Source organism: Myroides albus (assembly GCF_009711045.1).
Lineage (GTDB): Bacteria > Bacteroidota > Bacteroidia > Flavobacteriales > Flavobacteriaceae > Flavobacterium > Flavobacterium album_A.
The window spans coordinates 1-50,228 of the sequence record NZ_WMJX01000021.1; the positions used below are offsets into that span (position 1 = coordinate 1).

Annotated in this window: 45 protein-coding genes and 1 pseudogene; 13 read left to right on the forward strand and 33 right to left on the reverse strand. The window is 34.4% G+C overall.

The features are described 5' to 3' along the window. Positions 1–80: 80 nt before the first annotated feature. The 12 genes and pseudogenes from GJV76_RS10200 to GJV76_RS10255 form a co-directional block, all read right to left on the reverse strand. Positions 81–1,490 carry a di-heme oxidoreductase family protein gene (locus GJV76_RS10200; protein WP_155092516.1) on the reverse strand — a complete coding sequence of 470 codons (1,410 nt, stop codon included), beginning with the start codon at positions 1,488–1,490 and terminating at the stop codon, positions 81–83. 48 nt (positions 1,491–1,538) lie between these two features. Beyond that, positions 1,539–2,612: pseudogene (locus GJV76_RS10205) on the reverse strand (imelysin family protein). 25 nt (positions 2,613–2,637) lie between these two features. Further along, positions 2,638–3,963 (reverse strand): autotransporter outer membrane beta-barrel domain-containing protein, encoded by a 1,326-nt coding sequence (locus GJV76_RS10210; RefSeq protein ID WP_230381533.1) that lies wholly within the window; start codon positions 3,961–3,963, stop codon positions 2,638–2,640. A gap of 405 nt (positions 3,964–4,368) precedes the next feature. Next, positions 4,369–4,965, reverse strand: a complete 597-nt coding sequence (locus GJV76_RS10215) for a Crp/Fnr family transcriptional regulator (RefSeq protein WP_155092517.1) — start codon at positions 4,963–4,965, stop codon at positions 4,369–4,371. A 67-nt stretch (positions 4,966–5,032) separates the two neighbouring features. Next, a complete protein-coding gene (locus GJV76_RS10220) occupies positions 5,033–5,815 on the reverse strand; it encodes an ABC-2 transporter permease (protein ID WP_155092518.1) in 783 nt (260 codons plus the stop codon). Beyond that, positions 5,808–6,515, reverse strand: a complete 708-nt coding sequence (locus GJV76_RS10225; RefSeq protein ID WP_155092519.1) for an ABC transporter ATP-binding protein — start codon at positions 6,513–6,515, stop codon at positions 5,808–5,810. Before GJV76_RS10225 ends, GJV76_RS10220 begins: the two co-directional genes overlap by 8 nt. Then, positions 6,499–7,758, reverse strand: a complete 1,260-nt coding sequence (gene nosD, locus GJV76_RS10230) for a nitrous oxide reductase family maturation protein NosD (RefSeq protein ID WP_155092520.1) — start codon at positions 7,756–7,758, stop codon at positions 6,499–6,501. The genes GJV76_RS10225 and nosD overlap by 17 nt, the downstream gene beginning before the upstream one ends. Before the next feature lie 21 nt (positions 7,759–7,779). Then, on the reverse strand, positions 7,780–8,220 hold the full coding sequence (locus GJV76_RS10235) for a nitrous oxide reductase accessory protein NosL (RefSeq protein ID WP_155092521.1): 441 nt from the start codon (positions 8,218–8,220) through the stop codon (positions 7,780–7,782). Positions 8,221–8,223: 3 nt separating this feature from the next. Further along, on the reverse strand, positions 8,224–8,832 hold the full coding sequence (locus tag GJV76_RS10240) for a hypothetical protein (protein ID WP_155092522.1): 609 nt from the start codon (positions 8,830–8,832) through the stop codon (positions 8,224–8,226). A gap of 94 nt (positions 8,833–8,926) precedes the next feature. Beyond that, complete coding sequence (nosZ, locus tag GJV76_RS10245) at positions 8,927–10,885, reverse strand: Sec-dependent nitrous-oxide reductase (RefSeq protein ID WP_155092523.1); 1,959 nt, start codon at positions 10,883–10,885, stop codon at positions 8,927–8,929. A gap of 23 nt (positions 10,886–10,908) precedes the next feature. Next, complete coding sequence (locus GJV76_RS10250) at positions 10,909–11,430, reverse strand: c-type cytochrome (protein ID WP_155092524.1); 522 nt, start codon at positions 11,428–11,430, stop codon at positions 10,909–10,911. Positions 11,431–12,034: 604 nt separating this feature from the next. Beyond that, entirely contained in the window at positions 12,035–13,957 is a 1,923-nt protein-coding gene (locus tag GJV76_RS10255; RefSeq protein ID WP_155092525.1) for an LTA synthase family protein, read from the reverse strand. Positions 13,958–14,910: 953 nt separating this feature from the next. Between GJV76_RS10255 and GJV76_RS10260 the strand changes: the two genes are divergently transcribed. The 7 genes from GJV76_RS10260 (at position 14,911) to GJV76_RS10290 (ending at position 25,141) form a co-directional block, all read left to right on the forward strand. Then, positions 14,911–16,686, forward strand: coding sequence for an AMP-dependent synthetase/ligase (locus GJV76_RS10260; RefSeq protein ID WP_155092526.1), 1,776 nt, complete (start codon positions 14,911–14,913; stop codon positions 16,684–16,686). Positions 16,687–16,776: 90 nt separating this feature from the next. After that, positions 16,777–17,214: a MarR family winged helix-turn-helix transcriptional regulator gene (locus GJV76_RS10265; protein ID WP_155092527.1), complete on the forward strand. Its 438-nt coding sequence runs from the start codon at positions 16,777–16,779 to the stop codon at positions 17,212–17,214. Between the two features lie 40 nt (positions 17,215–17,254). Continuing rightward, complete coding sequence (locus tag GJV76_RS10270) at positions 17,255–19,660, forward strand: 3-hydroxyacyl-CoA dehydrogenase/enoyl-CoA hydratase family protein (protein ID WP_155092528.1); 2,406 nt, start codon at positions 17,255–17,257, stop codon at positions 19,658–19,660. Between the two features lie 28 nt (positions 19,661–19,688). Then, positions 19,689–20,870: an acetyl-CoA C-acyltransferase gene (locus GJV76_RS10275; RefSeq protein ID WP_155092529.1), complete on the forward strand. Its 1,182-nt coding sequence runs from the start codon at positions 19,689–19,691 to the stop codon at positions 20,868–20,870. Between the two features lie 30 nt (positions 20,871–20,900). Further along, positions 20,901–22,694 (forward strand): acyl-CoA dehydrogenase family protein, encoded by a 1,794-nt coding sequence (locus tag GJV76_RS10280; protein ID WP_155092530.1) that lies wholly within the window; start codon positions 20,901–20,903, stop codon positions 22,692–22,694. Between the two features lie 224 nt (positions 22,695–22,918). Next, on the forward strand, positions 22,919–23,995 hold the full coding sequence (locus GJV76_RS10285) for a porin (RefSeq protein ID WP_155092531.1): 1,077 nt from the start codon (positions 22,919–22,921) through the stop codon (positions 23,993–23,995). A 273-nt stretch (positions 23,996–24,268) separates the two neighbouring features. Continuing rightward, a complete protein-coding gene (locus GJV76_RS10290; RefSeq protein ID WP_155092532.1) occupies positions 24,269–25,141 on the forward strand; it encodes a helix-turn-helix domain-containing protein in 873 nt (290 codons plus the stop codon). A gap of 136 nt (positions 25,142–25,277) precedes the next feature. Here GJV76_RS10290 and GJV76_RS10295 read toward each other — a convergent pair whose 3' ends face one another. From GJV76_RS10295 to GJV76_RS10315, 5 genes are all read right to left on the reverse strand, one after another. After that, entirely contained in the window at positions 25,278–26,309 is a 1,032-nt protein-coding gene (locus tag GJV76_RS10295) for an o-succinylbenzoate synthase (RefSeq protein WP_160339973.1), read from the reverse strand. Between the two features lie 6 nt (positions 26,310–26,315). Then, positions 26,316–27,002 (reverse strand): metal-dependent hydrolase, encoded by a 687-nt coding sequence (locus tag GJV76_RS10300; RefSeq protein ID WP_155092534.1) that lies wholly within the window; start codon positions 27,000–27,002, stop codon positions 26,316–26,318. A gap of 12 nt (positions 27,003–27,014) precedes the next feature. Further along, positions 27,015–27,926, reverse strand: coding sequence for a 1,4-dihydroxy-2-naphthoate octaprenyltransferase (menA, locus tag GJV76_RS10305; protein WP_155092535.1), 912 nt, complete (start codon positions 27,924–27,926; stop codon positions 27,015–27,017). A gap of 115 nt (positions 27,927–28,041) precedes the next feature. Further along, the gene (locus tag GJV76_RS10310; RefSeq protein WP_155092536.1) at positions 28,042–28,350 is read right to left on the reverse strand and encodes a hypothetical protein; all 309 of its coding nucleotides are present in this window, start codon (positions 28,348–28,350) and stop codon (positions 28,042–28,044) included. An 824-nt stretch (positions 28,351–29,174) separates the two neighbouring features. Further along, positions 29,175–30,014, reverse strand: a complete 840-nt coding sequence (locus GJV76_RS10315; protein ID WP_006258825.1) for a 1,4-dihydroxy-2-naphthoyl-CoA synthase — start codon at positions 30,012–30,014, stop codon at positions 29,175–29,177. Positions 30,015–30,084: 70 nt separating this feature from the next. Between GJV76_RS10315 and GJV76_RS10320 the strand changes: the two genes are divergently transcribed. The 4 genes from GJV76_RS10320 to GJV76_RS10335 all read left to right on the forward strand — a co-directional run bounded on the left by GJV76_RS10320 (position 30,085) and on the right by GJV76_RS10335 (position 34,343). After that, positions 30,085–31,200 (forward strand): C1 family peptidase, encoded by a 1,116-nt coding sequence (locus GJV76_RS10320; protein ID WP_155092537.1) that lies wholly within the window; start codon positions 30,085–30,087, stop codon positions 31,198–31,200. 65 nt (positions 31,201–31,265) lie between these two features. Beyond that, the gene (locus tag GJV76_RS10325; RefSeq protein ID WP_155092538.1) at positions 31,266–32,453 is read left to right on the forward strand and encodes a serine hydrolase domain-containing protein; all 1,188 of its coding nucleotides are present in this window, start codon (positions 31,266–31,268) and stop codon (positions 32,451–32,453) included. A 2-nt stretch (positions 32,454–32,455) separates the two neighbouring features. Then, a complete protein-coding gene (locus tag GJV76_RS10330; protein WP_155092539.1) occupies positions 32,456–33,502 on the forward strand; it encodes an NAD(P)H-dependent flavin oxidoreductase in 1,047 nt (348 codons plus the stop codon). Continuing rightward, positions 33,492–34,343 carry a GNAT family N-acetyltransferase gene (locus tag GJV76_RS10335; RefSeq protein WP_155092540.1) on the forward strand — a complete coding sequence of 284 codons (852 nt, stop codon included), beginning with the start codon at positions 33,492–33,494 and terminating at the stop codon, positions 34,341–34,343. The genes GJV76_RS10330 and GJV76_RS10335 overlap by 11 nt, the downstream gene beginning before the upstream one ends. A gap of 37 nt (positions 34,344–34,380) precedes the next feature. Here the strand turns inward: GJV76_RS10335 and ygiD are convergent, their stop codons facing one another. The 11 genes from ygiD to GJV76_RS10390 form a co-directional block, all read right to left on the reverse strand. Beyond that, positions 34,381–35,223: a 4,5-DOPA-extradiol-dioxygenase gene (gene ygiD / locus GJV76_RS10340; RefSeq protein ID WP_155092541.1), complete on the reverse strand. Its 843-nt coding sequence runs from the start codon at positions 35,221–35,223 to the stop codon at positions 34,381–34,383. A 2-nt stretch (positions 35,224–35,225) separates the two neighbouring features. Beyond that, positions 35,226–35,909, reverse strand: a complete 684-nt coding sequence (locus tag GJV76_RS10345) for a potassium channel family protein (RefSeq protein WP_155092542.1) — start codon at positions 35,907–35,909, stop codon at positions 35,226–35,228. Between the two features lie 13 nt (positions 35,910–35,922). Next, on the reverse strand, positions 35,923–37,704 hold the full coding sequence (locus GJV76_RS10350; RefSeq protein WP_155092543.1) for a TrkH family potassium uptake protein: 1,782 nt from the start codon (positions 37,702–37,704) through the stop codon (positions 35,923–35,925). Between the two features lies 1 nt (position 37,705). After that, the gene (locus tag GJV76_RS10355; RefSeq protein WP_155092544.1) at positions 37,706–38,083 is read right to left on the reverse strand and encodes a DUF3037 domain-containing protein; all 378 of its coding nucleotides are present in this window, start codon (positions 38,081–38,083) and stop codon (positions 37,706–37,708) included. After that, positions 38,070–38,864, reverse strand: a complete 795-nt coding sequence (locus tag GJV76_RS10360; RefSeq protein WP_155092545.1) for a HipA family kinase — start codon at positions 38,862–38,864, stop codon at positions 38,070–38,072. Before GJV76_RS10360 ends, GJV76_RS10355 begins: the two co-directional genes overlap by 14 nt. A 102-nt stretch (positions 38,865–38,966) precedes the next feature. Next, positions 38,967–39,500 carry a DNA-3-methyladenine glycosylase I gene (locus GJV76_RS10365; RefSeq protein ID WP_155092546.1) on the reverse strand — a complete coding sequence of 178 codons (534 nt, stop codon included), beginning with the start codon at positions 39,498–39,500 and terminating at the stop codon, positions 38,967–38,969. Position 39,501: 1 nt separating this feature from the next. Next, positions 39,502–39,900, reverse strand: coding sequence for a hypothetical protein (locus GJV76_RS10370; RefSeq protein WP_155092547.1), 399 nt, complete (start codon positions 39,898–39,900; stop codon positions 39,502–39,504). 133 nt (positions 39,901–40,033) lie between these two features. Continuing rightward, the gene (locus GJV76_RS10375; RefSeq protein WP_155092548.1) at positions 40,034–40,627 is read right to left on the reverse strand and encodes a hypothetical protein; all 594 of its coding nucleotides are present in this window, start codon (positions 40,625–40,627) and stop codon (positions 40,034–40,036) included. 109 nt (positions 40,628–40,736) lie between these two features. Further along, positions 40,737–42,140, reverse strand: coding sequence for a dihydrolipoyl dehydrogenase (lpdA, locus tag GJV76_RS10380; RefSeq protein ID WP_155092549.1), 1,404 nt, complete (start codon positions 42,138–42,140; stop codon positions 40,737–40,739). A 98-nt stretch (positions 42,141–42,238) separates the two neighbouring features. Beyond that, complete coding sequence (locus GJV76_RS10385) at positions 42,239–43,117, reverse strand: diacylglycerol/lipid kinase family protein (RefSeq protein WP_155092550.1); 879 nt, start codon at positions 43,115–43,117, stop codon at positions 42,239–42,241. Positions 43,118–43,291: 174 nt separating this feature from the next. Beyond that, positions 43,292–43,603: a rhodanese-like domain-containing protein gene (locus tag GJV76_RS10390; RefSeq protein ID WP_155092551.1), complete on the reverse strand. Its 312-nt coding sequence runs from the start codon at positions 43,601–43,603 to the stop codon at positions 43,292–43,294. A 126-nt stretch (positions 43,604–43,729) separates the two neighbouring features. Between GJV76_RS10390 and GJV76_RS10395 the strand changes: the two genes are divergently transcribed. Beyond that, on the forward strand, positions 43,730–44,392 hold the full coding sequence (locus GJV76_RS10395; protein WP_155092552.1) for a thiamine diphosphokinase: 663 nt from the start codon (positions 43,730–43,732) through the stop codon (positions 44,390–44,392). 86 nt (positions 44,393–44,478) lie between these two features. Here GJV76_RS10395 and GJV76_RS10400 read toward each other — a convergent pair whose 3' ends face one another. From GJV76_RS10400 to GJV76_RS16085, 5 genes are all read right to left on the reverse strand, one after another. Continuing rightward, positions 44,479–45,054 carry a hypothetical protein gene (locus tag GJV76_RS10400; protein ID WP_155092553.1) on the reverse strand — a complete coding sequence of 192 codons (576 nt, stop codon included), beginning with the start codon at positions 45,052–45,054 and terminating at the stop codon, positions 44,479–44,481. Between the two features lie 99 nt (positions 45,055–45,153). After that, positions 45,154–45,696 carry a hypothetical protein gene (locus GJV76_RS10405; RefSeq protein ID WP_155092554.1) on the reverse strand — a complete coding sequence of 181 codons (543 nt, stop codon included), beginning with the start codon at positions 45,694–45,696 and terminating at the stop codon, positions 45,154–45,156. Next, positions 45,696–46,310: a bifunctional nicotinamidase/pyrazinamidase gene (gene pncA / locus GJV76_RS10410; RefSeq protein ID WP_155092555.1), complete on the reverse strand. Its 615-nt coding sequence runs from the start codon at positions 46,308–46,310 to the stop codon at positions 45,696–45,698. Before pncA ends, GJV76_RS10405 begins: the two co-directional genes overlap by 1 nt. A 651-nt stretch (positions 46,311–46,961) precedes the next feature. Further along, positions 46,962–48,203 carry an ornithine--oxo-acid transaminase gene (rocD, locus tag GJV76_RS10415; RefSeq protein WP_155092556.1) on the reverse strand — a complete coding sequence of 414 codons (1,242 nt, stop codon included), beginning with the start codon at positions 48,201–48,203 and terminating at the stop codon, positions 46,962–46,964. A 69-nt stretch (positions 48,204–48,272) separates the two neighbouring features. After that, positions 48,273–48,398 (reverse strand): hypothetical protein, encoded by a 126-nt coding sequence (locus GJV76_RS16085; protein ID WP_262885149.1) that lies wholly within the window; start codon positions 48,396–48,398, stop codon positions 48,273–48,275. A 237-nt stretch (positions 48,399–48,635) separates the two neighbouring features. On the opposite strand from GJV76_RS16085, the gene rlmD reads away from it, so the two are divergent. Further along, positions 48,636–50,048 (forward strand): 23S rRNA (uracil(1939)-C(5))-methyltransferase RlmD, encoded by a 1,413-nt coding sequence (gene rlmD / locus GJV76_RS10420; protein WP_155092557.1) that lies wholly within the window; start codon positions 48,636–48,638, stop codon positions 50,046–50,048. The last annotated feature ends 180 nt before the right edge of the window (positions 50,049–50,228 follow it).

A 50,228-nucleotide genomic window follows, 5' to 3' on the forward strand; every position in this document is an offset into this window, starting at 1 on the left:
AGTGCATAGTTTTAACTACAGTCTGCGACCAATAAAAAAGAGCTGACCTTTAAAAGTCAGCTCTTTTTGCATATAAAAACTTATAATGAGTTTAAGAAATCTAATAGATTCTCTCTTTCTTGTTTTGAGAGTGCCTTAAATCTATTTTTTGCATCTAACGCTTCCCCACCATGCCACAGTATTGCTTCTATTAGGTTTTTAGCCCTTCCATCGTGCAAAAACTCTGTATGCCCGTTGACTAAATATTGATATCCGATCCCCCATAGTGGTCTTGTCTTCCATTCATTCCCATCAGCTAAGAAATCTGGTCTATTATCTGCTAAATCATCTCCCATATCGTGTAATAACATATCTGTGTAAGGATAAATAGTTTGATAAGACAGGGCCTTGATTGGACTATAACCAGTCTTATGCTTGGCAATATGACATTTTGCACAACCTATTTGATCAAACGTCTTCGCTCCTTTTCTGACAGATTCCTTTGTGTGATTACGCGATGCAGGTACAGCTAATGTTTGAGTATAAAAAGTAACTGCGTCTAAAACATCGTCTTTAATATCTCTTTGTACTCTCCAATTATAATCGCCAACATCGTGAGTGTAGTCCCCGTTAGATTGTCCTAAACCAGGTTTATTTGGAAACAGGTAATTTGTTATTCCAATATCGTTGACAAATGCAGCAGCACATTGTTCTAATAAACTGGCAGTATTAGCTTTCCAACCAAATCTACCGAGTTTTGTCGATTGCGTTTTTGCATCAAAGACGTAGTTTGCTTTACCAGAAATACCATCCTTGTCTGCATCGTCAATATCTTGATTCGCCAAAATATCCTGTTCAGGAATTGCCTCTAACAATCCTAAGCCAAAAACAGGCATACCTATTCTCGGAGAAAGTAAAACACTGTTGGGAAGTTGCCTATAAGCATTAATCACTGAATAATGTGGTTTCTGCAAAACTACCTTCGTACCATCTGCAAATTCTTCTGTTATTGTACTATAATTTACCTGGAACTCTACCTCTGGTTGCGTTCCAAAAACAGCTTGATTTTGTAGCTGTAAACCAAACCCTGGAATCGGCATTGGTCCACCATTCTTGGAGACTCCTGGAACACTTCCTCTAAGGAAAAAACCACTGCGCATTGCCAAATCAACTGGAAACGCTGCTCTACCATCTTTTGGATGGCAAGAGATACAAGAAGAATTATTAAAAATAGGTCCTAAACCCTGATTTACTTGATTGGGTGGAGTAACAAATACAAACTCAAAGATCAAATCGCCTGTTAGATGCAGTGACAAATCTTCTGCTGACAAATTACTCGCAGGCATTCCATAAGCATTACTTGAACTTATAAAAGTAGTTGTCTCTCCTCCTGCCATCATTCTCTCCTCCAAATCAGGTAATTGTACATACTCTGCACTATCATTGTTAGAACAAGCACCTAAAAAAAATATTCCTATCGTTAAAAACAAGTATGTCGCATTACTTTTCATTTTATAACAGATAATAATTAAGCCTTGAATTGCTTCAAGATCATTTGATTAAAGGCTATTTACAAAAGATCTTAGTTTAGTATCTAAAAGATTTGCCAAGTCATTTACTTTATTTTGAGCACCTTTCACCTCTTTTCTATTCTTGTAAATTGCCTGAGTAAAAGTATTAGGAATTGCATCAATGGCATTAATTGCATCAGTAATAGCTTGTTTGATTTCCTTATCTAAGGCAGCATTCTTCTCTTGTACAATTTTAGAAATTCCATTGACGTCTTGTTTGTAGTAACCGTTATAAACATTTTGAATACTAATAATATTGTCGATGAAATCTTGCTTAGAGTTATTGCTAAATCTTGACTCTTCTTTTTCGGGCATTGGTGTACTGCCTTCAGGATTCAGTGGTTCTTCTATCTTACCTGTACCGACTTCATCAGCTATGGTAAACAATCCATCTACCAACTCTTCTAAAGCTGCTTGATACGAAGGATACTTATTGTTGCTTGGTCCTGCAGAGATAAATATCTTGCCATAATTTCCTTTGTCAGCTCTCCAAGCATCATATAGGTATTTTGTATTTAACTGTAAATCCTCTGTTGCAGCCACTAAATATTCAATTTGTCTGTCACTTAATTGATCTGCTTTCTTTAGGCCATCTTCGCCCCACACAAGAAACTCAATTAAGTGAAATCCCCTTGCTTCGTGATTGGCACTTATTAGTTTTGCAGTAATGGGCTGATTGCTTTTAAGAATATTATTCATCGCCTCTACATCTACTGGCCAAGTGTCCATTGCAGGATCCAACCCTTGCGTTTCAACTGGCCCATAAAGAAATCCCTCTGACTGTTCCCATGGTTTTCACGTATCTACCCATGCCTTTTTTACTTTCTCTAAGTTTTCATCTGTAGAAGATTTTGCAAATACATTCACTGCATCCTGCAATTCAGTAGCTTTGATATTCAAGTCCTTATAAGTCTCCGTAATCACTTTTTGCGTAAGATCTGTCAGAACATTTTTGTATAAATCATCTACTTTTGGCGTTTCTGTTTCATCACTATTACTACTGCAGCTAAATGCTATTGACGATAATATAATAAAACCTACTGCTAATAATCTTGTTTTCATAACTTTAATGTATTTATATTAAAAACTAAACCCTATTCCCAAAGAGAATGTGTTTTCTTTTTGCTTTTTTGTCGGTATTGATAGAGGTTACTGGATCGAAGTGATATGACCCTAAAATACGCGTAGAATAATGTGCTTTGAATACTACTTCTGGAAGTATAAACCAGTTGATTCCCCCAGTATAAACACTTCTTTGCCAGCGTGGTTTTCTGACAACACTTCCTTCTGTTTTATACATAGAATCATAAAAGTCGTATCGGATAAAAGGATATAACTGTTGTTTGAAATTAAAAAAGTGAAGAATTTCATAGCCTAATTCCGCTGATACACCTAAAGCATTTTTTCCAATCGGAGTGCGCTTTACACCAAGATTTTTAGAAAGGCTTGCATTTTTTCGACTAACAATATCAGAGTTCTCTATATTTCCATATACAAAGACACTGTTAAATCGCAAGAAGCTTTCATTATAACTGATATGTGATTCAAAAAGAGTAACATAAGACGATACATCCATATCTTTCTTAGGCCTGTTGGCTGCAGCATCATTGATATAGGCTGCAAAACCAAAGTAAGTATCCTTATGCGTTCCAAACTTGTAGTCAAGTCGAGCTGAAAAAGCGAAACTATTAGCTACACTCATTTCAAATCGCTGTTGATGTCCTCTTTTAATCCAATTTCTCGAACTAAACCCCGTCGCGTCCAAACCACTCGTAATAGATAATTCATATCGCAACTTTTGATTGAGGAACTGACCATAAAACTGTATCCCATTCTCATACCAACCCAACGGAAGTAATTCATTTTCCATTTCTTGCCTATGTGTTGTGAAATACTGTGTAGGTCTGTCCAAACTCTGAGCCAAATTGGTATGAAGTTTCATACGACCAGCCTTAATATTAAAGTATGGTTTAATCTGAAAATCTACGTACAATTGCTCTAACTTAACTTCCCCTCCTGCTTCAATTTCACTCTCGTATTCGCCGAACTCCTCTTGTGTATCTAATTCTATGGTAGAACCTGTTCCCCCATGTTCAAATTCTATCTCAGCCTTCAACTTAATTCGATCAGTAAACTGATATCCTAAGTATAAGTTTAATCTCTCAATATCAAATTTGTCTTTAATATTCAAATCTGTATCGTAGCGACCATAATTGTAGTAATTAATCGCTCCATACCCATTTAAACTAAACCGCTTAAGATCAAAAGGCTTTATCTGCTCCTTTTTTTCTATCTCTTTTAACACCTCTTGTTTTACTTGTTCTACTAAGAGTCTATTAGCTAAAGAATCAGCTTGTTGTGCTAATGTTAAAGTAGAATACAGAAACACGACAATTAATAATCTTATACTCATAACAGCTGTTGTAAATGTTAATATTTCATAACAAAATTAACTTATTAAGACTTATTAAAAATAAAAAGAACACATATAAAGCCCCCATTTCATACAATTATGAAACAATACAGAGTTAACGATGATACAATTAGCGCAGAATAAATAAAGATTCAATAATTGAGTTGTTTAGGTTCAACTCATATAGCATTGGCTAATAAAGAATAACAGGGAGAATGAAGTAATCTTAGTAGGGAAAAAAAGATCCGTAGTGGGATAATGCAAAGCTTCTCTTTATTGAATTATAGCAAGTAAAAGACAATAATCAATTCTAAGATAACTCTGCTAATTAATCGCTAATCAGCATAGTCCTATGGCAGAATAACTTATAATACTATGCCGGATAAGGACAATACAAAGTTTTGTTTAGATGAATATTTTAGAACTATTAATCTTAATAAAACCTTCAGTATCTAAGTGTTTTAAGGTCCTAATCACAGTTTCTACTCGTAGCCCAGTTAGATCGGCTATTTGTTGCCTGGTTAGATTAATAAGATAGCCAAACTTCTTACTTTGTGGAGCATGTTGCTTTTTATAAAAATCCAAAAAGACAAGAATACGCCCTTGAGCATCTTGACATGATATTTCAGGTGCCATGAGCGATTTATAATAAAGTTCATTCGCCATATCCTTGAGTATACCTGGTACACACTTTGGTACAGCCCATAGTAGCTTGTAGAATTTATCTTTTGACAATTCTAATATAACAGCGTCTTTCATTGCCACAGCATTATAAGGATAGGTGGTATCATTGAACAACATCGCTTCTCCAAAACTTTCATTTTTCGAAAAGATTTGTTGTATAAATTCCTTACCACTACTCAAATAATTAATAAGCATTACTTGACCAGATAGGACTTGGTAATAATTGCAAGCATGATCGTTTAAAGTGAAGATTCTATCCCCCTTTCGATACACTTTTTCAATTGCACCAAACTCAAATAAAGTTTCTTTATCTATCATGACTTAACAATTAAAAATCCCTTGATTAAAATCATACGAAAACTATATATTTAAACCTGATTTACTACTAAAAGTCTTTTCTTTTAGCGAATTTACGCAATAAAAATAACGGAAAAACAACCCAAAGTAGCAAAATGAAAAAAGATATAATACTTCCTACACCATTGCCAAAAAAGCTTTTAAAAACTGCTCCTGTATATCCTAATAAAGCAGATATATCAAGTCGTAATAAAATCAGAATCCTCGACAAATCAATAGGGTTCAAAATGGTTCCGATTAAAGTGATATTCTCAAGTGGATACTCCCCAAAAACGATAAGGACAGTAAGCAAAACACCGTCGTAAATAATCGCTAAGAAAAGCCATAGTAAAATAGAATAACCAAATCCTTTAATCTTATTCTCATTCTTTAGTCCTATACAATAAGAAAAAGCACTAAAAATAAAAGTTAAGAACACCCCTGTTACGATTAATAATAAGAAGTTTATAATTACTCCAGATGCTAATAAGCCATAGAATAAAAATGGAATACCCAACCCGATAATTAGACTCATAGATAATGAAAGAGCAACTCCTAAATATTGACCGAAGAATATAGTAGATCGTTTTAATGGCAAAGCTAATAGCAACTCCGTAAACTCACGTGAATCATAGTAATACATTACTCCGAAAATAGTACTTATCAGAGGAACTAAGACTATGATAACATTCATTAAAGTAATAATCGCTTTACCAATATCGCTGTTTAAGAACAACAATACAATCCCCAATAGGAGATAAAACAACAAGTATATATAACTCCATCGACTTCTAATCAAATCGTAAAAACTGTATTTTAAAATCTTAAGCATAATTTTGTTTTAATATGTTAGCAATAGCTTTTTCAAAACTCTCTTGATTTGTTTTTTCTTTCAACAATTCGATACTTCCCTTAAAGTATATCTTGCCTTCTAAGATAAAAACGATTTCATCAGAGATTCCCTCAACAAAATCCATGATATGTGAAGTTACTAAGATTATCTTGCCTTTATTTTTCTCTCTAATTATCAAGTCTTTTAATGTTAGCAAGGCTACAGGGTCTAACCCAGTAGTTGGTTCATCGAGAATCATGATAGGATTGTCAAACATAAAAGTTAAAAGAATATTTACCTTTTGCTTTGTTCCACCAGAAAGTGCACTTAATTTTTTATTCAAAAATTTTGACAAGTGAAACAGCTCAATGTATTCTTTTTCATCTTGCGTTTTATTGCCTCTCAAATCCTTAATCATATTTAGAAGCTCTTGAACAGTGATATTACTTGGAAAATTGGCGATTTGAGGCAAGTAATCTATCTTCTGTCTATAGTCCCATTTATTCAATACACTTTGATTATCAATGGAAATATTACCACTATCGGGAAACACCATACCGAGAATACACTTATTCAATGTTGTTTTACCCGAACCATTAGGTCCCAATATTGCGATAACCCCTTGTTCTATTTCTAAATCCACTCCCTTTAAGACGTGATTTTCTCCATATTTCTTATATAAACTATCTATCTTTATCATGTTTTATATATTTGGTTATAGGTGTATTATCAACTAAATTATCTGGTGTAAAAATCGGTGATACTTTTTCAGAGAAATCAATGATATCAATAAATAAACTTCTCAATAAAATGATTGATTCAGGTGTTTTATTGACGATATAAGAGAATAATTTGATTGGTCTATAAGGTACATCCCCTATTCCATCTTTATTCAGATCATAGCCTGTATAGCCACTCCAATAGTTTGAATCAAAATTATTATGGTTGAGTGGCCCCCTATACACAAGGTCAAATGAATTATTAGAGAAGTTATTATAGTTTACTATATTGTGATAATTAGCTCCGTTAGAGTTAATTGCCCATCCATTTCCAATAAAATCATTGTGAAGATAAGTCACTCTATTAGATCCTTCTATATTGATAGCAGTTGTATTGCCTTTAAAAGTATTATAGTTAATCTCTGTATCGTTTACTTCTTTTAACAATACTCCGTAGGCTGCAGATCCCCAGTTATCTTCAAATAGATTATCTGTCATAGTCATATATTTAGAGAACATAATCGCTACTCCTGCTCCATTGTGAATGTATTTACAATTTTTGACCACATCGTGATTCGAAAACATAAAGTGTAATCCATATCTAACGTTATACTGACTCACATTATCTTCAATTTGACAATAGTTAGAAAATTCTAAATAAATGCCATCTCTTACTTTCTCAACATAATTAGATTTAATAATCACATTATTGCTATACCAAAGTTGGATACCATTACCCGAGTTAAACTCATTTTTTGCTTTGCCGTAAATTTTATTATTCTCAACAATTCCATCTTTAGATTTTTCAAGGTAAATCCCAAAGAAAAGATTGCGAATTATATTGTTTCGAACAGCAAAGTTTTTGCTTTCTCTAATTCTAATAGCAGCGAAGTCTTTTATGTAGCTTGTTCCTACATTGACAATTGTAAAACCATCTATGGTTACATCATCAGCCTTAACTATAAATATCTCACCTTTGTCTTGTCCATCAACGCTTGCGTCTTCACTGAGTAAGGTAAGTGATTTATCAATTAAAATCTCATTTTCGTAATAAGTACCTTGTTTAACAACTATGGTATCACCCTCTTCTGCTTGTTGGATTGCTTGTTTTATACTAATGATACTACAGTCATGACATACTTGTATTTTTTTAGCAAAACCAGAAACAGAGCAACTTAAAGTGACCAATAAGAACAAGAAATACCTTACATAAAGACTTCTCATACTGCTATATTTTAGAATTTATTAATGCTTTTTAATTTTACCTTGAACATTATCCCATTGATACAACATGGCTTCTTTGCTTTCTTTTAGAATAACACTTGCTTGTTCCTTATTTTGAACAGCCGAAAGAAAAGCTCCCATAGGACTTGGTATATCTTTGCTAATGATAAAAGTAGCTTCTTGAGCTGAAATCATTTTACCAGGTTCACTTAAATTAGACACTAAAATAAATGCATACTGAGATTGATCGGCTTTGCTCTCGCTTAGGAAGTTAATCATACATTCTATGGCATCAAACTTAAAGTTTTTCCCTTTCGTTGTCACCAGTTGCGAAGCATGTGCTTTGTCTACAATTCCCATTTTACAGAAATGACATAAATCCTCTCCGTAATTTATTTCTTGTACCTTAACAGAACAAGAACTAACCAACAGGACCAATATTAAAAAGTAAAGTTTTTTCATCTTTTAATTTGTTTTAGCTTTTCGCCCACATAAATAAGCCAATAGTGTGAAGAACATTCCAACAGCCATTAAATAAGCTCCAATATGTGGATATGAATAGGCATCAAAATTTAAAATTTTTCGATGTCCGAATATTGGTGGTTCGTACGTTAAGGGATTTCCGTTTGCATCAACCATTTTCATAATTGCATGAGGGTCTAAATCACTTCCGTAGTCAATCAACCACAGATTAAAGTCATACATCCCCAGTAAACCTAATACACTCATCAAGATCAACCAGTATAAAAAGAATATTGGTTTTACTTTATTCAAATAACCTCCAATCCCCAATAAGATTCCCAACACACTCATCAGACCAATTACGATTGGAAATACAGTAAACTCCCACATTTGCTCAGCTTTAGGAATTGTTTTCATCCCGATATAGTGGTTTAAACCATCTATATTTTGAATATCAAACTCCTTTACTCCTTCTATACCAGTGATATGGATATTCATCCCCAATGGTACAGGATATTGTGGTGCTCCTAACTCTATATTCCACAGAGGAAAGAAAAACAACGAGAGTAATAGCGCTGCTCCCACCATCATTAATAAGCTTGCTTTTTTCATGTCTAAAATTTTATAAAAGGCAGAGGCATTATACACTCTGCCCTTTATTCTCAAACTATTTTACATCAACATATTTTCTTTGTTTATCAAACGCTTACTCATCGTCTAATGACCAAGATAGTTCGATATCTGAATCTGCTGGAGAAACGCGAATATACCCTTGCATCTCTTGATGTAAAGCAGAACAGAAGTCAGTACAATAGAACGGCCATACTCCAACTTGTTTTGGTTCCCATACAAATGTTTCAGTTTTACCTGGAGTTACCAGTAACTCAGTTGTATTAGCTCCAAGCATCGCCAATCCGTGTGGTACGTCAAAATCTTGTTCAAGATTTGTCACGTGGAAGAATACTTTATCACCCACTTTCACACCTTCAATATTATCTGGCGTAAAGTGACTTCTAATCATCGTCATATTAATGTGTACTTCATTTCCTTTTCTAACTACTTTAGCCTCACTTGGATTCTTAGTTACATAAGGGTGCTTGTTCTCATCTAACTTGTAGATTTGTCGAGATTTATGCATGATTTTATCTGCTTTAATTGCAGCTGCATAGTGAGGTTCTCCAATCGTAGGGAAATCTAAAATCAACTCCATTTTATCACCTGTAATATCATAGAGCTGAGCAGAGTGATTCAAATCAGGTCCTACAGGCAGATATCTATCTTTGGTAATTTTATTCATTGCCACCATATATTTCCCATCAGGTTTAGCTGAGTTTCCTCCAGGAATCATCAAGTGACCGACAGAGTAATATGTTGGTTTTCTATCCACAATCTCCCAAGTACCCAATTTCCATTTTACAACTTCTGATGAGATAAAGAAAGTAGTATAAGCATTTCCTTTACCATCAAACTCTGTGTGTAAAGGGCCTAAACCTGGTTGTTCAACAACTCCAGCTAAAACATCGTCGAATTTTAAAATTGGCAAGCCATAAGCGTCACCATCAAATTTTTTATTCTCAATTGCATCTAACATTTTTGTGAAAGAGTGAACAGTAAGATTGGCAGATAATTTCCCATTACCTACAATGTACTCACCTGATGGATCTACGTCACATCCGTGTGGTGATTTTGGAGTAGGTAACAAATAAACAAGTCCAGGCAATTCAGTAGCATCTAATACCAATACTTCATCTTTCATCGTATGCGTTGCCATGTGAGTACTATTGTCAAATTTATTGTGAGCGTATTTAGCAGGCATTTTCTTTCCTTTTCCCGCTTTGATATACTCCTCTGCTTTTTTCCAGTTTACAGCAGCAATAAAATCTTTATCGTTTTGAGATGCATTCACCTCTAACAAACTATGAGCCTCCTCTGTGTTATAAGTCGTAAAGAAAAACCACCCATGTGATTTACCACGACCTGGGTGTGATAAGTCATAGTTGAATCCAGGCATTAAAATTTGAAAAGACAAATCCATTTCTCCCGATTCTTGATCTACAGATATAAAAGATAAAGCACCTTTGAAATTACCCTTATAGTCTTTAATAGACATATCTCTTTGAGGAATTGGCACAGAGAATCTCGTACCTGCTACTACATACTCGGTATTTTCTGTAACATAAGAAGAACTGTGGTTACCCGCACTATTTGGAATTTCTAAAATCTCAGCAGTACTAAAATCTTCCAGGTCAATACGCGCAATACGCGGAGTGTTATTCCCATTAATAAAAATCCAACGTCCATCTACTTCTCCTTTAGTCTGAGAAATATCAGGGTGGTGAGAATCATCCCATGGGATAAAACCATGTGAAGTCATCAACATCGGTTTTGTTTCCTCACTATATCCATATGCTTTCTCTGGATCTTGTGAAAAGACAGGTATTACTTTAAATAGCCTCCCTGAAGGTAATCCATAAACAGATAACTGTCCACTAAATCCACCAGAGAAGAAACCATAATACTCATCATATTCACCTGGAGCTACGTATACTTTCTCAGCAGCATTTGTCGAGAGAGCACCTTTATTGCTCTTTTTAGAGTCACCACAGCCAGCCAACAATAAACCAGCTACGGAACAGGTTAATAATAATTTGAATTTTGTTTTCATAATATAATATTTACAATCTATAATTATAGTGTTCTAAAGTATTCTAAGACTGCTCTAGCATCTTCCTCACTAAGATTTTGATTAGCCATTGGCGCTCCGTTAAATTCTTTTAATAACTCTTTCGCTAATGGATCACTTTCCAACATTTTTTCTGGAGCCAAAATCATATTCATTACCCATTCAGGTGTACGGCGTTCAAGTATTCCCTTAGGTGCTGGACCGATAAATCTTTTAGCAGGTTTGTGACACGCAGTACACATATTTTTATAAATTTCTTGTCCTTTGTCTGCCAATTTCTGATCAAGTTCTTTTAACTCTAATGACTTTATTGGACCTACCCCTTTATTAGTCAAATCCACTCGCTCTGAAGGTGGTAAATTTTGAGAATTTTGTGACGCTGCTGGTTTTGTTTCTTCTTTGGTTTCCACTTTTCTTTCATTAGTAGTAACAGCTTGCTCTTCTTTACCTTTGCTTCCTGAATTACAACTAATTACAAACGAACAAATCGTTAGCATCAATGCTGTACTTATAAATCTTAGTTTCATAATGTGTTTATTTTTGTTTACATATTGTGAAGTTAATTCTATTTAGCTTCTTCCTTTATGACCCAAATCATAAGGAAATCACTGTATTCAAAAACTTATCAACACAAATACAACTAACTTAAAATCAGTTGATTACAACCATGGTCAGATCAATACATTTATTATTTAGAAGAATGGAGTATAAAATAACTTAATAAATAAAGGATAATTATATCTTTTTATGATTTCCTTAACATATACATAAAAGACAAAAACATCTTTTATATGAGTAAACACTATAAAAAGTGTACAATTTTCACCTTATATGATTGTTCAAACCACGTGATAACAAAATGTTAATACAGATATTAGACCAGAGATTTGATATACATTGAATCAGAAAAAAAAGGGATACCTAAAACTAATCTATGAACTGCAACCGAAATGGTACTTGAAGAAGAAAAACAATTTGTAATGAATAAACAATCGCAAATAGTACTTCTAAAGAAGTTAGTGCCGAAAATAACTCTCTATGAAAAAGAAAAACAGGCATAGAGTAAAGAATAAAAAAAGAGTGGAAAAACACCAAAGGTATTCTTCCACTCTCCTATTTGATTTTTAAATTTTAATCTAATTTCTTGTCTATGATTCGAGCAAAATAATCTTGAACAAATGCCTTGCATTTTAATTCTAATTCCAACATCTCCTCATTCTTCTCATTTATCAAGTTACGCTCTAACCCTTTGTCATTGATGTCGTAAAAACCAGTAATGTCTTTTCCATTAAATCTAACAATATAATTACCTTCTTGATAAGTGTACTCATTACCTCCATAATTCACCACAAAAGGCTTGGTAATGGTATCGTTAATCAAACTGCGTCCCCAACTTCTAAATGGCTTATCATAGCCAATCATATCTAAAACTGTAGGGTAAATATCAATCTGTTGAGCCAAGCTTTTATCAACTCCTTTTACTCTTTCATCTGGCGTATAAATTAAAATAGGAACAGCTGTGCGATTCACTAATTTGCGGTACTCATCATAGTCGATTTGATTGGTGTGATCAGCAGTTATAATAAATATCGTATTCTCAAACCAAGGTTCTTTGCTACTTTCTTCAAAGAAACGCTTAAAGGCATAGTCTGTATATCCCACTGTCTTGTGAATCGGCTGATTGCCTTTCGGAAATTTACCTTCATACTCTTTTGGTACATTGAATGGTTCATGAGAAGAAACCGTAAATAAGGTAGCAAAGAAAGGTTCTTCTTTTTCATTTAATGTCTTTCTCATGTACTGAAAGAAAGGTTCGTCCCAAATCCCCCATGTACCATCAAAGTCGTCATCATTATCATACTCCGTTTTACCGTAGTAGTGATCATATCCCAAAATATTTCCAAAACCTAAGAATCCCATAGATCCATTAGGAGCCCCATGAAAGAATGATGTGTCATACCCTTTTGACTTTAAAGTTGAAACTAACGATTCTATCTTTTGCTTTGGAAATGGCGATGAGGTAAATGCATCTTTAAAAGAAGGTATCCCCGCTATTACAGAAGACACTCCGTGTATCGATTTGTACCCATTGGCGAATGCATTAGGGAAAATCAAGCTATGTTGAGATAGCGAATCAATAAAAGGAGTATAACTCTGGTAATTTGGTATATTCATATCCTTGTTAAATGCTCCTACATACTCACGCGCATAACTCTCTGTGATAAACAATACGATATTTGGAGTTGATGGCTCATTTGTTTGATAGTGTTTTACAGCACTGACATATTTATCTAAAGTAGGCTGATCCATAAAATCAACCTTTTTAAAACTCGTTTTTCCAATTGTACGCAAGATTGCAAAAGGCGTGTTCAAAACGACATCAGCATGTTCCGGTTTCTCTACATGTCTATTAGCATCAATAATATTTAGCGGTCTGGTCGTTTTCTTTAAATCCCCACGTACACCAGCTATAAAACCGACTACCACAATAACAAACAATACAATAGACGAAATCCAATATGATTTTTTTGATTCAATTGTTATCGGTCTTGTAAACTTCACTTTTTTGTACAAAAACACCCATACAATACTCAAGCCAATACACCACAAGAATACATGCCAATAATTAATCAAAAAATTAAAAAATAAAGTCCCCTTATTAGACTCGTGTTCTAAACTATCAAAAACGGCAATTGTCGTACGTGCATAGATAAATCGATAGTAAATTAAATCGATAAAATTAGTTGCGTAAGCTAATAAATTGGGAATGATATAAGACCAAAAAAGGAGTTTCTGATACCCTTTACTTGTCGTTTTATAAATAGGTAATATTGACAAAATGATAAACAAACTACTCATATAAAAAATAGCCATTCTATCAAAGGTCAATCCGTGATAAGCTAAAGAAAGGTATTGTCCAAATGAATCTACATTCAATAAATCACTGTTATATACGTAAAATAAAGTACGAGCAAGGAAGTAAAAAAAGAAAGCTAAAAACAGTCTGTAAAATAGCACTAATACTTCGTTTAGACGAAAACGATTTGAAATCATAAGGTTTTTTTATTTTTTGAAACACAAACTTAATCATTTCTATTCTCACTTGCATAAGCAAATACAGCATTTTATATGATGTGAAGTTTTTTTTCTAAAATAATCGACTTGAAAATTGCTATCCCCCTTTCGATTCTTTGTTTTTATTCTTCATTCACAAAAAAGAGCACTTTAGCAAACAATTTTCTTGACAAGTGAACTACTCTGCTTAATAAACAAATTCCTTGTTTTAGCCTCTCAAACTACTCGTAGCAAATTCTCACCATTATATCACACTTCTCAGTAAAATATTTTATACCTCTAAGTAGTTTTCGCACACTTTTCTTGCGGTATTCTTGCACCTTTCTTCGACAAAACACCGCTTTTGGCAAGTAAACCCCTAGCAAACCCGAAGAAAGTGCAAGCCAACCCCCAAGAAACTTTGTAGAATATCTCTGTATTTGGTTGCCTATTGAGAAAGTTGAGTTGCACTAACCTTTGTGAAAAAATACATCCCTACGCAATAACTGTAGTAGGTAAAAACAACTGATAGGAAACCTTGACTTGCTACATCAAGCAATTGTAAGATCGTAAATTACCAATCCAATACAAAGCGATAATTCAAATACAACTAAACAAAACTGACTACGCAGTACTTTGATTAAGTGATTCACCCTTAATTTTTACTAAAAAATAACCGTCAAAAGGCAAAAACACCCTTCATATAGACTACAGAATACAAGAATCTCTTCAGTAATGAGTACATTTTTTATCAATTAAAGATGCTTGAATCAATGATAAGACCTTGGTTGAATCCACTTAAAATCAGAAGAATTAAAAAAACGAATAATATAGTTTAGAAGAATTTCAACTAAGAGAATAGCAAATAAAATAAGATAAAAATGTCAAGTACACATTAATTTGATGGAATCTTATATTTTTTTTGTACTTTGCAATAGCTAATTAATTAAAACATGATTGATCCTACAAGATTATTTGATATACCTTATCTTCAAAGAGATCACTTTCCCCTATCTGATGCACTTGTTACAAAAGTAAATGGAGAATGGGTAAAAACATCTTCTGAAGAATATGTAAATAAAGCAAATGCTATTTCAAGGGCTTTACTTCGCTTAGGTATAAAAGAGAATGATAAAATTGCTGTTATAACCAATAGAAATCATACGAATTGGAATATTCTCGACATTGGAATTTTGCAAATAGGTGCACAAAATGTCCCTATTTATCCGACAATTTCAGCAGAAGATTATCAGTATATTTTAAGTCACTCAGAGGCAAAATACTGTGTTGTTTCTGACATTGAAGTCTATGAAAAATTAATATCCGTTAAAGATCAGTTACCGCTTATCATTGATATATGCTCTTTTGATCAAATCGACGGATGTAAAAACTTTGACCAACTACTTGCTTTAGGTGAAGATAAAAGCAATCAAGCTGAAGTAGATCGCATTAAGGATACTATAACTCCAGATCATTTAGCTACTTTAATATACACCTCTGGTACTACAGGAAAACCTAAAGGAGTAATGTTATCTCACAATAATATTTTATCAAACGCTTTAGGTAGTGCAGATAGAATCCCTTTTACAAGAGATGAAAAATACAGATCGTTGAGTTTCCTTCCAATTTGCCACGTATTTGAACGCATGTTGATCTACCTATACCAATTTAATGGTGTAGCAATATATTATGCAGAGTCTATCGATAAGATGGGAGATAACTTAAAAGAAGTTAAGCCTAACGTCATGACTGTTGTACCGCGTTTACTTGAAAAAGTGTACGACAAGATTTTCACTACTGGGTCAGCTTTGACAGGACTAAAAAAGAGAATCTTCTTTTGGGCATTAGAACTTGGTTTTAAATACCAACCTTATGACAGAGGATTTTTCTATAACCTACAATTGGGGTTTGCTCGAAAATTAGTATTTAAAAAATGGGTTGAAGCCCTTGGAGGTAATATTAAGCTGATTGTTTCTGGTAGTGCTGCTTTACAACCGAGATTAGCTCGTGTATTTAACGCTGCTGGTATAGTTGTAGTAGAAGGATATGGTCTAACTGAAACTTCTCCTGTAATTGCTGTAAATGACAAGCGAAACCGAGGAATGAGAGCGGGAACAGTAGGAAAACCGATTAGTAATGTAGAAGTAAAAATAGCAGAAGATGGTGAAATTCTTTGCAAAGGACCTAATGTTATGTTAGGTTATTACAAAGATGAAGAAAAGACTAAATCTGTGATTAAAGATGGCTACTTCCACACGGAAGATATTGGTAAGATTGATGAAGATGGGTTCTTGCATATTACTGATCGCAAAAAAGAAATGTTTAAGACCTCTGGAGGTAAATATGTCGCTCCTCAAATGATCGAAAATACAATGAAACACTCTCGTTTTATTGAACAAATCATGGTTATCGGGGAGGGAGAAAAAATGCCTGCTGCCTTTATTCAACCAAATTTCGAGTTTATTCGCGAATGGGCTCGAAGAAAACGCATCAATATTGGTACGACAGATGAAGAACTTGTTAAGAATGAGAAAGTAATTGAGCGCATCGCCAAAGAAATCGATCACATCAATAAAAAGTTCGGAAAATGGGAGCAAGTGAAAAAATTTGAACTTACACCTGAAGTATGGAGCACTGACAGTGAACACCTTACTCCTACTTTAAAACTGAGAAGAAAGATAATTTTAGCAAAATACCACGATTTGTACGAAAAGATTTACAGAGGGTAAATGTTAAAATTTTACTATAAAAGGTAAATAAATTAAGAATAGTATGCGTGCATACTATTTTTTTTTATATTTGAAAAACACAAAGCTGGTATGAAAAATAAAACAATTGACTATGTACTAAGAGCAACTTGGCAAGCTGTAGCAAGAATGTATAATGAAGAAGCTTCTAAATATGACGCTACGATGTCCTTAGCTTTTGCTTTGTTAAGTATAGATCGAGAAGGTACCTCTTCTACTCTATTAGGCCCAAATATGGGAATGGAAGCAACAAGTCTTACGCGTACATTAAAGAAGATGGAAGAACACGGATTAATCACCAGAGAGAAAAATCCCAATGATGGACGTGGCGTAATTATTAAGCTTACTCCTTTAGGAATAGAGAAAAGAGAATTGTCAAAAGAGAAAGTGAAGCGATTTAATGAAAAAGTACTGTCTTCTGTATCAGAAGAAAAATTAAAACATTTTTTCGAAGTGACTGACATAGTGAATACTTTAGTAAGTAACAAGAGTATTTTCGAAGAAGATTAACAACAAGTAGAATTAAGTATAAACCAAAGAATAACTAAATATGAAAAGATTAATAAAGAAAGTGGCCGTAGTAGGATCTGGAGTAATGGGATCTGCTATTGCTTGTCACTTTGCTAATATTGGACTAGAGGTATTACTTCTTGATATTGTACCAAGAGAATTAACTCCTGATGAAGAGAAGAAAGGTTTAACACTTGAACACAAAGCAGTACGCAACAAAATTGCTAATACTCATTTAGCTAATGCTTTGAAATCTAAACCAGCTCCAATCTATTCTCAAGCATTTGCTTCTCGCATTTCGACTGGGAATATAGAAGATGACTTAGTGAAGATCAAAGATTGTGATTGGGTAATCGAAGTTGTAATCGAGAGATTAGATATTAAAAAATCAGTATTCGAACAAATCGAGAAATACAGAAAACCAGGTTCGTTAATTACTTCTAACACTTCTGGTATTCCAATGAAACTAATGGTAGAGGGCCGTTCAGAAGATTTCCAAAAACACTTCTGTGGAACGCACTTCTTCAACCCTCCAAGATATTTACAATTATTCGAGATTATCCCTGGACCACAAACGGCTCCTGAGGTAATCGAATTCTTCCAAAAATACAGTAGTCTTTACTTAGGTAAAACGCCAGTATTGTGTAAAGACACACCTGGGTTTATCGGTAACCGCGTAGGGGTTTACTCTATGGCAATGGTAATGCAATTAGCTCAAGAAATAGGGTTAACTATCGAGGAAGCTGATACACTGACAGGATCTATCTTAGGACGTCCTAAAACAGGTACTTTTAAACTAGGAGATTTAGTAGGATTAGATACCGCTGTTAACGTAACGAATGGATTAAAGCAAAACTGCCCTGCAGACGCTATGATTCAAGAAGTTAAAGATAGCAAACCGCTTAACTTCCTATTAGAAAATAAATTCTTAGGTGACAAATCAAGAAAAGGATTCTACTACAAAGAAGTAGATAAAGAAGGTAAAACTAATCGCTTTGCTTTAGACTTAGAGAAATTAGAATACCGTCCATTAGAACGTGCTAAAATAGCTGTTCTTGAAACTGCAAAACAAGCTGGTGGTACGAAAGCTAAATTAGCTTTATTATTAGCAGACCAAACTAAAGCAGGTGAATTAATCAGAAAACACTTTGCTTCTTTATTTGCATACGTTTCTCAACGTGTTCCAGAAATCACTGACACCCTATTCCCTATCGATGATGCTATGCGTACAGGATATGCGTGGAAATATGGTCCATTCCAAACTTGGGATTTAGTAGGCCTTGAAAAGGGAATCGCTTTAATCGAAAAAGAAGGTTACACAGTAGCTGATTGGGTTAAAGAATTGGCAGCTTCTGGAGCGAAGAGTTTCTATAAAGTGGAGAATGGTAAAAAACTGTTCTACAACCAAAACACAAAAACTTTTGAACCTATTCCTGGACAAGATGCCTTCATTATCCTTGACAATATTAGAACATCTAATAAAGTATGGGGTAATAGTGAAGCTTCATTAATCGACTTAGGTGATGGTATCGTAAACTTAGAGTTCCACTCAAAGATGAATACAATCGGTGGTGGTGTTTTAGCAGGATTAAACAAAGCTGTTGAAATCGCTGAAAAAGACTTCCAAGGATTAGTAGTAGGTAACCAAGGTAGCAACTTCTCTGTAGGAGCGAACTTAATGATGATTTTTATGATGGCTGCAGAGCAAGATTGGGATGAGTTAAATATCGCTATTAAAACATTCCAAGATACAATGATGAAAATGCGTTACTCAGGTATTCCTGTAGTTGCTGCTCCTCATGGAATGACATTTGGTGGTGGATGTGAGCTAAGCTTACACGCCGATAAAGTAGTAGCTGCCGCAGAGACATATATCGGATTAGTAGAATTCGGTGTAGGACTTATCCCTGGTGGAGGTGGTTCTAAAGAGATGACCGTAAGAGCGTCTGATCTATACCGCAAAAATGATGTAGAGCTAAATACACTGCAAGAGCACTTCTTAACTATCGGTATGGCTAAAGTAGCTACATCAGCACAAGAGGCTTTTGACTTAAATATATTGCAAAAAGGAAAAGATGTAGTGGTTGTAAACAAAGATTTACAATTGGCACAAGCGAAGCGCGAAGCTTTAGTATTAGCACAAGCAGGATATACACAACCGGCTAAACGCAAAGATATTAAAGTACTTGGTCGTCAGGCTTTAGGTATGTTCTTAGTAGGAACTGACAGTATGATGGCTGGTAAATACATCTCTGAACACGATCGCAAGATCGCTAACAAACTGGCTTATGTAATGGCAGGAGGAGATTTATCAGAAGCTACATTAGTGACTGAACAGTATTTATTAGATCTTGAAAGAGAGGCTTTCTTATCACTATGTGGTGAACGCAAAACGCTGGAGAGAATCCAATACATGCTGAAAAATGGTAAACCATTAAGAAACTAATCTTTAACCAATTAAAACGACAAAGAATATGAAAACCGCATATATAGTACAAGGATATAGAACGGCAGTAGGTAAAGCGCCTAAGGGTGTATTCAGATTTAAAAGACCGGATGAACTGGCTGCTGAGACTATTGAATATTTAATGAGTAAACTACCAGAGTTTGACAAAACTCGCATCGATGATGTAATGGTAGGAAACGCAATGCCTGAGGCTGAGCAAGGACTAAATATGGCTCGTCTAATCTCTCTAATGGGATTAAAAGTAGATGACGTACCTGGAGTAACTGTAAATAGATATTGTGCTTCTGGTATAGAAACTATCGGTATGGCTGTAGCTAAAATACAAGCAGGTATGGCTGACTGTATCATCGCAGGTGGTGCAGAGAGTATGAGTTATATCCCAATGGGAGGATATAAACCAACACCTGACTACGGTGTAGCAAAAGAAGGAAATGAAGATTACTACTGGGGAATGGGATTGACAGCTGAGGCTGTAGCTAATCAATTCAAAGTTTCTCGTGAAGATCAAGATGAGTTTGCCTTTAACTCACATATGAAAGCTTTAAAAGCACAAGCAGAAGGGAAATTTGACAATCAAATCGTTCCTATTACCATTAATGAAGTATTCATTAACGAAAAAGGAAAAAAAGATAGTAAATCATATACAGTGACTAAAGACGAAGGACCAAGAGCTGGTACTTCTATCGAAGCCTTAGCAAAACTAAGACCTGTATTCGCTGCAGATGGATCTGTAACAGCAGGTAACTCTTCTCAAATGAGTGATGGGGCTGCTTTCGTGATGGTGATGTCAGAAGAAATGGTAAAAGAGCTAAACATAGAACCTATCGCACGCATGGTAAACTATGCTGCAGCTGGTGTAGAACCACGCATCATGGGTATAGGACCTGTTAAAGCAATTCCAAAAGCATTAAAACAAGCAGGATTACAGTTAAAAGATATCGATCTTTTTGAATTAAACGAGGCTTTTGCTTCTCAATCTTTGGCTGTAATTAGAGAGTTAGGTATCAACCCTGATATTGTAAACGTAAACGGTGGAGCTATTGCATTAGGTCACCCATTAGGATGTACAGGAGCAAAACTATCCGTTCAGTTATTTGATGAAATGAAACGCAGAGGTTCTAAATACGGAATGGTAACAATGTGTGTAGGTACAGGACAAGGTGCTGCAGGAATCTATGAATTATTATAATAAAGCTATTAACCAATAAAGAAAATAAACATGAGTAAAGATATCGTAAGAGGAGGTCAATTCTTAGTAAAAGAAACGAAATGTGAAAACATTTTCACTCCTGAAGATTTTACAGAAGAGCAAATAATGATGCGTGAATCTGTAAAAGAATTTATCGACAAAGAAATATGGCCTAACAAAGAGCGCTTCGAGAAAAAAGACTACGCATTCACTGAGGAAACTATGCGTAAAGCTGGTGAACTTGGTTTATTAGGAGTTGCTGTACCAGAAGCTTATGGCGGATTAGAAATGGGATTCATCTCTACAATGTTAGTTTGTGATTATATTTCTGGAGCGACGGGTTCATTCTCAACTGCATTCGGTGCTCACACAGGAATTGGGACAATGCCAATTACACTATACGGAAACGAAGAACAAAAGAAAAAATACGTTCCTAAATTAGCTTCAGGAGAGTGGTTTGGTGCATACTGTTTAACAGAACCAGATGCAGGATCAGATGCTAATTCAGGAAAGACAAAAGCTGTATTATCAGCGGATGGTAAGTACTACTCTATCACAGGACAAAAAATGTGGATCTCTAACGCTGGATTCTGTAATGTATTCATCGTATTCGCACGTATCGAAGATGACAAAAACATTACTGGGTTTATCGTAGAAAACGATCCAAGTAACGGAATTACATTAGGAGAAGAAGAACACAAATTGGGTATTAGAGCTTCTTCTACTCGTCAAGTATTCTTTAGCGATACGAAAGTTCCAGTAGAGAATATGCTTTCTGAAAGAGGTAATGGATTTAAAATTGCGATGAATGCTTTAAACGTAGGACGTATCAAATTAGCAGCTGCTTGTTTAGATTCTCAACGTCGTTTAATCACGCAATCAGTTAAATATGCAAACGAGCGTATTCAGTTTAAAACTCCTATCTCATCTTTCGGAGCTATCCGTACGAAATTAGCTGAGATGGCAACTAATGCTTATGTAGGTGAAGCTGCATCATACAGAGCGGCGGCAGCTATTGAGGAGAGAATCAATCAACGTATTGCAGAAGGAAACACACATCAAGAAGCTGAGCTAAAAGGTGTAGAGGAATTTGCTATCGAGTGTTCTATCCTAAAAGTTGCTGTATCAGAAGACGTACAAGCTTGTGCAGATGAAGGAATCCAAATCTTCGGTGGTATGGGATTCTCAGAAGACACACCAATGGAAAGCGCATGGAGAGATGCTCGTATTTCACGTATCTACGAAGGTACAAACGAGATCAACCGCATGCTTACTGTAGGGATGTTGATTAAAAAAGCAATGAAGGGACATGTAGATTTATTAGGTCCTGCTATGAAAGTAGCTGACGAATTAATGAGTATCCCAAGCTTTGATGTACCAGATTATTCTGAATTATTCGCTGAAGAAAAAGAGATGATCAGCAAGTTAAAACAAGCTTTCTTAATGGTAGCTGGTAGTGCTGTTCAAAAGTTCGGTCCAGATTTGGAAAAACACCAAGCTTTATTAATGGCAGCTTCTGATATGCTAATTGAAATCTATATGGCAGAAAGTGCTATCCTTAGAACAGAGAAATTAGCGAAGTTAAAAGGAGAAGAAAATATTAAAGAGCAAATCGCTATGGCTCAATTATACTTATACCACGCTGTAGACATCATCGGATTAAAAGGTAAAGAAGGAATCGCTTCTTTCGCTGAAGGTGATGAACAACGTGTAATGTTAATGGGGCTACGCAGATTTACAAAATATGTGAACCTACCTAATGTAAATGCACTAAGAGAAACTATTGCATCAAAATTAGTAGACGCAAACGAATACGTATTCTAATTTAGGATACAGACAATTTGGTTTAGTTTGTTTGAAAAAAACCGTCATTTTTCTTCGGAGAAAGGGCGGTTTTTTATTTGACTACTAACCAAAAACGAAAAGCACTAATTAACAGATAGTTAATATATTTTTCTCAAACAAAATCCGTTATTTGCAACTTTAAATACATAATTATAGCCAATATTGTTTATAAAATCACTATTTTGCAAAAAAAGAAAGCATCCATGAGAAATAAACTACTGTTATTTTCTTTCCTATCCCTTATAGGAAGTAAAGCAATTGCGCAAGATTTCAACCAAAAGAGTATTTTTAAACTTCCCGAAAGTGAAGTGGTAAACGACTTTAACCTTTACTTGGACACGAGATATGATTATAAAAATGTCTTCACTCCTACCCAAACAGAACTAAGTCAATTTCAAGTGAATCAAACAAGGATTTACTTAACAACTAAATTGTTCAATAAGGTTGATTTTAATTTTCGATATAGTTTTAATGCGAAAGAAAGTAAAGACGCATTAGAGTTTGCCTTCCTGGAATATCATATCAATGACAACTGGGCAATCTCAGCAGGTAAACTATTTACAAACTGGGGGTCTTTTGATATTGATTACAATGGTGCAGAATTATACATGTACACCATTGTGACAAATGATATTGAAGTATACAGCCCTGGGGTGAATTTTATGTACTATATGAATAAACATAAATTTACTTTCCAGATAAGTAGTCCTACAGAAGTTTTTACAACTCCAGAATATAAAAATAAGGCGTATTCTTATATGTTATTGTGGGAAGGAAAACTATTCAATGACAAATTAAGAACCAGATACGGCTACTCTTTGATGCAACATGATAGTTCAAAATACTATAATTGGGCTACAATCGGTAATCAGCTTCACTTAGGGAAATGGATTTTTGAATCAGATTGGATTTATGGAACAAGAAACTTAAACTATAGTGACTTGGTAAATATTGAAGATATTGGCGTATCTGAAGTTAGAGATAATTCATTTGCTCTAAGTGCTAAATACAAGATCAATAAATTTGTTCCCTATATTAGAGGTATTTACAACAAAAGGAAAGATTTAACCAATAACTATGCTTATTCTCAAGTCAACCTTCAAGCAGCTTTAGAATACTATCCTTTACAAGATCAAAACCTCTTTAAGGATTTAAGGTTATTTACAGCCTATATATACCAAAACCAAAGTTTTGAAAGAGAATTATCACATCTCTCCGATCAACACGAAAATCAAATCGTAGCAGGAATAAGATGGTTAATCCCTATGGTAAGAAAATAAAACAAGAAAGGAATAAGAGTTAAACTCTTGTTCCTTTTTTGTTTTAGTACTTTAACTATTAGAAAAAAAGGAATAAAGACAATCTTTTTTATTGAGAAATGATTCCATTGTTCCTTAATTACTTATTTATGGACATTATTTAGCACTTTTATGCAACACTTCTAATTTTTAGTAATAATTTATACAATTTTATACCATTGATAGCAACAATATATATTTTTTAGTAATTTTATATTCGTAATTCTTAATCTTAATTGAGAAAAGTAGAATAGTATGAAAAAGATACCCCGTTTTAATAGTTGCGATTTATTAGATCAAGAAAACATTGCTCAGGATTGCGTTATTTTCGATTTGCAACACGTTTTATCATTGAGAAACAATGTTGTCTCTGTCGCACATAAGCACTTGTTTTATCAAATCCTTTTCATAACGGGGGGTGAAGGAGAACACTTTATAGACTATAAAAACTACAATGTAAAGAAAGGAGATCTATTTTTCATCAATCCTGGCCAAGTACACCGTTGGGATTTTAACGAACACACCCAAGGTTTCATCATTAACTTTACAAAGGATTTTTTTGCTTCGTTTCTATCAGATAGCCAGTTTATCGATAATCTGCCTTTCTTTCGATTAGATATAGACAATGAATCTCTATTGAGTATTGACAGTTACTATTCTACTATACTAAATATTTTTGACAAGATAAATTACGAAGTACACCTTCAAAAAGGAACAGATCAAAATCTGATACGCGTTTACTTACTTGAGCTTTTTTTACTTTGTAAAAAGCACTATGAACACGATGATAATTTTACTTATAGTCAGTTGCAACCAAGTAACCTTGTCAAGCAATTTGAATATTTGGTAGAAAAACACTTTTATGAGTTGCGTTTTCCAAAAGAATATGCCGAATTACTATATGTCACACCAAATTACTTAAATGCTGTCTGTCAAAAAGTAAGAGGTCAATCAGCGGGAGAACTAATTAGAGGAAGAATACTTCTTGAAAGCAAAAGACTCTTAGTCAATACAAATATGTCTGCAAGTGAAATTGCCTATAAACTAAGTTTTAAAGACAATTCGTATTTTTCGCGTTTCTTTAAAAAGTATGTTGGTGTAGCACCAGATGAATATAGAAAATCATAAAAAAACAAGGCTTATAACGATGATTATAAGCCTTGTTTTTTATTGCTATCAATACACTATTTTAGTAATTACCTTTTGATTTTTATAGATTTATATCCTCAATAATTGTTGGTAATACCCTTTATTATGAATGTTCTTATGGCACATTCCATTGTACAGTAGGATTGTACCACAAAGCACCTTGGTTTACTTCCAAAGGTGAATCAAAATTATTTGTATACAAAGCTCCTGTTCCCAAGCCTTGCGGCAAGCTATTTTTAAGTGTAAAAGTCCATTGTGCAATAGCATTCAAACCAATATTACTTTCTAAGGCAGAGGTAATCCACCATCCTATATTTCGCTCTTGAGCTAAAGCAATCCATTCCTCACTACCTCTATAACCGCCAACTAAACTTGGTTTTAAGATAATGTATTGAGGTTTAAGCTCATCTAACAACCTTGCTTTATCTTCTATGTTAATCACCCCTATCAATTCTTCATCTAAAGCAATAGGCAAAGGAGTCTTTTTACATAACTCTGCCATTTGCTCATACTGACGTTGCTTAATAGGCTGCTCAATACTGTGCAATTTGAATTCAGACAATACTTCTAACTTTTCCAAGGCCTCTAAAGGCGTAAATCCTCCGTTAGCGTCAACTCTTAATTCAATCTCTTTTTCAGAGAAATGCGATCGAATATAGCGCAGTAAATCAACTTCTTTTTCAAAATCAATTGCCCCTATCTTCAGCTTAACGCATTTGAATCCAGCATTTAATTTCTCGTCAATCTGCTCTTTCATATACTCGTGCTCACCCATCCAAATTAAGCCGTTTATGTCAATGGCCTTTCTTCCCTCAGTAAAAGCAGATGGAAAAAGAATAAAAGGATCTGAAGCTTCAAGTGATAAGAAAGCTTGCTCAACTCCAAACTGTATAGACGGCCATTCTCTTAGTTGTTCCCATAACACCTCTTTACCTAAAGCTATATTTTCAACTACCCATTGGAGTTTTTCTTCATATCCTAATCGGTCATCAAAACTAAGAGAGCGCAGTATCCCGCACTCTCCTATTCCAATTTTGTTATTTTCCTTAATTCTAAGCAACCATGTTTCTTTTTGGGTAAGAATACCCCTCGAGGTACCTGATGGTCTCTTAAAATCTAAAATATAGCGTTCATACGATGCTTCTATCATAAACTACAAAGTTAGGCTCTCTCCAATAGCCAATAACATTAAATCCTTTCCTTTCTCAAAGAACTTCTTCTTAGCTTCTTCGTGATCTATCTCGATATAACCAAAAGTATCAAAGTGATAACCCATAACTTTGTCACAACCTACAAAATCAGAAGCAATTACCGCTTCATCAATATCCATAGTAAAGTTGCTTCCAATAGGTAAAATAGCTAAATCCAATTGTGTAAAAAGAGGAATTAATTTCATGTCCATTGTCAAAGAAGTATCTCCAGCGATATAGACATTCTTGTTCTTGCTCTCTATCACGAATCCCCCTGGTTGTCCCCCATAGCTACCATCTGGAAAAGAACTCGAGTGAATAGCAGGCGTGTACTTTACTTTTCCAAACTCAAATGTCCAACTACCACCGTGGTTCATCGGATGAGCTTGCAACCCTTTTGCCTCAAAATGGCCGGCAATTTCCGCATTTGACACCACTACAACATCGGGATTATTCTTCGCAATCAACTCTACATCTGCGATGTGATCTCCATGCGCGTGCGTTAAAAGAATGTAATCTGCTTTGATAGCATTAACGTCAATTTGTTTAGCTGCAGGCAAAGGATTACCCGTAATAAATGGGTCAACAATTATATTGATATCATCAATCGTTATACCTAAGCAAGCATGTCCGAAGTAAGTAATTTTCATATTCTAATTATTTTAAAGGATTAAAGCTAAAGAAAATAAAACGGAAACAAAAAAAGTTGATAAAGCAACTATCTTCATTTGTGAGTCTAATTCTTTTGGCAAGGTGTTATTCTTAACAAATATCAAGTGTTTTATAAATGGAATATAAGCGACGATAAAGAAGTATTGATAATAAGAAAAGTTGGAATACAATGCGTATACAATAAATGCTATTAGGGCAAATACAATAATAAAATAATGATATTGCTTTGCTCCTGATCGACCTAATTTTACTGCAAGTGTATTTTTACCAACAAGCTTATCTGAATCTAAATCACGCATATTATTAATATTCAACACAGCAATACTCAAATTTCCCACAGCTAATGCTGGTAGAATTACCCAGTAGCTAAAAACTTGACCGTACAAATAGAAACTACCGAGTACACTTACAAGCCCAAAGAAAATGAATACAAATAAGTCTCCTAATCCTTTATATCCATAAGCTCCTGAACCAACAGTATATTTAATTGCCGCAGCGACACAGCTAACTCCTAAAACAAAGAAGAAAAGAGAGGTAAGAAAATTATCTTTTCCAAACGATATATAAATCAAAACTAAAGCTGATAGTAGAGATAGTAAAGAGGTTACGATTACCCCTTTCTTCATTTGAGCAGCTGACAACAACCCACTTTGCACAGCCCGTTGTGGTCCTACACGCGTTTCATTATCAGTTCCCTTGACACCATCTCCGTAATCATTAGCAAAATTTGATAGTATCTGCAATAAAAGCGTTGTCAATATTGCGAATAAAAATATGCTAAGAAAATTAGCATTGGAAGTAAAAAAAGGGAAAGCACATGCTGACCCAACAATAATACCCGAAACAGAGAGCGGTAGTGTTCTCAATCTTGCAGCGTTAATCCACGCTTTCATTTTTGTCATAAATTCAAATTTAACTAAGCAGCGATTTTGAAAAATCATTTTAACTGCACACAAAAATAAAGAGAATTTATGACATCTATTCCTTAGTATCCAACGGAAATTAAATATACTCCGATTATAGGTATCCTTGTTTTTTAAGTTTTAAATATTTGCTGGGTTTAGCAAATGTATAATAAAGTGCAAGTAGAGGATTACACCCTCTAATTGTAAACAAAATAGTGTGCTCATCTTTAATCTCAAAAACGATAGCATTGGATGAGTTCCAATCTATTTTTCCACTCAAAATATGTTTTCCTGGAGCAACATCAAATGTTACTTCTTCACCATTTGAAATAGAACATAACTTTTCACCATCTAAAAAAATAATATAATTTCTATGTCTATCTACTATAGCCTTTTTTCTCTTAAGAACAATTTTAGCCATTATCTGTAATCTTAGTTATAAGTACTATAAAGGTAATGGTAAATCGTAAGGTGTACAAAATAATAGGCTATTAATAAGGCTTCGATATACACTGTCATTACAAGTGACTACTTAATGTTAAACTTTAAGTAAAAACAATATTTAGTTTAGTGTGTATTAATTGACTTTTTTACATCAAAAAGTACTTATTTACACTGATAACTTTTAGTTATAACAAAACATAACTACTTGATTTTAAAAATAATAACATACTTTATATAAAGTTAAATTATAAGTGTTAAAATTGAATATTTGAAGTATTTATTTACTTTAAAAAGCAAGTGTTTTAGAAGAAAATCACAAGGTTTTTACAAACATAACTAATACAGACACCACAAATATTCTATATATTTTTTTCGAAGTATACATTTAAATGAACACTTTAATACTCCAAATTTCAAGTGCTGTACTCCTACTTTTACCGATAACAAACTCCATAATTCACTTTCAAATTAGCTGAACAAAACATAATAAAAGAAGTTTTACTCAACGTTTCATTTCATTGATAAAGACATCTTCTCTACATACCTTCCAGTAAACAAACCTTTATTATGTCCGAAAAATACATTATAAATCATCTTAAATTACTTCTTAAAAAAGAGTATTACAGCTTTCACAACCCCTTATTTAATAAAAGTACCTTTAGTCTAAAATGAAGAAATGCGATTAGTATTCTTTCGCCAATACTCCCCCATGCCCATTCATTAAAACACACCTTATCACAAAAAAAAGAGCACCTAATTCACATGAATTAAGTGCTCTTATATCTTACTAATTATTACCTATTAAGGAATCCATTTCTTAGGGAAATTAGGTTTTCTCTTTTCAAGGAATGCATTTCTTCCTTCAATTGCCTCATCAGTCATATAGGCCAATCTTGTCGCTTCTCCAGCAAATACCTGTTGACCAACCATACCATCGTCAGTTAAGTTCATGGCAAACTTCAACATCTTAATTGATGTTGGTGATTTAGCTAACACTTCTTGAGCCCATTCATAAGCGGTATCTTCTAACTCTGCATGAGGAATCACTGCATTAACCATTCCCATCTCAAAAGCTTCTTGAGCAGAGTAATTTCTACCCAAAAAGAATATTTCTCTCGCTTTCTTTTGACCTACCATCTTTGCAAGATAAGCAGAACCATATCCTCCATCAAAACTCGTTACATCTGCATCAGTTTGCTTAAATATAGCATGTTCTTTACTGGCTAATGTCATATCACATACAACGTGTAAACTGTGACCTCCACCTACTGCCCAACCTGGTACAACTGCAATAACCACTTTTGGCATAAAGCGAATCAAACGTTGAACTTCTAAAATATTTAATCGGTGCATACCATCATCTCCTACATATCCTTGATGCCCTCTTGCTTTTTGATCTCCTCCACTACAGAAAGAATACACTCCATCTTTTGGTGATGGTCCTTCTGCTGAAAGAAGTACTACCCCAATTGACGTATCCTCTTGTGCATCATAAAAAGCACGATATAGTTCGCTTGTTGTTTTTGGTCTAAAAGCATTGCGAACCTCTGGTCTATTAAATGCTATACGAGCAACTCCATCACATTTTTTATATGTAATATCCTCAAACTCGATAGCTGTTTCCCATTGTATCTTACTCATAATCTTTTGAATTTATCGTAAAAATAATCTATTTTTTGCATTATATTGCAAAACCAAAACATTATAAACCATGAAAAAACTCTTATTCTCTCTATCGTTATTTGCTTTAACGATAAGTATTCAAGCACAAGAATATGATTTTCAAACTATTATAGACATAGACGCAACTCCTGTAATAAGCCAAGGAAATACTGGTACTTGTTGGAGTTTTAGCACATCTTCTTTTCTGGAGTCTGAAATAATCAGGAAAACGGGAAAGTTTATTGATATATCAGAAATGTACACCGTGCGCAATGTCTATCCCAAGAAAATAGACAACTACATCACTCGTAAGGGGAAAACTCAATTTGGTGAGGGTGGACTTGCTCATGATGTAATCAACAGTATAAAAGAATACGGTATTGTTCCAAATGACGTGTTTTCTCCAGAGCAAACTAAGCAAGAATACGATCATAGTGAATTATTTAGAGTATTAAAAAGTACATTAGATGCTTATACTTCAAGCAGAAATACAATAAGTAATAATTGGAAACCAATTACTGAGTTTATTTTAGATACATATATAGGTAAAAATATTACTGAATTTACTTATGAAGGCAAGAAGTATACACCACAGACATTTATGGATATGCTAGGTATTAAAGCAGATGATTACATCACAATAACATCGTTTAAAAACCAAGCTTACTACACTCCTTTTATTTTAAATATCCCAGATAATTTCTCAAATGGAAGTCTATACAACCTCCCATTAGATGAGTATATCGCTAATATTGACAACGCTTTAGATAAAGGTTATACCCTGTCTCTTGACTGTGATGTTTCAGAAATTACTTTTAATGCTAAAAACGGAATCGCATTTATCCCTTCATCAAAAGATGATAACAGTAAGGGACTAACAGAAATCGTAGAAGAAAAGACAATTACGGAAGAATCCCGCTTACAAGACTTTTATAGTTATCAAACACAAGATGATCATTTAATGCACATAATTGGAAAAGTAAAAGATCAAAAAGGCAATATCTATTATAAAGTAAAGAACTCTTGGGGAAATAATACTGAACGCATTGGCAATGACGGCTATATTTATATGAGTACTGCTTATATGAAACTTAAATCAATATCAGTACTATTGCACAAGGAGGCATTACAAAAACAAACTTTAAAAAACTTAAACATTAAATAACAACAGTTGTTTAATGGATTTACCAATTAGTTTAATACACTTAATTGGTTACAGCTAATTATAAAATGACAAACAAAAACAAACTAACAATAACCTTACTTTCTTCACTTTTAATTATTTCTTGTCAAACTAAAGTGAAAGAAAAAGACTTAGCACTAAACACTTCAATCATACAAGAACATAGTATATATGAAGAAAACCCATATCTCGTTGAATTTGACAAACTATCTCCAAGTTATATCCTATCAAAAGCAAATGAGGTAGAAGACTTTTATATTAAAAACATAAAGAAATCTGGATATACAGGAAGCTTCTTAGTGGCTAAGAACGGGCAAATAATATATGAAGATTACTCTGGATTTGCGAATAAAAGAAATGCAGAACAGATAACTGAAAACACCCCTATTCACGTTGCTTCAGTAGGTAAAGTAGTTACTGCTGTTACTATTATGCGACTTATCGATATGGGAAAACTTGAACTTGATCAAAGTGTAAGTGAAATTATAGAAGGATTTCCCTATCCAGAAATCACAGTAAAAACGCTATTATCACATCGCAGTGGATTGCGTTATTATGGTTATTATGGAGAAGTATGGAGTTATAAAACACCTATTAAAAACCAAGACGTCATTGACATTATTAAATCTGAAAAAGTAGACTTGGATTTCAGTCCAAATACCAGATTTTCATATAGTAATACAAATTACGTTGTATTAGCAAGTATAGTCGAAAAAGTTACTAATAAGACTTTTCGCGAAGCTGTAAGAGAACTAATATTTGATCCTCTAGAGATGAAAAATAGTTTTGTCTTTGATGATTTAGACAAGAAAAACGACGTAACTCAATCATATAAAAGCAATTACACTCCAATGCATTGGGATTATATGGATAGCACTTATGGGGATAAAAATATTTATGTTACCCCAAGAGATTTTCTTAAATTAGATACAGCTTTATATTCCGAAACATTCTTAAGTGAAAAGTTAAGAAAACAAATGTTTCAAGGATATAGTTTTGAAAATAAAGGAGTAAGAAATTACGGTTTAGGATTTAGACTCATCGAAATGACAAATGGAGATACATTCACGTATCACAATGGTTGGTGGAGAGGTAACACTTCATCTTATATTCGACTTGAAAAAGACAATGTGTGTATTATTTTATTTTCAAACAAATATTCGAAATTAACATACAAAACAGTTGATTTATCTCATCATTTTGGAGATTATCCTGTGGGTAATTTAGAACTATAGTTATGAAAGGATTAAAAGACATTTTAGGCATTAAGTACGATCTTGGTCAAGCTCCAATGCTTGGCGTAGCAACCCCAGAAATGGTTGCTGCAATTGCGAACCAAGGAGGTTTAGGAACCTTACCTTTAGGTGGCCTTCCCCCTGCTGTATGTGACAAACTGCTAACAAAGACTAAGGAGTTAACAGACAAACCATTTGCTATAAATATCTTTTTACATCCAATAATAAAAGAAAATAAGGAGGATATTGCTTCTATGCAAACAACCTTAAAGACAATCTGCAAGGACAACAATATCCCCTATGAAGAAATACCACACTTTATTCAACCAACCTACCACCCAATATTAGAAGTAGTATTAAAACACAACATCAAAATCATAACTTTTACTTTTGGTTGTTTTACAAAAGAAGAAATTGAGCTTTTACATAAACAGCATATATTTTTAATAGGTACAGCAACAACTGTAGAAGAAGCAAAATATTTACATGATCACAAAATAGATGCAATCGTCTTACAAGGAATTGAAGCAGGTGGGCATAGAGGTAGTTTTCTGAATGATAATATAGAAGACAACTTACCCCTAAATCAACTTTTTGATTGTGTAAGAAAAGAAGGAGTGAATATTCCGTTGATTGTAACAGGAGGGCTATTCACTGGCAAACAAGCCAAAGATTATTTTAATCGAGGCGCCAGCTTTGCTACTTTCGGTTCTCTTTTTATAACGGCTACCGAGAGCAATGCAATGGAATATCAAAAGGATTTACTATCCAAAGGTACTGCAGTTGAAACCAAGTTTACAAAGGCCTTCTCAGGCAAATGGGCTCGTGGAATTATCAATGACTTTATGACACAAGTAGATAACTCAAAAAGCCCTATTCCAGATTTTCCTTTTCAAAATATTTTAACACAAAATATTCGATTTTTTGCAAAACAGAAAAATCTTTATAATTTTAACTCACTTTGGTGTGGGATAAACGCACATCATGCAACAAGAAAAGATACAAAAGATATTTTCAATAAACTGATTACAGAATTCTATGAGCAATAACTTTCAATATAGGTTTTTAAATAATGTGGATTTTACTGAACTGGTAGAAGTCTTTAATGCTTCATTTGGTGATTACACAATACCTATGCACCTAACTAAAGAAGAGTTAGAAACCAAAATTAAAGCAGAAGGTATTCAACTAAGTGATTCTATTGGAGTTTATTCAAACAAAAAATTAGTAGCCTTTATCCTTCACGGAAGGAACAATTACAAGCTATATAATGCTGCTACTGGTGTACTCCCTGAATTTAGAGGTAATAATCTTACTACAAAAATGTACGACTATGCCTTACCTATATTTAGAAGTTTTGATATTAAGAAAATTTCATTAGAAGTAATCACTTCTAATGAAACTGCATCTAAAGCCTATAGAAAGATTGGCTTTAAAAAATGGCGAAACTTGAATTGCCTAAAAGGAAATACTAAATTACAAGTAGTAGACGAAAATATTGTCAATAATACTGAAATCAAGAATATTTCTTATTACGAATATCTAATCTACTATGCTGAAAAAGATGTTCTACCTTCTTGGCAAAACAATGAGTTTTGTATCTCAAACAACGAACGCAATCTCACGCTTAAAAAGATTGTTTTCGAAGGGCAACCAGTGGGATATATCATCGTAAATACTACAAAGAATAAGATACTACAACTCTGGGTAAAAGAAGGGTTTAGACGAAAAGGATTTGCCTCTCTCCTAATAAAAGATACCATAGGAGATAACAAAGAGTTTTTTGTCACTAATATTGACGCACAAAACTTTGGTGTAAATATGTTCTTTAAATCAATTGGAGCAATAGAATTTTTAGAACAACATGAAATGGAATTATATTTAAAATAAAACAAAAGGCGATTTTATAGATCGCCTTTTGTTTTATTTACAAATATCTCCCAAACAGATACGAAGTCATACTTAAAGAACCTCCGACATATTTGTCATTGAATATCTCAATTTCATCTTTTTGATCCACAAGACCAAGCGTATATAGTAATGGATAATAATGATCAGGAGTAGGAATAGCTAATTTAGTAGCATGTCCCAAACCTCGATGATCTACTAAGACCTTAAAATTCCTATCTAAAATTGACTTTTTAATCAATTCATTACTTTCGATAGACCAATCAAAAGCATAATTATCTGTATCCATATTCTTCCAATCTATCATTCTGAGATTGTGAACAATATTTCCACTTCCTATTATCAAAACTCCTTTATTTCGCAAAGCACTTAACTCACTGCCCAATTTATAATGAAATTCACCACCCTTATAGTAATCAATACTCAATTGTACTACAGGAATATTTGCCAAGGGATACATCCTACGCAACACAGACCAACTCCCGTGATCCAATCCCCAATCCATATCTTCTTGAACGGAAGTACTCCTTACTATATGTTGAACTTGCTCTGCCAATAGGGGTGAACCATCAGTTGGATATTCAATATCAAACAACGCTTGGGGAAATCCACCAAAGTCATGTATGGTTTGAAGCTTTTGACTTGCTGTCACATAGGTTCCCTTCGTGAGCCAATGTGCAGATATAACTAATATTGCTCTTGGAATAGGCAATTTACTACTCAATTGTTTCCAAGTAACTGAGAATTCATTTTCTTCAATCGCATTCATAGGAGAACCATGCCCTATAAACAACACAGGCATTCTTCCTCCTATATCAGGAAGCCGCATCAATTGGTTAATGACCTCTTTGTCCTGATACATAATTATTCTCCTAAGATCTTTTTAATATCTCTATTGTCGCCATAGACAACCATGATATCCCCTTTATTCAAAACAGTATCGTAGTTGGCTATACCCTGAACTTCATGTATTTTGCGATGTATACCCAAAAAATTCTTTTCCTCTCTCACTTTAAGTGTCGTTAAAACAACAAGATTGTAGTTTGTACGAAAGGCAATTTCACCTAAAGTTTTACCGGCAAATCGATCCGAAACCGTGATCTCTACTATACTATAACGACCATTAATTTCATACGAATCTACCACTCCCTTTATACATAGTTTCTTAGCCCATCGCTCAGCTGTTTCTTCCTCTGGGTGCACTATTTCATCAACTCCAATTGCCTGTAACACATTTTCATGCAAAGGAGTAATAGCACGACTAATTAATCTTTTGACATTGAGATTTTTCAACACAGCAGTAGTCATAATATTCGCACCTTGGTCCTCCCCAATAGCTACGATTACAATATCTGTATTCGCTAATGGCAATCCCGCCATCATATATTGATCCGTCGAATCCAAACATATTGTATGTGAAATCTTATCTTTATAAGAATCTACACGTGTCATATTTTTATCAATACCGATAACTTCATTTCCTTGCTCTGTTAGCTTTTGTGCTAATGAAGCTCCAAAATTCCCTAATCCTACAATAATATATTTCATAATTCTCAAATTCTTAGTTAATCAAAATCTCCTCTTTCGGATAGCTATAATTGGTCAAATGATCTTTCTTAGTCATCGCTATAATTATCGTTAACATACTTACCCTTCCAATAAACATAGTTAAAATCAAAATCACCTTACTCCCATCTCCCAATTGACTCGTTATCCCTGCACTTAATCCTGAAGTACTGTATGCTGAAAAAGCTTCATAAGCCAATTCGACGATTCCAATCTTAGGCTCAAAATAAGTTAAAGCAAAAATAGCAACACCGATAACGAATAAGGATAGTAAAATAATAGCAAATGCACGTTGAACAGACAACTCATCTACCTGTCTTCTAAACACTTCAATCTTAGACTTCCCTCTTGCCAGAGTCCATATATTTAATAACGCAATTGCAAAAGTACTGGTCTTAATTCCCCCTCCTGTTGATACTGGCGAAGCTCCCACCCACATTAGAAACATAATAAACAAAAAAGTAGGAACGCTAAACATTCCATTGTCAACTGACGCAAAACCAGCTGTACGAGGAGATGTTGCTGTAAAGAATGCTGTTACCCATTTACCAAATCCTTGGTGCTCTGCAAGCGTATTATTATACTCTAATAGATATACCATTAGAGTTCCTCCAACAATCAAAGTAGCCGTTGTTATAAGAATAATGCGAGTGCTCAAGTTAATTACCCTTGGAACATAAATACTCGCCTCCTTACGACTAAAGGGAAGTAATCTATTTACAATTAAGTGTTTTACATACATATAGATATTAAATACAATAGGGAAACCTAATCCCCCCATAATAAATAATCCTGCAATAATTAGGTGTAAAGGATAATTAAAACGGTATTCAAAGGTATATAAACTCTCTGGTAAGGTAGAGAAGCCTGCATTACAAAAAGCAGATACTGAATGAAATATAGAAAAGAATACTCGTTCATATAATGATGTAAACTGCTGATGACGCGTGGCAATGTAAATACCAATCATCCCCAAGATTTGAATAATTCCCGATATAACAATAATTCGCTTTAAAGTAGCAAAAACATCTCCTAACTTGTCTATTGATGACATGGATTTCATCACAAGTTGATTTCCATATGAGGATTTTCCCCTAAAGAAGTAACTAAAATAACTTGCAATAGTCATAATACCCAAACCACCACATTCCATCAAGAATATCATCACGGTCTTTCCAAACACGGTAAACTGACCACCTATATCGACAGTTGATAACCCGGTAACACATACTGCACTCGTAGCTGTAAACAACGCATCTATATAGCGAAGACTACCAGGAGTAGTTGTAGCCTTGGGAAAAGACAACATAAAAGCTCCAACAAAAATAATCAACAAAAAGCTAATGATAAACAGTTGGGCGGGATTAAGCCTTGTCTTGTTTAAGTTCAACTGTAACACAGAGAACTCTCGAACAACCATTATAAATACGGCAAAGAAAATAACGGCGCTACTGTCGTAAAAATGAGTTGTATGCTCAGGTTTCCAACGAGCAACAACCAAGAACATAAATAATATTACACTGAATATATCAAATATCCTTACTCCTGTACTATTAGATATTTCCTTACTCAAATACCTTCTTGCAATAGCGAGCATCCCAATTGTCAAACAGGTATTATACAAGTTGTTTAATCCTACTTGATAATCATTAAGCGTGCTAAACCCCAAGTCATATACCAAGATAAACAAGGTGATAAAACTCAATACAAAAGGCAAACGGACTAAAAAGTATTTAATCTGATTGATTACGTTATCTTTTAAACGATAAAATGGCATCTTATAAAACTAATTCTTCGAAAAGACGTTTAAACAATACTTCTAAATCAGAAGTCATCCCCGGATGAGGACGCGAAGCTTGAATACATGAACTCTTAACTGCAGTCAACCATCTAAATCGTTCAGCAGCATCTAACTGAGCTATTGGGTTTTTACTCGTTTTTACACCTTTTGCAACTTCTTCAAAGGCTGCAACATGTGCTTTTAATGTTTCGAAATCTAACTCACTGCTAAAACACGCAATCCTATCTTTATTCAAACAAAATGACGAATGCAAACTGCGTTTAGATTTACAAAAAATTAATAAACCTATATTTATAAATTCCTCTCGCTCTACTTTGGGAACATATCGTATTACAGCATACTCATATACTTGCATCTCTCCACTTATTTGCTTCGTTTATAAAAATAGTTGAAGACTCAAGTCTTCTTAATAGAAAGTTCAGGTACACTTCTCTAATCTCATTTGCCGAAAAATCACTTCCTTCCCATTCCAACCATTCTGTTGGAATTTGATCGACAATAGCTACAAACTTATCTCTATTCAAGATTTTCTTAAATTCTTGATCTACTTCATATAATTTACTTGCTCGAGGCAGTAATACATGATCTTTTATAAAAGAGAAAGGAGTTTCTGCACTTTTCTCCCAATTCGAAAATGAATGATGGAAATAGAAAGCCGCACCGTGATCAATTAACCATAGCTCTTTATGCCAAATCAACATATTTGTATTTCGAAATGTACGATCGACATTTGTAATAAAGGCATCTAACCACACTATTTTTGAAGCAAGTGTATCATCTACTGTTTCTGCTGCAGGATCAAACGTCAAAGCTCCTGACAAAAAGTGCAATGCAAGATTCAACCCTTTGCTAAACTGTAATAAATCTTGTATTTCTTCATCTGCTTCAGTTCTGCCAAATGCCTCGTCAAGTTCTGCAAAAACTAATTCTGGAACTTTCAATCCCAATTCTCTTGCAATTAACCCTCCTAACAATTCGGCTATCAAAGCTTTTACTCCATGTCCAGCTCCCCTAAACTTTAATACATATTTAAAATCATCATCTGCTTCGGCTAAGGCAGGTAAAGACCCTCCCTCTCTCAAAGGAGTAATATATCTGGTCACTGTAACTGTCCTTAACTCAAGTGAATCTTTCATAAAAGAATATTTTGCTTGATTACTAATATGCAATATTAATTAAAAAAACGCTCAATACTTTTGTATTGAACGTTAAATTATTTTTCTGCTAAGCGTACCAAATTAAGCGTTGCTATTTTCTATTTCTTTGTAGATTGGACAGTCTTTACTATGGGCTCCTGGCAAATATCCTGTACTCATTAAAAACTCATTCACAATCTCCCCTCCTACAAACTTAAAGTGTTTTTTAAACAGTTTTACAGCTTGATCTAATGTTTCAAACTCTTGTATATCTAACCATTTTTTAAAGCTACCAAACTCTCTTTGCAAGAGAACAATCTGTTGAGCATTATAGATTGCCGCATTTACCTTTAGTTTATTTCTGATAATTCCCTTATCTTGAAGCAATTCATCTATCTTATCTTGTTGATAAGCTGCCACCGTTTCAATTATAAAATTGTCATATGCCTTTCTAAAATTCTCACGTTTATTCAATATTGTTGACCAACTAAGGCCTGCCTGGTTGATCTCCAGAACCAATCTTTCGAATAAATCATTATCATCGCTTAAAGCAAATCCATACTCTTTATCGTGATAATACTTATGTGGGTTAGAAGTATCATCTCCCAATCCCTTTACAAAGTCGCAATATCCCATGCTATATCACTCGAATTTTGGCATCAGTCAATAACTTTCGAAAAGTCTCTCTATCAGAAACTTGTTTTAAACCAAACACATCGCGCGATTTCCCATTATTGAGTTTAATCGTTGCTTTAGTAGCTAATGCCTTAGGCATTTTGACATACTTAATATTGTATTTGTCAATTGTATCAATCGCTGTGTTTACAAACAAATTCTTATACACTAAGTAAACAAAAAGAGCCACTATAAGACAAAATACATAATCCATCTCCCTTGGTTTATTCCAATCTGCCAAAAACAATTTAACGATTCCCAAGATCAAGATTATTACTGACATAATACGAGAAGACTTTAATCTTCCTTTGTAGTTATCTCGAATTTCTAATTGTTTTGTTTCCTTATTATACTTTATCATTCTGTTCTTATTTAAGTAATAGAATAACAAATCTACCAATAAAAATTAAATAATAAACACAAGAAAATGTTAGGATTATCAGCTATTGCAAACAAAAAAAGCCAATCGTTTCTAATACAATTGGCTTTTTGATCTATTTTGGTAAATGAAAATACAAATAAGACTTTCCTTTATTTTGACTTCCTTCTGTTACGTCAGATAAATTAGTGTCCTCTATACGCAGATAACCTGCTTGAAAACCTATTTCTATTTTACCTGAGTATTCATTTGTAGTTTCTACGTAGAACTTTATCTTCGGATCTAATTCAAGTTCTTCTTTAGTAGCTGGTCTATTATACCTTTGGATTACCTTTGCTGACATATCACCAGAAGAGTTGCTTCTCAATTCAATTTGTCTTAAATAATCCCATTTCAATTTGCAACTACCTTCTCTATTGTTTTCATATACTTTTACAAAATTGCCATACTCCAAAACTTTTCTATCCTCTGGTACTATCAAGCGATCTAATTCCTTGCAATTGGCCCCTCCCTCCTCGACTATACCAACCGGTCTTTGCCCTACTTTATTCCCAGCATACTTTAAAGTAGCTACCGGTATTTCATTTACGGATTTAATCTGAACAAACTCAGCGTCGAATATTGGATCTACTGCTGTATTATTATCATCACTCTTACTACACGATAGTGATAGCATAGCTACACTAACGAAAAGCATAATCTTTTTCATCTCACAATGTTAAATGGTTGTTAAGACAAATATAAATAAATTCACAACAAAACAAAAAGCCTGAGTAATAAATACTCAGGCTTTTTTAATTTATATTGAATGCAAATAATTACACGTGTAATGCTCTATTATCAGTTGCCGCTAAAGCAGCTTCTTTAATCGCTTCTGCAAAAGTTGGGTGAGCATGAGACATTCTTGAAATATCCTCTGCTGAAGCTCTGTATTCCATAGCTACCACAGCCTCTGCAATTAAATCAGCAGCACGAGCTCCTACCATATGCATACCTAATATCTCATCAGTATTCTTATCTGCTAAGATTTTTACGAATCCATCTGTATCAGCACTTGCTCTTGCGCGTCCTAATGCTTTGAATGGGAAGCTTCCTGCTTTATAAGCTACTCCTTCTGCCTTCAATTGCTCTTCTGTTTTTCCTACAGCTGCAACCTCAGGCCAAGTATAAACTACACCTGGGATTAAGTTATAATCGATATGTGGTCTTTGACCTGCCAAATACTCAGCTACCAATACTCCTTCTTCCTCAGCTTTATGAGCCAACATAGCACCACGTACAACGTCTCCAATAGCGTAAATATTAGAAACAGATGTTTGTAAGTGATCGTTTACCTCTACTTGTCCTCTATCTGTTAATTTCACTCCTGCTTTATCAGCATTTAATCCATCTGTGTATGGACGACGGCCTACAGCAACTAAAGTATAATCTCCTTCTAATGTAACAATTTCTCCTTTTTTATCCTCAGCAGACACTTTAACTACATCTCCCTCGCGCACAACACCTTGTACTTTGTGAGATGTATAGAACTTCATACCTTGTTTTTTCAATACCTTCGTCAACTCTTTAGACACAGCACCATCCATCGTTGGCAATATTCTATCTGCAAACTCTACCACAGATACTTGAGCCCCTAATCTTAAGTAAACTTGACCTAATTCAAGACCAATAACTCCTCCACCAATGATAATCAAGTGTTTTGGTACTTCTGGCAATTTTAAAGCCTCTGTAGAAGTAATGATTCTCTCTTTATCTAAAGTGATAAAAGGCAATGTTGATGGTTTTGATCCCGTTGCAATAATTGTGTGTTTTGCTTCGATTGACTCAACTGAACCATCATTCTTAGTTACATTGATTGTAGTTGCATTTTCAAATGAACCTACTCCTTCAAACACAGTGATTTTATTCTTATCCATCAAGTATTTTACTCCTGAACAAGTCTGATCTACAACTGCTTGTTTACGATCAATCATTTTTGCTAAATCAACCTTTACTTCACCTGCTAATTCAATTCCATGATCAGCAAAATGAGCTATCTCTTCTACGTGGTGAGAAGAAGCTAATAAAGCTTTTGAAGGAATACATCCTACGTTTAGACATGTACCTCCTAATGTTGGGTATTTTTCAATAATAGCAGTCTTGAATCCTAACTGTGCACAACGAATAGCAGACACATATCCTCCAGGTCCTGAACCTATTACAACTACGTCAAATGAATTCATAATATTTTTTTCTTATTTGTTGTTTATATATGAAATACAAATTTACACTTTTTAAACAAGTGTGCTAAAAACTTTACACTTTTCTTAGGACATCTGTCCTAACAAATAACTTGTAAAGCGCCTTTAAGTACTTTTATTTCAAATTTATTGGCATCAAATTCATAATATTCGCCATCCATCTGCAAACCATTGGTCTGTTGGTCTGGAATCTCAACGATAATGTGATCTGTTTGGATATAGTCAGTCTTCCTAAATTTATCTGTCATTTTAAACAAGACATAAACTCCAAAAGTCAATTGCTTAAACAGATTAATCTTAGGTACCATCAAATAATCTAATAGTCCGTCAGTCAAACTTGCTTTCGGGGTCAAAGACATATTATAGCCCATTTCATTCGAATTGGATATAAATAACAACAGGGGATTTACCTCCTTTGTCATCCCATTATAAGTGACTTGAACGCGTTTAGCCTTAAACTCTTGGGCAGAATTTAACGAAGCTTTGATGTAGGCACCTAATTTTCTCTTACCTGATCTCTCATACTTATCTATAATCGTTGCGTCTATTCCAAATCCCATATTGCTAAAGAAGTATTCGCCATTTAAGGTTCCTACATCCATTTTGATTACATGACCATCTCTCACTCGAATAATTGCTTTTTCGATGTCTTTGGGAATAGATAAATTGGAAGCTAATCCATTTCCTGATCCCACAGGTACAATCCCAAATGCAACCTCTTTCCCCACTAATTCTGTCGCAACCTCGTGTATTGTACCATCACCACCACAAGCAACAATAATATCCGCATCCTCCCTTAGAGCTTGCTGAGTCAATTCAATAGCGTGCTTCTTGTAAGTAGAATAGTGAGCAACTACTCGATGGGTGTCTTTATTAAAGAAAGAGGCTACATACTCTTGCGTAATATTGTGTTTACCTTTTCCTGAAATTGGATTTATAATGAAATAAACTTTTATCATAATTAAAAAAAACTCTAAAAAAGAGCAACCGATTTAAAATTGTAAAAACAAAGATACAAAAGGTTGTCTTACTAAGATTAAAAAGTAATACCCGTTTTTAATATCTACTTGCCAAAACAAAGAAAGCCAATAGGTATTCCTACTGGCTTTCTCTATGTATTTACTTCTATTGTATTATCCCACTGTAGGACCTTCCCATTCCGTAATACCACCTAACAAATTATAGGTATTCTCAAATCCAAGCTGTCCCATAAGCAAGCAAGCTTGATTACTTCTTCCTCCTGCTTTACAATACACATAATAATTCTTAGATTTATCTAATGCTTCTACTTCATCTAAAAATCCTTGCCCTTTGTAAATATCAATATTAATTGCGCCAGGAATAGCTACTTCTTCTACTTCTTCTTCAGTGCGAACATCCAAAATTACTGCATTAGGGTCTTCTTGACATTTTTCCCACCATTGTTCTTGAGATAAATTCATCATGCTATAAGGTTTTTGTTTGGTTTCAAATATAAGGTTATTCTCAAACTAATTTAGATTTTTTCAAAAAAAAGTAAGTCAATCTAATTTGTATTTGCTTATTTTGCCTTCTGATAAAAACCTTATATTATGTCCTCACATCACATTGTCCGAGATGACCAAGAGCCTGCTTTAATTATTGCCAATGGTGCTGCCTGCAGCGTTGAACTAATGGGACAATTATTGGAATGGTCACCACTTGTTGTTGTACTTGATTCTGCTATAGAACGCGTGGTTGAATTAGGTATAAAAGTAGATGTACTCATCGGAGATTTTGATCGAGATTTTAATGTAGATATTTACAGAGAAAAACAGTATCCCATAGATATTATACACATTGCTGATCAAAATTCTACGGACTTAGAAAAGGCCTTTAATTACCTCATAGACAGAGGTATTCCTGCTGCCAATGTTATATGGGCTACAGGTAAACGAGCAGACCACACCATTACGAATATTACAAATATTGCTAAATACAGAGAAAAACTTAAAGTAACCATATACGACGACTATTCTCGCATCTATACACTGCCTTTCGAATTTAAGAAGTGGTACGAAAAAGATACGATCATTTCACTAATTCCAATTGGAGAAGTGACTGATATAACAACGACAAACCTCTTGTATCCACTTACTAATGAATCTTTAATCTTAGGAGAGCGCACCGGAAGTAGTAATTCAGTTCTTCAGGACGGATTAGTTACTATATCCTACAAACAAGGCTATTTATTAATGATGGAATGTCACGATTAACAACAATTATTATTCTAAAATTACTATATAAACAAAAAAGGATGTCATTACTGACATCCTTTTTCTATTAATAAATCTTATTAAGATTATTTTCCTAAGAAAATTTGGAATCCTAATCCAATACCTAATCCAGAGAATTTCTCTCCACCTGTAAAGTTAGCTTTACTATAGCTATACCCAGCTGTAAGCTCTAAAGCAACACTGCGAGATACGAAGTGAGAATAACCTCCTTTGATATCAAATGCAAATGAATTTTCAGTATTTCCATCTTGAGATTCACCTTTGATTCCGATACCACCTTGTCCGAAGAAACGTCCTGTTTCACTTGCTCCTTCTGGGAAGTAGTAACGTCCATAAGGCATGATTACATAACTCCAGATGTCTTTACCACTTTTTACAGTCTTAAGACCTCCACCGATTTCAGCTCCTACTGCAAGTCCATCAGAGATAAAGTATGCTGCAGTTGGCTTAATTTCGAAACTAAAGCTTTCAGCTTCAAAGTTATAACCTATATTACCTACAGTTGCTCCAACCATCCAGCTTCCTTTTTTAATAGGTGTAGTTCCTACTTTTTCAGCTAATTTTGGAGTTTCTACTTTTTGTGCATTTGCACTTACTAAACCTCCTACTAATAACGCAGCTAATAATGTAATTTTTTTCATAGTTTAATCAATGTTAATTATTTTTCATTTTAACTTCTTTTTACAAAGAAGCAGTCAAAAGTACAAAAAAATTAAATATTCAAACAATAATTTTTCTGACTATCTATTAAATAAACTTCTTTTAATGAATTGAAAATCTTTATCTGTACTAACTAATTGTTCTACTATAAGTTCCCTTGCGACTTCTAAATCAACACCTTCTATGTATTTAAACCAGTGATCTGTTTCCAATACTTCTTTGATTTTAGAAATGCGTTTAGCAGTTTCTTTAGCAGTCCTGACTATCATTCCACTGCTTTTTAGACTTTCCTTATGGGTAAAAGTCACAGACTTTTGCTTAACTTTAACAATTATCACATATAACTTCTCATCTTCATTGTTGGGAAAAAAGTCACTCCACTTGGCATACGCAAGCACCAAGCCTTGGTTATTCACCTTATTATCCCCTGTGATTCTCCATCGACAATTTGCAGCTCGTCCCCAATGATTAGACAAACGAGCAACACCTTCATCATCAAAAAAATACTGACTCCCCGCTTTACTCTTGTAATTGGGCTCTCTATCTTTTATAAAATCAAGAGGTATTTCAACCCAATCACAGAAAGTGTGTTTAAAAAAATTAAATCGTGTATACTTTTTCATTAAAAAACTAATTCATCTTCTTTACTTACCACTATAACCCCCTGCTCCGTTAACCTACTCTTTGCCTCAACCAAGCCTTCTGCAGTTATCGGTTTTGTAGCAAAATCTAAAAAGTAAGTCTTAAAGCCTGCTTCAGCTGCATCCTTTGAGGTATAATACACACAAAACTCAGCTGCCAAACCACAGACATATACTTCTGTTACTCCTTTTTCCTGCAAAAACCCATGTAATCCTGTCGTGCTACGCTTGCCATTATCAAAAAAGCCACTATATGAGTCTACTTCCTCATCCATTCCTTTTCGAAATACAGCAGCGACACCATTGCTCTGCCAAGCATCGCTAAACATCGCACCTTTAGTTCCTTGCACGCAGTGATCTGGCCATAAAACCTGGGGTAACCCGTTTAAGTCAATTACTTCAAATACCTCTTTATCTTTGTGCTGAGAAGCAAAACTTTTATGTGTTTTAGGATGCCAATCCTGTGTAGCAACAAGTATGTCGAACTTGTCTTGAATCTTATTTATAATCGGAATGATATCATCACCTTGATGAACAGCCAAACTCCCTCCAGGAAGAAAATCATATTGTAAGTCAACTATAAGTAGTGCCTTCATCCTTTACGTATTTTAATGTGGTTAACTGCAAAAGTAACCAAAATGAAAATAATGTACCGCTTTAGAGGCAAAATCTATTATCTTCCTATCTCCCCTACAATCTATTTGTTCAGTAATCATTACACCTTTACCTACCCACTGCAGGGTCGAAAAACATACAGATCACACTGTGAAGCAAATCTGTAGTTTTAGGAAATTTCTATCTAAATCACCTAATAATCTTAGAGGAAACATTCGCCTTGAAGTAAGCCCCCTTATCTAACAAACAAAGGGAAACTTCAATACAATTTTAAGAGTAATTCCTTGGGGTTTCGTTGGGAATACTGGGGGATTCCTTGGGGTTTTCTTCGAAAAACAGCCCTTTTCAGCAAGAAAACCCCAAGCATACCCCAAGAAAACTACTACAAAGTCCCAAGAAATCACTACTGCTCCAAATACAAAATAAGCTTAAAGTTGACTGAAAACTTTGACAGCCAATAACTCGGATTGCAAATCTTATTTAAACTAAACCTTGATGTCATACAAGAAGGTGATTTGCTGTCTATTTACCCATACTACCCCCCCTATAAAACCACATAGTTCACCATTAATATAAGAGCAAAAAAAAACCTGCAAACTAATGCAGGTTCCTTATTGTTATTTAGTCGAATACTATCTTTCGAATTCTTTTAATGTTTCAGTGATGATGCGTACACAGTCTAATAACTGCTCTTCATTCATTACTAATGGTGGAGCGAAACGAATAATATTACCATGTGTTGGTTTTGCCAATAATCCGTTATCTCTTAACTTAAGACAAATATTCCAAGCAGTATCACTTTCTTCTGTATCGTTGATAATAATTGCGTTAAGCAATCCTTTTCCACGTACTAAAGTACAGATATTACTGTTTGCAATATACTTGTTCAACTCAGCTCTGAACAATTGACCTAATTTCTCAGCATTATCTGCTAACTTTTCTTCTAAGACAACATCTAAAGCAGCGATAGCTACTGCAGCTGCAGTAGGGTTACCTCCAAAAGTAGAACCGTGTTGACCTGGTTTGATTACGTTCATAATCTCGTCATTAGCCAAAACAGCTGAAATTGGATACGCTCCTCCTGACAATGCTTTTCCTAATACAATGATATCCGCTTTGATATTTTCATGGTCAATCGCAAGCATTTTACCTGTACGAGCGATACCTGTTTGTACTTCATCTGCGATGAATAAAGCATTGTGTTGCTCACAAAGCGCTTTAGCTGCTGTTAAATATCCAGCATCTGGCACATACACTCCTGCCTCACCTTGAATAGGCTCAACTAAGAAACCAGCAATAGTACCTTTATTCGCCTCCATTGCAGCTTTCAAAGCATCTACATCATTATAAGCAACGCGGATAAACCCATCTGTATAAGGTCCGTAATTCTTACGAGCGTCTGGGTCATTTGAGAAAGAAATAATTGTCGTTGTTCTTCCGTGGAAATTGTTCTCACACACGATAATCTTTGCTTGATCTTCTGCAATTCCCTTCACTTCGTATGCCCATTTTCTACATAATTTCAAAGCTGTTTCTACTGCTTCTGCACCAGAATTCATAGGAAGTACTTTATCAAAGCCGAAAAGCTTTGTAATCTTTTCTTCGTATACTCCTAACTTATCATTGTAAAATGCTCTTGATGTTAAAGCTAAAGTTCCCGCTTGTTCACTAATTGCCTTAACAATAGCTGGATGACAGTGTCCTTGATTCACTGCTGAATAAGCAGATAAAAAGTCGTAGTATTTCTTACCTTCTACGTCCCATACATATACTCCCTCACCTTTAGACAATACTACTGGTAGTGGATGATAGTTATGAGCTCCATATTTATTTTCTAACTCTATAATTTGAGCCGATGAAAGTTTTTGTGACATTATATAATGGTTTATTGTGTTTTTAATAAATTACAGTTTGCAAGATAATTATTTTTTGCGAAATTATAATTACAATTTACCCGCTATTAGAGAGAAAACAATCTGTCTTCTTCCAAATTCCCTCTTTGCATACTCCTGGTTTACATCTACTGATAAACACAATGCTAAAAAGTTAAATAAATTATGATCCATCATCGACTAAGGTTAACTATAAGATATCATTAACATTATCCAAAGAAGCTAATTTTAATCTGTCCTGCCTTTTGAACAGCTTTCTTAGAGTGATTTTCTATCCAAAATAAATTAGAGTGATTACAAATAAGCAAAACAATACATAACACACTGTACTAAAGCAAATTAAACACCTTTAAAACAAACACTAAAAATGAGTAAAAGCTAAAAATCAATCGTTTTTTAGCCTATTTTTGCGGCATGACAAGAAAAAGAACAGAAAGAATCGTATTCGAAAACGTAGAAGTCCTTGATGCAGGTGCAAAAGGCGTTTCGGTAGCAAAAGCTCCAGATGGGAAAGTTATTTTTATCCCTAATGTAGTTCCGGGAGATGTGGTTGATGTACAGACATTCAAAAAGCGCAAAGCTTATTACGAAGGTCGTGCTGTAAAATTCCACAAACTTTCTGAACATAGAATTGAACCTGTGTGTGAACACTTTGGAGCTTGTGGGGGTTGTAAATGGCAAAATATGAAATACAGCCAACAATTATTCTACAAAAACCAAGAGGTTTACAATAACCTTAAGCGCATTGGGAAAATTGAATTACCTGAATTTGAACCTATCATGGGGTCAGAAGAAACTTTATTTTACAGAAATAAAATGGAGTTTTCATTCTCTAACGCACGTTGGTTAACACCTGAAGAAGTAGCAAGTGGAGAAGAAATGGGTAAAGAAAATGCACTTGGATTCCACATCCCAAAAATGTGGGACAAGATATTGGACATCAAAAAATGTCATTTGCAGCAAGACCCTTCTAACGAAATCAGAAATGAAATAAGAAGGTTTGCCAATGAGAATAACCTATCTTTTTTCAATCCTCGTGAACAAGAAGGCCTATTGCGTACACTAATGATCAGAACAGCCTCTACAGGAGAAGTAATGGTCATGATTCAATTCTTCTATGACAACAAAGAAGAAAGAGAATTATTAATGGATTTCTTGGCTGAGCGCTTCCCTATGATTACCTCTCTACAATATGTAATCAACGGCAAGGCAAATGATACAATCTACGATCAAGATGTAGTATTGTACAAAGGCCGTGATTATATCTTAGAGGAAATGGAAGGTCTTAAGTTTAGCATTAATGCTAAGTCGTTCTACCAAACAAATTCTCAACAGGCATACGAATTATATAACATAACAAGAGAATACGCTGGACTGACAGGTAGTGAATTAGTATATGACTTGTACACTGGTACAGGGACAATCGCTCAATTCGTATCTAAAAAAGCTGGTAAAGTAATCGGTGTAGAAGCAGTACCTGAGGCTATAGAAGATGCTAAACTCAATGCTGAACGCAACAATATTACCAACTGTGAATTCTTCGTTGGAGATATGAAGAATGTGTTTAACGATGAATTTATCGCAACACATGGTCAACCAGATGTGATTATTACAGACCCTCCGCGTGACGGTATGCATAAAGATGTCGTAGAGATGTTACTTAAAGTTGCACCTAAACGCATTGTATATGTGAGCTGTAACTCTGCTACACAAGCAAGAGATTTAGCCTTGATGGATCACAAGTACAAAGTGATTAAAGTACGTCCAGTGGATATGTTTCCACAGACTCACCACGTTGAAAACGTTGTGTTGTTAGAACTAAGATAATACTAACTAAATATCTCAAAAAACAAAGGGCAGTGATGATTCACTGCCCTTTGTTTTTATACCTACTCCTCAATAAGATAAAATAGCTAATTACTTTATTTTGACAACCTTGTTATCCCTTAGCAATTTTAACGTTGGAGCCTATCTTAGCCCCTAAATAAGCTGGAGTGAAACTAGTAA

What these genes read in the sequence shown, in the direction of transcription:
- GJV76_RS10200 (WP_155092516.1), bottom strand. Translation starts at nt 1,490, where the DNA reads ATGAAAAGTAATGCGACATACTTGTTTTTAACGATAGGAATATTTTTT.
- GJV76_RS10210 (WP_230381533.1), bottom strand. Translation starts at nt 3,963, where the DNA reads ATGAGTATAAGATTATTAATTGTCGTGTTTCTGTATTCTACTTTAACA.
- GJV76_RS10215 (WP_155092517.1), bottom strand. Translation starts at nt 4,965, where the DNA reads ATGATAGATAAAGAAACTTTATTTGAGTTTGGTGCAATTGAAAAAGTG.
- GJV76_RS10220 (WP_155092518.1), bottom strand. Translation starts at nt 5,815, where the DNA reads ATGCTTAAGATTTTAAAATACAGTTTTTACGATTTGATTAGAAGTCGA.
- GJV76_RS10225 (WP_155092519.1), bottom strand. Translation starts at nt 6,515, where the DNA reads ATGATAAAGATAGATAGTTTATATAAGAAATATGGAGAAAATCACGTC.
- nosD (WP_155092520.1), bottom strand. Translation starts at nt 7,758, where the DNA reads ATGAGAAGTCTTTATGTAAGGTATTTCTTGTTCTTATTGGTCACTTTA.
- GJV76_RS10235 (WP_155092521.1), bottom strand. Translation starts at nt 8,220, where the DNA reads ATGAAAAAACTTTACTTTTTAATATTGGTCCTGTTGGTTAGTTCTTGT.
- GJV76_RS10240 (WP_155092522.1), bottom strand. Translation starts at nt 8,832, where the DNA reads ATGAAAAAAGCAAGCTTATTAATGATGGTGGGAGCAGCGCTATTACTC.
- nosZ (WP_155092523.1), bottom strand. Translation starts at nt 10,885, where the DNA reads ATGAAAACAAAATTCAAATTATTATTAACCTGTTCCGTAGCTGGTTTA.
- GJV76_RS10250 (WP_155092524.1), bottom strand. Translation starts at nt 11,430, where the DNA reads ATGAAACTAAGATTTATAAGTACAGCATTGATGCTAACGATTTGTTCG.
- GJV76_RS10255 (WP_155092525.1), bottom strand. Translation starts at nt 13,957, where the DNA reads ATGATTTCAAATCGTTTTCGTCTAAACGAAGTATTAGTGCTATTTTAC.
- GJV76_RS10260 (WP_155092526.1), top strand. Translation starts at nt 14,911, where the DNA reads ATGATTGATCCTACAAGATTATTTGATATACCTTATCTTCAAAGAGAT.
- GJV76_RS10265 (WP_155092527.1), top strand. Translation starts at nt 16,777, where the DNA reads ATGAAAAATAAAACAATTGACTATGTACTAAGAGCAACTTGGCAAGCT.
- GJV76_RS10270 (WP_155092528.1), top strand. Translation starts at nt 17,255, where the DNA reads ATGAAAAGATTAATAAAGAAAGTGGCCGTAGTAGGATCTGGAGTAATG.
- GJV76_RS10275 (WP_155092529.1), top strand. Translation starts at nt 19,689, where the DNA reads ATGAAAACCGCATATATAGTACAAGGATATAGAACGGCAGTAGGTAAA.
- GJV76_RS10280 (WP_155092530.1), top strand. Translation starts at nt 20,901, where the DNA reads ATGAGTAAAGATATCGTAAGAGGAGGTCAATTCTTAGTAAAAGAAACG.
- GJV76_RS10285 (WP_155092531.1), top strand. Translation starts at nt 22,919, where the DNA reads ATGAGAAATAAACTACTGTTATTTTCTTTCCTATCCCTTATAGGAAGT.
- GJV76_RS10290 (WP_155092532.1), top strand. Translation starts at nt 24,269, where the DNA reads ATGAAAAAGATACCCCGTTTTAATAGTTGCGATTTATTAGATCAAGAA.
- GJV76_RS10300 (WP_155092534.1), bottom strand. Translation starts at nt 27,002, where the DNA reads ATGAAAATTACTTACTTCGGACATGCTTGCTTAGGTATAACGATTGAT.
- menA (WP_155092535.1), bottom strand. Translation starts at nt 27,926, where the DNA reads ATGACAAAAATGAAAGCGTGGATTAACGCTGCAAGATTGAGAACACTA.
- GJV76_RS10310 (WP_155092536.1), bottom strand. Translation starts at nt 28,350, where the DNA reads ATGGCTAAAATTGTTCTTAAGAGAAAAAAGGCTATAGTAGATAGACAT.
- GJV76_RS10315 (WP_006258825.1), bottom strand. Translation starts at nt 30,014, where the DNA reads ATGAGTAAGATACAATGGGAAACAGCTATCGAGTTTGAGGATATTACA.
- GJV76_RS10320 (WP_155092537.1), top strand. Translation starts at nt 30,085, where the DNA reads ATGAAAAAACTCTTATTCTCTCTATCGTTATTTGCTTTAACGATAAGT.
- GJV76_RS10325 (WP_155092538.1), top strand. Translation starts at nt 31,266, where the DNA reads ATGACAAACAAAAACAAACTAACAATAACCTTACTTTCTTCACTTTTA.
- GJV76_RS10330 (WP_155092539.1), top strand. Translation starts at nt 32,456, where the DNA reads ATGAAAGGATTAAAAGACATTTTAGGCATTAAGTACGATCTTGGTCAA.
- GJV76_RS10335 (WP_155092540.1), top strand. Translation starts at nt 33,492, where the DNA reads ATGAGCAATAACTTTCAATATAGGTTTTTAAATAATGTGGATTTTACT.
- ygiD (WP_155092541.1), bottom strand. Translation starts at nt 35,223, where the DNA reads ATGTATCAGGACAAAGAGGTCATTAACCAATTGATGCGGCTTCCTGAT.
- GJV76_RS10345 (WP_155092542.1), bottom strand. Translation starts at nt 35,909, where the DNA reads ATGAAATATATTATTGTAGGATTAGGGAATTTTGGAGCTTCATTAGCA.
- GJV76_RS10350 (WP_155092543.1), bottom strand. Translation starts at nt 37,704, where the DNA reads ATGCCATTTTATCGTTTAAAAGATAACGTAATCAATCAGATTAAATAC.
- GJV76_RS10355 (WP_155092544.1), bottom strand. Translation starts at nt 38,083, where the DNA reads ATGCAAGTATATGAGTATGCTGTAATACGATATGTTCCCAAAGTAGAG.
- GJV76_RS10360 (WP_155092545.1), bottom strand. Translation starts at nt 38,864, where the DNA reads ATGAAAGATTCACTTGAGTTAAGGACAGTTACAGTGACCAGATATATT.
- GJV76_RS10365 (WP_155092546.1), bottom strand. Translation starts at nt 39,500, where the DNA reads ATGGGATATTGCGACTTTGTAAAGGGATTGGGAGATGATACTTCTAAC.
- GJV76_RS10370 (WP_155092547.1), bottom strand. Translation starts at nt 39,900, where the DNA reads ATGATAAAGTATAATAAGGAAACAAAACAATTAGAAATTCGAGATAAC.
- GJV76_RS10375 (WP_155092548.1), bottom strand. Translation starts at nt 40,627, where the DNA reads ATGAAAAAGATTATGCTTTTCGTTAGTGTAGCTATGCTATCACTATCG.
- lpdA (WP_155092549.1), bottom strand. Translation starts at nt 42,140, where the DNA reads ATGAATTCATTTGACGTAGTTGTAATAGGTTCAGGACCTGGAGGATAT.
- GJV76_RS10385 (WP_155092550.1), bottom strand. Translation starts at nt 43,117, where the DNA reads ATGATAAAAGTTTATTTCATTATAAATCCAATTTCAGGAAAAGGTAAA.
- GJV76_RS10390 (WP_155092551.1), bottom strand. Translation starts at nt 43,603, where the DNA reads ATGATGAATTTATCTCAAGAACAATGGTGGGAAAAATGTCAAGAAGAC.
- GJV76_RS10395 (WP_155092552.1), top strand. Translation starts at nt 43,730, where the DNA reads ATGTCCTCACATCACATTGTCCGAGATGACCAAGAGCCTGCTTTAATT.
- GJV76_RS10400 (WP_155092553.1), bottom strand. Translation starts at nt 45,054, where the DNA reads ATGAAAAAAATTACATTATTAGCTGCGTTATTAGTAGGAGGTTTAGTA.
- GJV76_RS10405 (WP_155092554.1), bottom strand. Translation starts at nt 45,696, where the DNA reads ATGAAAAAGTATACACGATTTAATTTTTTTAAACACACTTTCTGTGAT.
- pncA (WP_155092555.1), bottom strand. Translation starts at nt 46,310, where the DNA reads ATGAAGGCACTACTTATAGTTGACTTACAATATGATTTTCTTCCTGGA.
- rocD (WP_155092556.1), bottom strand. Translation starts at nt 48,203, where the DNA reads ATGTCACAAAAACTTTCATCGGCTCAAATTATAGAGTTAGAAAATAAA.
- GJV76_RS16085 (WP_262885149.1), bottom strand. Translation starts at nt 48,398, where the DNA reads ATGATGGATCATAATTTATTTAACTTTTTAGCATTGTGTTTATCAGTA.
- rlmD (WP_155092557.1), top strand. Translation starts at nt 48,636, where the DNA reads ATGACAAGAAAAAGAACAGAAAGAATCGTATTCGAAAACGTAGAAGTC.